We start from the raw sequence: 57671 nt of genomic DNA on the forward strand, positions 1-57671 counted from the left end.
TGCGCAAAATTCAAACACCTAAAATAAAAAACCATTAATATAAAAACCGCCTCATAAACTAGTTATGAGACGGCCTCGTTTTTTTATGATTTACCCTCCAAAATAGTCTTTTAAAGTGCACCATTCTAGGTTCCTATTCGGAGACCTATCAAGGTTTCTTACCTTAGGTCTCTGAAAATGCTTGAAGCTTCTGTTTTTCAGATGGTTACTAGGAAACAACTCATTGAAAGCAGTAGTGTTAAGGACTAATTTTTTCACCTTAAATAACACTAAAAATAACCAAGTCTTTTGCCCTTTCGTTTTTTATGAAACGAACCAAGCGCTACCCAATGGCAGGGCCATTGCTTAAAATTGACATTCATTTCTCCATTAAATCGCCCATCTTCACTGCGAAAGATTTCACTTATAGAAAATTCGTAAATTTGGAGTTGAAGGCATATTTGCAGCGATAATTAAGACAATTTTAAATGAGTGAGCAGCCACAATCAAACGACATTATATTTTACAATACCCCGACTGGTGACGTAAAAATTGAAGTGATTTTTAATGATGAAACTTTTTGGCTAACTCAAAAGCGTTTGGCTGAACTTTTTGGGGTTGAGAGCAACACAATAACTTATCACTTAAAAGAAATTTTCAAAACCGGCGAACTGAATGAAACTGCAACTACTCGAAAAATTCGAGTAGTTCAGAAAGAAGGTAACCGTGATGTAAATCGAGAGTTAGACTTCTATAATCTCGATGCTATTATCGCTGTTGGTTACCGCGTAAACAGTTTACAGGCTACACAATTTCGGATATGGGCAACAAAAACCCTCAGAGAATATATTGTTAAAGGTTTTGTCCTAGATGATGAGCGTTTGAAACAAGGCAAGCGTTTCGGTAAAGATTATTTTGATGAGCTTTTAGAGCGCATTCGAGAGATACGCGCTAGCGAAAGACGTTTCTATCTTAAAATAACCGATATATATGAGCAGTGTAGCATTGATTACAATAAAGATGCTGACATAACGCAAAAGTTTTTTAAGACGGTTCAAAACAAACTACACTTTGCTATTTCAGGTAAAACCGCTGCACAAATAATTGCAGAGCGAGCAAGTGCAGATAAGCCGAATATGGGTCTCCAGACTTTCAAAAATGCACCCAGCGGCAAAGTACTAAAAGGTGATGTAGGGATAGCGAAAAACTACCTAATAGAAAAGGAGATTAAAGAATTAGAAAGAGTGGTTACTATGTATCTTGACTTTGCAGAATTACAAGCATCAAGGCAGATACCTATGAAAATGAGTGATTGGATAAGCCGTTTAGACGCGTTCCTGCAATTCAACGAATATCAGATCCTTAAAGATGCTGGAAAGATAAGCCATGAAGTAGCAATAAAATTAGCTGAAAAAGAGTACGATAAATTTAGGGTGATACAGGATCAAAACTTTGAAAGCGATTTCGATAAAGAGATTAAAAAAATAAAGTCGAATAAGAAAAAAGATAGACAAAGGGGCTCTTAAACCACTTAAGTGAGATAGTCATTATTCTAATCTCAGTTACGTTCTTTAATTTATTGTAACTGTCAGATTAAATCGTGACTATCTCATTAGATGCGTTTGCCCTGCCCTTTTATCTGACTTTTCCATGGTATCAACCACATCAAGCAGTCTGTGAGTAAAGGTTAATAATCTTCGTTTCCAAAAAACTGGCCAGGATTGGTTCTAACTCTACGCCCTTGTCTCCGCTAAGCATTTACCGTAAGTTGAACGTATGGTTGGCTTAAGGTCTTTTTATTAAAGAAATTCAGTCTGCTCCGTCAATGGTGATATTCAAATCTTCACTGCTGATAACTATTCAACAACGAATTAACTTCATCGCATTTGGTGAGCAGCGATGGGTCGGCATTGATGCGATAGGCGGCGATAAGGTTTTTCAGTGCGTTTATCTGCGGAGCGGCAACCAGTTTGCTCTCCATCAGCTTGGCAATGGCGTTGAGCGTTACATAACGGACATGTTTTAATCTTATTTGCACGCCGAAACGCAATAATCGGTCAACATCACCGCTTTCCGGCTTTAAGGTAACCAGCATAGCGAGGGCGATCAGCAGGCCGTCGCTGTGATAGGTTTTGTTGTAGGCAATAATATCGTCCTTGGTTATTTGCTGGTCGGCTGCGTAATTGGCCATGGCAGCTGTAAGTTCCTGCTTTTTCTGCACGCGGGCGCTATAGTCTGCAATCCTGACGCCGGTGTATTCGTCGGCCATTGCTTTCAGCTGTTGCAATGCAGCCTCTTTGTCTACGGCCCCCGGCAGATTGGCCGGTTGCTGCGCAACCTTCTGCCCCAGCACAGATTGGGCGCTCTGCAGGTTTTCCATTTTTGCTTTAATTTCAATTACCTGGTCTTGCAGGCCCGAATAATTTTTCTGGTCGGCTTTGATCATTTCGCCGCTCAGGTACAATCGCATCACCAGGTAGGCGAACAGAAACCCGAGTATAAAATAACCTACAATTAAGGCGTAGGCCCGGGCCATCAGGTCGTCTGTGGCTTTGTTGGGCGGGTCGAAACCCATGGCGAGATTTGTTGCCAGGCTATACATAAAACCCGGTATTTCCCGGAGCTGCACCAAGCCCAGGCCGACAATGATCTTGGTTAGCCAGTCGGAAATTTCGATGAGGTTATTGTTGATCAGCGGCGTATAGGGCATGGCATTACCGGCTGCAGGTTGTTGACCACCAGCGGCAGCAGTGGCGTTCTGCTGGGCAGGTGCACTGTTTTTGGGTATCGCAAATAAGAAACCTGTCATATTGCCGCTGAGGAAACAAGCCAGCATCCACATCACGGCAGTAACCCTGGAAGCCGCAGTATGCCCGCAGAACATCAGCGCAATAAAGCCTGCCATGCCTGTTACGGTGCAAAACACCAGCACAGGCATCACATCGCTTTTTAGCCGGTTAGCCTGCGCGGCGCCCTTTGAAGAACCGGCATCTTTCTTCTTAAGCAGATCGGGTAGCTTCATAAAAATACGTTCCTGGATAACGCCCATGCCTGATCGGCTGGCTTTGTGCAAGGTTTAATTAATAGTTTAAGTATATTAAATGTAGAAAGATAAATTCATTTTTGCAAACAAATATTCAAATAATAACCTGCTTACCAGGTGGTTATCAAATATTAACTAATAGTATAAATATATGGGTCCGCTACTCACAAATCAGTCAAAAAAAACAAAATAATAATTTGCGAAACCAATCAGTTGCGTTAGATTTACGGCGGGCAATTTTCAAATTCTCCAAAATTGGGAGATTCGTTTTGGTCAGCTTAACGACCTATTATCAACTATAAAAGAACAAAAAGATGAATAATGACCTTTTATTTGATTTTTCTGTAGATAAGGAAAATAAAACCGTTTATGTGATACGCGAATTTAATGCCGGTATCGATCTGGTTTGGAGAGCCTGGACTACAGCTGAGTTGCTCGATAAATGGTGGGGGCCAAAACCATGTGTTTCGAAAACAATTGCTATGAATTTTGAAGTTGGCGGCCGGAGGTTCTCTGCCATGATACTGCCCGACGGACAGGAGCGGTGGATGCTGCAAACATTCACTTCAATTACCCCAAAAACTAATTTTAAAACCTATAATACTTTTGCCGACGAAAACGAAAAGCCCGAATTGCCGGGCTCGGACTGGGATTTGAATTTTAATGAACAAAACGGCAGGACGAAGGTTAGTATTACCATCAACAATGCGTCGCGCGAGCGCTTTGACCGGATAGTTGACGGCTTTAAAGGAGGATTTACCGTAGCACTGGAACAACTGGACGAAATGCTGTTAACATGGTCGGCTAGCTAATTAATTTCAACAACCATACACAACCAAAATAGACTATATGAGAAAGATAATTTCATTTATGCACATATCGCTCGACGGTTTTGTTGCAGGCCCGAATGGCGAAATGAACTGGATTAAAGTTGATGAAGAACTGTTTGATCACGTGGGTAAGCGGATCAGTGAAACGGACACAGCATTATACGGGCGGGTAACCTATGACATGATGCAAAGTTACTGGCCCGAAGCGGGCAACAAGCCCGGTGCCAGCAAGCACGATATTGAACATTCACAATGGTATAACCAGGCGAATAAGATAGTTTTATCAAAAACAATGAAAGGGGAGGAACTGCCCAACACAACTATTATCAGCGACAATCTTTCGGACAGATTGAATGAAATAAAACAACAACCGGGCAGTGAGATAGCGCTTTTTGGCAGCCCGACGGCAACGCACGCACTTATGCAGCAAAATTTGATTGATGGCTACTGGCTGTTTGTAAACCCGGTAATCCTTGGCGAAGGCATCCCCCTGTTTGCCAATATAAAAGACAAAACGAAACTGAAACTATTAGCTACCAGGCAATTTACCAATGGCGTAACCGAATTAAGCTACATCATTGACAGACAGTAAAAGCTATCAACTAAAGGCTTCATCGGACGAAAGTTCTAAGGATGAAGCCTTTAGTTTTATTGGGTCATTTAATTATGCTTTTATCTTTAATGTAAAGGCTCCCAGTACACCCCGCTGTCCGTCGCCATAAAAACCATCCCCTTAAATTCCCGAACAACATACCCATGCACATCGGGTAAAAATTCTTCATTGGCCGCCCATGACGAGCCCGGCAACGGCCTGTGTTTCTTTTGCAGCCATGTGCCCTTTCCTTCGGAATAATTAAGTGTATAGTAGGAGTCCGCGCCGGCGTATAAGGCCCGGCGTTCAAATGGGTTTGGCCCTTTTTTCAAACCAACCGTGTCTAACGACCAGGTGCTGCCAGCACCATCGCTGATTAGTACTGCATTATTGTAGGCTGCAAAAAGCAAACCCGAATCATAGATGATGTCGGTCACCCTGAGTCCCGGCTTATAAGTGGAGTTAAAGAAATACTTCTCGGTCCAGTTCCCGGCACTTTTATCGTAAACATAATAATTGCCGTTTACACCTTGTACCGAAAACAAGGTATTGCCTGCCTGGATCAGTTTCTGCACATCAAGGTTATAATTGGTGGGCAGGCCGTTTTTAAAAGGGAGCCATTGATTATGGGCTTCGTCAAGCGCCGCTACGCCGTCGGCTTCTGATGACCCACTGTACAGTGTATCGTTCAATATGGCAAAGGACGATGCACTGCGGAGCGCTGAACTGCTGCTGGACCACGTTTGGCCGCCGTTATCGCTCACAAAAATGCCGTAAAGCTCGGTGCCTGCGTATAGTTTATTATTAAACACTGTCAAAGCTGTAATAGCGCCGGCACGGTCTATGGGAGTGGAGGCGGTCCAATTCAGACCATCGGTAGAGATGTACACAACGCCCTGTTCAGATGCAGCGTATAGCATTCCATTGGCAACCTCGATAACCCGTATTCGCCCCTCGGGCAGTGCCGTAACTCTTTTCCAGTGGCCGGAAGGTGGTGGCGTTCCGCCTATTTCACCGGGGTCTTTTTTTACCGGGGTCTTGCGGCATGCAGAAAAGATAACTGCGATAGTAATTAAAAATAACAGGGGAGCGGCATAATGTCTTAATTTAATCTTCATATTACACTTAGTATTTCAGTTCTTTAACAGCATGACGTCCGTAAACGATATATAGTTGCCAGTGACCGGAAATTTACCAATTTGACCATCGGTATGGATCATAAAACCCGGTTGCCGGCCCACTTGTCCTTCCGCATGATTATCTACCATATTTAAGCCATTATTCATCCTAAAAACTACACTTAGATTACCAAGCCAGCTGACTCAGCCCTTGCCATCCGGCTTATAAAGCGCTAACTTTACATTATATTTATCTATCAAAATAATTTATATGAGTACTGAAAAAGCTATACTGGCCGGTGGTTGTTTTTGGGGTGTTGAAGAATTGATCAGGCAGCAGCCCGGTGTTATTTCGACCGTAGTAGGCTATACCGGCGGCGATGTAAAAAATGCTACTTACCGCCATCACGGCACCCACGCCGAAGGTATCGAAATTGTATTTGACCCATCCGTAATATCTTACCGCAAATTACTTGAATATTTCTTTCAGATACACGATCCTACCACCCGTAACCGGCAGGGCAATGATATCGGCACATCCTACCGTTCGGCTATTTTTTACCTGGACGAATTACAGCGCCAGACAGCCGAAAAATTGATAGGCGAAATGGAGGCTTCCGGTAAATGGCCCGGCAAAATTGTAACAGAAGTTGTGCCCGCCGGTGATTTCTGGAATGCGGAAGAAGAGCACCAGGATTACTTGCAGAAACATCCGTATGGTTACACCTGCCACTACGAAAGACCGGAGTGGACACTGGGGAATTAAGAGGCTAGCGCCAGTTTAACACATTACTATTCGTTCCAAAAACCGTCAAATACGCGTATGGCCGGAAAGTATTTCGAAAGCATCTTGTAGCTGGTATTCAATATCCAGATCAGCAACCCTACAAGTGCGGCAAGAATAATAGCGATGATGAAGCCTGCTTTAAATGCATCCTCCATTAGTCCGCAACCAGACAAAGAAGTAGCAAATAACAGACAAACGAGTGGTAAAAGTAGTTTTTTCATAGCATACAATTATTAAATGTTGTAATGCAATATTGATACCACTTGTTGTTTAATCTTTTGTGTCAGGCGCGAAAATCCAGTCGAGCCGCACCTGTTTTGCTCATGAAGCTACAAGGTGGTCACGATAATTCGGGAATCCCTTAGTTCTTGGAGATCATCGCGGCATTTTTATCGGCCGGATGCACAACCTTTTGCAGCTTTTCCCACAATACAATGTCTTGCCCGTAAACGTCGTTCCTGAACTGGAGTTGACCAGCCTCATCCTGCCAGCAGGTGATGTAGGTGATGTAAACCGGTGTTTTCTTTGGCAGGGTGATGTCTGATGGATCGGGATTATCATCGTCCATATCTTTTGATATTTCGTCAAATTTCTCCCCGGGCCCGAACAATTTGAATGCCAGTCCCTTCGGGTCGCCCAGGCGTACGCAGCCGTGACTTACCGCACGCATTTTCAACGCAAAGGCGGATTTAACCGGTGTGTCGTGCAAATATACGTTGCTGCGGTTTTTAAACAGGAATTTAATCTTGCCCAGCGAATTTGTTTCACCAGGCCGTTGCTTGAACTCGTAGGGCGAATTTTCTTTGGTGATTTTAGTCCAGTCGATATCTTCCGGGTTGCTCACCAGTTTGCCATCTTTGTAAACATTGATACCCTTATTGTCGAGATAGTAAGGGTCATCGGCGGCTTCTTTTAATATTTCTTTGGAAGCAATACTTTCAGGGATATTCCATATTGGGTTTACCTCAACATAATTGATAATACTGTTAAGAAGCGGCGTCTCATGGTCATTCGGTTTGTCAACTTTGCAGGTGTCGTTGTAGGCAGCAAGCGTATTGGCGTTATCCATATTACGGCCCTGGCCAACGCAAACTTTCATTTTTAAAACCGATTTTCCGCTGTCAATTACATTAAGCATAAAATCAGGGATATTGACAATCACATACTTGTCTTCGTAAGGCTTATTGCGCCATCTAAGCCGTTCCAGGTTAACCAGCAGCATCCGCATGGATTCTTCGCCGGAGCGGCCGTTGGCTATATATTTGGCCGCAAGGGCTTTTTGCAGGGCGAGGTATTGCGGATCCTTAGGTTGCACACTATCAAGGTAGGCGCGCATATCCGCAGTCCGGTATATCTGCAGCATCGATGTGCTGTCGGGTTGCTTGGTGGCCAGAAAATAACGCCGGTAAATAGCTTTAGGATTAACAACACCATACTGCAATGCGTTAGAATAAGCTATAAGTGAATTAGCGGCGGTTATTTCAAGCCTGGCTAACTGGCGGTATGCATCATCAATTTTTTTGATCCCGCCCTTTTTGTTAAACTCATCTATAAGCATATGAAGTTTGTCAGCCTGGAACATATTGGCATCAAGGCCATGCTCATCAGCCTTCATGAAATAGTCAGTAGCGGTCAATAAGTCATTATTGAACAAATGCTTCATTACCAGCTCAGGTGTATAACCGTTTTTGCTGTAATAGTCTTTTATAAAGTCCGCGTATTTTAAATCCGGTTTTTGATTGTCAAGCTCTTGTTTAAAAGATACGGCAAAACCTTCCGGCGTAAAGTCTCTGAAAACTTTATTGTGTGTTTTCTTAAAAAAGAATGTGGCGATTTCCGGACGTTTCTTTTTACAACTCTGTAGTGTAAGAAATAAGGAACAAATGATCAGCAAGGGGACGGCAATCTTCTTTGCCGGGGTAGATAAAGTCATAATTATTAATTGCCTCAAATATAGCGCTTTGTTGCCAAACCGCGTTTAATTACTTAGTAACAGATTTTTGTTAGTTTTGAACATCTATTGATAGTTCGCAGTAACTATATAAAAAAGTATGCCAATTAAAAAAATCATCCTGCCTGTTTTATTTCTTTTAACCTGCGGGCTTTTAAATGCCCAGAATTATCAACCGGTGAATGCTGACGCCACCACCGGGACGAAAAAGATACTCAGGTTTTTGTACAGTATTAAGGGCAAATACATTCTTTCGGGTCAACAAAATTATAACAGCGACCGGAATGTGTTTTCAGACAGTGCAAAGAATATTACCGGCAAATATCCGGCAGTTTGGGGTAGCGATTTTATGAACTGGGGCGACAAGGACCTCGGTCCGCAAATAGTAGAAGAATCTATCAAAAAGGCAAAAGATGGTTACCTGGTAACCCTGATGTGGCACGAGGGCAATCCAACGCAGGACCCTCCGTATGATTTTGAGAAAAATGTAAAAGGCAAGCTGACAGATAAGCAGTGGACAGAACTGACTACCCCCGGAACGGCCCTCTATAATAAATGGATTGGGCAAATTGATGTCGTTGCCGGTTATCTGAAACAGCTGCAGGATGCCGGAGTAACGGTATTATGGCGGCCCTATCACGAAATGAACGGTGTTTGGTTTTGGTGGGGCAACCGAAAAGGCGCGAATGGTATTAGTAAACTGTGGAAGATGATGTACGACAGGTATACCAATTACCATCACTTAAACAATCTGCTATGGGTTTGGGGAGCCAATGCGCCGCGCGATATTCCATACGACGAAGCGTATGACTATAAAGATTTTTATCCGGGCCCTAACTACGTGGATATTTTAGGCGCAGACGTGTATCATTTCGATTACGAACAGAAGGATTACAACGACTTGCTGAAACTGGCTAACGGCAAGCCTATAGCACTTACCGAAACCGGCGAGTTGCCCAATTCCAAAATACTGAGCGTACAACCGCAGTGGACCTGGTTTATGGTTTGGACAAGCTGGTTATGGACCGATAACACCCATGACCGCGTTAAGGAAATTTATAACCTGCCGCAAACGTTAAGTCACGATGAGGTTAAGGATAAATTGAAGTAAGATGAGCAATACAGAAAATAAACCCGAAGTCTGGCTTCGCGGTCCTCTGCCGGGCATCCCGGCCTTATTACAGCCGGTTGCTCATGCCTTGTTACAGGCGCAAAAGGAGATTAATGCACTAATGATAGATTTTCCTGAAGCTTTGCTGTGGGAAAAACCTGCGGGACTCGCTTCGCCAGGGTTTCACCTGCAGCACCTGGCCGGTGTTTTAAACAGGTTATTTACTTACGCCTCCGATGGCCAGCTAACGCAGCAGCAATTGGAATACTTAAAATCTGAAGGAAAGCCACCGGCGGGGGAGTACAGCACCGGTACTTTACTCGATATATTTAATAAACAGGTCGACGCTTGTATCAATCAACTAAAAAGCACCGATGAATCAACACTTACGGATTTCAGGGCTGTAGGCCGGGCCAAACTGCCATCTACCGTTAACGGGCTTTATACACATTCAGCAGAGCATACCATGCGGCACGCGGGGCAATTGCTGGTGACAGTGAAGGTGTTGGCGGACAGGTTTGCGAATAACACCGATTCGAGGCTGATCACTTAAAGTGCGCCCGAAGCACAGCTGTGCCGGTTTTAAAAAAAACGTAATCCTTACCGGGAACTCAAGCCTGCCGCCTTTCTTCCCCGCCTTCCGGCCCATAAAATATCACCCAGGCAGCGAAATCTTCGCTGAAATTTTCGAAACGGTGTTCAGCCCCTGCAGGAACAAAAAGTATATCACCCGGGCCAAAAGGGGAGTATTCGCCATTATTCATAAAATAGCCGGTTCCGCTTATAACGACATATAACTCATCCTGCAGGTGCGGTGTTTGCCTGTCTGTTTCTACCGGGCGATAGATCTCTACAGACATGCTGCCATGCTCCATCAGTTTAACAAAAAGGGCGCCGTCGCTTCCATCAAGCTTCTGTAATGCCTCCGCTACCGTTGATTTCATAAACCAAAGATAGCGGAAAAATTATCCCTTATTGCTGGTAAACTATAGCATCGATAAGTTACCGCAGGTTTTGAAAAGTGCCGAAGCAGCTGCGTTAAGCGATAATTTTCATTTATAGCTAGTTGAAAAAAAGTTTCCCAACTCTTCAAACATTCCCATTGCAAGTGCGTTTCTGGTACATGCAAACAAATACCTTGACAAACAGATACCCGGACAGCGACCTGCAAGAATTTAAGGCGATTATCCTTAATAAAATGGCTGTGGCTAAAGAAGAATTTGAAGCGCTTACCGCATCGTTAAGTAATAACAACCCTAACGGCACTGACGATACCGGCGGCGCTTACCATTCTATAGACGATGGCGCTGCTACGCTTGAAAAAGAGACCATCCACCAGATGGCTGCCCGTCAGAAAAAGTTTATTGAGCAGTTGGATGCTGCGCTGGCCCGGATTGGTAATAAAACCTATGGCATTTGCCGGGCAACCGGCAAACTGATAGAAAAGCAACGTCTAATGGCCGTACCACACACTACTTTATGTATGGAAGCAAAATTGAGACAAAATTGATTGATTGAATAGAAAGGATGAAGCCCCGCAAGGGGCTTTGCTATTTTATGGGTTTATTTCTAAATTTATATCTGCATGCCAAAAATTAAACGATGCCTAAAGAAACCGCAGGCGATTTAATGAAGTTCCTGCTGCCTTATCCCGACAGCGTTAAAACTACAACACTTTGGCTGCGTGAGTTTGTATGGGATCTATATCCGCAAACCAACGAACTGATCTATGATAACTACAATGCGGTGGCATTGGGCTGGTCGCCGACTGATAAGGCAGGCGACGTATTTTGCAGTCTCGCTGTAGTTAGCGATCATGTAAATTTCGGTTTTAACAGGGGCGTTGACTTTCCCGACCGGCAAAAGCTACTGATTGGTAATGGATCACAGTACCGCTACTTCCAGGTGCGCACGATACATGATTTTCCGGCCGAATATGTAAAGGAATTATTGGCCATGGCTTATGAAAATTCTGTCGGCAGGCAAAAGACGGTTAAACAAGTTATAAAAGGAGAGACGATTGTAAAATCTGTTTCACCGGTAAAGCGGAGGCCCGTTTAAAAGCGAAAATTTAATTGAAAATTGATTGATCAAAGGCAAGCCATTTATAGCTGCCACGTACCGTAAGCCTACAATATCAATTGTGCTTCACCGATGCTCTGTCCATCGCCGCTTGTTTTTTAGGGTCAACGTATTCTTCATCACGGCTTTCGGGGACATTGCGCATATCAACCTCATCAATATAAACCCAACGCCCGTTTTTAAGCTTGTAACCGCTATAGGTTAAATCCGGCCCGTAGCTTTTTCTATCATTCTTTTGCTTCGGATCGGGAGGGGCCAGGTGGTCGAACACAATAAGGTTTTGTTCCGGAACATATTTAAGCAGCATAGAAACTTCGCGGTTGTACTCAAATATCACGCGGTCGCGGCTTTTGCCATTACCATCAAAAACACGCTTGCCCAGCTGTATTTTATCATCATTGAATGACAGGACATCAATTACCTTCTTCGTGGCCTCAGCGGTATATCCTTTCCATCCAATCAGTACATAATAGGGTTTTGGTGCGTTGTACACGGGAATTATTTTGTAATACTGTGCGCCATACCATCCGCGGTTGTCAGATACGGTATCTTCCGGATTTTTTGTCAAAGGAGAATAATCCTCCAGAGGGTACATTTTAAGTTTGCCGCCGGTATTTAATTGCACGGTACCATAAAAGCGGTAGCTTCCGTCGTTATTTTGGATGTGCCAGCAAAAAATGCGAAACCGGTTGTCCGGCGAGTTGATGACATTGATAGATTTTACTGAATCGAACCCATACAGAAATGAATTAGGCATTTTCAGTGCGCTTACCAGCACCCTGATGAAGGCATAATTGGCATTTTTGCGCTCGAGGTCATTCTCGTCATTAATAAACTTTTTTCCGAGCGAAATAAGCGTATCCTGGTACAGGTTCAGTTGTTTTAAGCGGCCATTTTCATCAGAATGCTGGGCTAAAACAAGCCGTGGCATCAGGGCTACTGCCAGGCAAAAAATCAGGGCATTTTTCATCACCCCTAATTAACGAAAATTTTGCAGAATCATTGCACTGGCGCCGCCGCCGCCGTTGCAAATTCCGGCAGCGCCGTAGTTGCCGTTATTTTGCTTTAATACGTTTAGCAGGGTAACGATTATCCTCGCGCCTGATGCCCCCAGCGGATGGCCCAATGAAACAGCTCCGCCGTTAACATTTACTTTGGCCGGGTCAAGTTTTAAAAGCTGGTTGTTGGCGATAGCTACCACCGAAAAAGCTTCATTTATTTCGTAGAAATCGATTTGATCTGCTGACAGATTCGCGCGATGCAGTGCCAGCGGAACTGCTTTTGATGGAGCCGTGGTAAACCATTCGGGCGCCTGTTGCGCATCAGCAAAAGAAATTATTTTAGCAAGCGGCTTAATGCCTAGTTCATCAGCTTTCTCTTTACTCATTAAAACAACCGCCGCTGCGCCGTCATTCAAGGTTGATGCGTTAGCTGCCGTAACTGTGCCTTCTTTTTTGAATACTGGCTTTAAAGATGGGATTTTATCAAATTTGACAGCCTTAGGTTCCTCATCGTCAGTAAATAACGTTACATCGCCTTTTTTATCTTTTAGCTCAACCGGGGTTATTTCTTCTTTGAACTTGCCGGCCGCCTGTGCTGCCTGCGAGCGTTTATAGGATTCAATTGCGAAGGCATCCTGTTCTTCGCGGCTTACGTTACATTCAACTGCACAAAGTTCTGCCGCCGAACCCATGTGATAATCGTTATAAACATCCCAAAGACCGTCTTTTACCAAGCCGTCGGTAATTTGCCCATGTCCCAGGCGGTAGCCGTTGCGGGCTTTGTCGAGATAGTAAGGTACATTGCTCATGCTTTCCATGCCGCCGGCCACAACAATGTCGTTCCCGCCCGAGGCTATGCTTTGTGCGGCGAGCATAATAGCCTTCATACCCGATGCGCAAACTTTATTAATAGTTGTAGCGGGTAACGACGGCAACCCTGCGTATATGGCAGCCTGAGTGGTGGGCGCCTGGCCCAGGTTAGCCGATAATACATTGCCCATGAATACTTCCTGCAACTGCTCGGGCTTTAAGCCAGCTTTTTCAATAACCGATTTTATAACGATGCTGCCCAGCTGGGTTGCCGAAAGCCCAGCCAGACTGCCGCCAAAACTGCCTATAGGTGTACGGGTTGCCGATACTATTACTACTTCTTTCATGATGAGACGTTTTTGAATTGGTGACGCAAAGGTAATTATTTTTATTATGCATGCATAGTTTTGTTGTCGTGGAGACGCAATATTTACGCCTCGCGGATTCGTTTTCGAATGGTATTATTAAAGATGCTGTATACCACGTCCTTACGATTACCAAGATATTAAATGTTTTTTTTTGGTAACGAAGCTTTTAGTATCGTCGTCTTATAGGCATGAAAATACGATACCTGATTTTTTTAACGCTGTTCGCTCTTCTGTTATTCAACTTTGCCGATGCTCAAACCGGTAAAATTTCCGGATCCGTTCTCGATGAAGCCAAAAAGCCGCTGGACGGCGCCACTGTTGCTTTGATTGTCGCTAAAGATTCTTCTGTAGTTAATGTCCAGCTTGCTGAAAAAGACGGCGGCTTTAACTTCCAGAACTTAAAAAGCGGGACCTACCTTGTAAAAGTGAGCTATATAGGCTACCAGAATTACTTAAGTAACACCATTCAGCTGGCTGACCAAAAGCAGGTTAGCCTTCCCGGATTTATTTTATCGCCGGCAGGCAAAACCCTTAAGGAAGTGGCTGTAACCGGGCAAAAGTCATTTATTCAGCAAAAGATTGACCGCACGGTAGTTAATGTAGGCGCCTTGATATCAAACACCGGCACCAATGCGCTTGAAGTGCTGGAAAAGACACCCGGCGTGCAGGTGGATGCTGACGGCAACATCACCTTTAAAGGAAAAAGCGGCGTGTTGGTAATGATGGACGATAAGCCCACCTATCTTTCCGCGGCCAACCTCGCGACGTACCTGCGCTCGTTACCCTCATCGGCCTTAGACCAAATAGAACTGATGGATAACCCGCCTGCAAAATATGATGCAGCCGGCAATGCAGGCGTTATCAATATAAAAACCAAAAAAAACAAAATTAAAGGGTTTAACGCAGTTATATCTGCCGATTATTCACAGGGGTTTTACGGGCACAGCAGTGAAAACATGAACCTGAATTATCGTGTAAATAAGGTCAACCTGTTCGCCAACCTATCGTACAATGAACAGCGCACACACAGGCGGCTGGAGATTGACAGGTTTTACCTAGACCCTGCCAGCCCGACATCGTCACTGGCAGATATTTCCTATTTCCGCCCGCAAAGCCACAATACCAACCTGAAAGTTGGAATGGATTTTTATGCCACACCTAAAACAACCTGGGGCATAGTTTATACGGGCGATATATCGCGCCAGTTTGATAATAGTCCGGTTTATAGTCTTTTGTATGGACAGAGCGGCGGTCTTGATTCCACCATTTATACGCAAAATACTTCAAAAAATAAGTTTAATAGCAATGGTATAAATGTAAATTATACCCACAAATTTGACAGCGCCGGGCGACAGCTGGCTTTTGATCTTGATTATATACACGATGTTGCCGGCAGCAATCAATTGTTTGTGAATAATACCATTCTACCGGACGGCACCAATACAAGGCAGACTATCCTGAATGATGATCTGCCATCGTTTATTAATATTTATTCAGCAAAAGCAGATTATTCGCATCCGCTGAAGAACAAGGCCAAATTTGAAGCAGGTGTAAAAAGCAGCTATGTAAATACCGATAACGCCGCCAATTATTTCAATGTGGTTAATAGTGTTAGTACCATCGATTACAATAACACCAACCGGTTTTTATATAAGGAGAATATTAATGCGGCTTACGTTAATTTTAATAAGGACTTTGGCCGAATTTCATTACAAACGGGCTTAAGGGTTGAAAATACAAATGGAAACGGGCATCAACTGGGTAATGCGCAAAAGCCGGATTCTTCGTTTGCCAACCATTATACCAACCTGTTCCCAACGGCGTATCTTTCTTATAACCTGGATACCGCAGGGCATAAAGTGTTGATTGCATCGTACGGTCGCCGTGTTGGCCGCCCCAATTATGGAAGCTTAAATCCATTTACCTTTTTTGTAGATCAATATACTTATTTCTCCGGTAACCCTTTTTTGAAACCGGAATTTACCGACAACTATAAATTGGCTTATAGTTACAGAAACTGGCTTACAGTAGCAGTTTCGTACAATTATACTTCCGACATTCAGAACGAAACCATACATAAAAGCGGCGATGTATTTATAAGTACCACCGGCAATATCGGTCAGCGGAAAACACTGGATTTTTCGGTAACTACCAATTTTCATCCTGCTAAATGGTGGACGGTAAATCTATATGCCGAAGTGTTCAGGAATACATACCAGGGTGCGTTTTATACGGGCTACCTCGACCAGTCGAAAGTTACGTTTTCGGGAAATGGGAATAACCAGTTCGCTATATCCTCAACCTGGAGCGCTGAGCTGAGCGGTTTTTATAATGGCCGCGGTACTTACGGCCAGTTTGAGCCATTGCCGATGGGTATGCTGAATGCTGCCGTCCAGAAAAAAATATTAAACAACAAGGGTGCCGTAAAGCTAAGCATGCGCGACATATTTCACACGTTTAGCCCCAGCGGCAATATTACCAATATAGTTGGCGCAAGGGCTACTTACCATAATACCCTGGATACCCAGGTAGCAACCTTGGCGTTTACCTACAGCTTCGGCAAATCAGTTAAAACGCCGCCAAGACGTGATACGGGCGGCGCAGATAGCGAACAGGGCAGGGCGCATTAGGGCTTTATCATGTAGAGACGTATTATATTGCGTCTCTATGTGTCCTTCTTCTTTTTCTTTTTCCGCTCATTCAAAGCCTGTTGCAGCAAGTATTCAACCTGGCCATTGGTGCTGCGGAACTCGTCTGCAGCCCATTGCTCCAGCTCTTTAAGCACTTCGGGGTTAATGCGCAATATGAATGCTTTTTTTTCGGCCATAATTAATGTGCTGCCCGCTTGCGCCGCCTCAATGTTATTAAAAATCTGCCTAAAAATATAAGCGTTGGTATAACCGTTTGTGGCGCCATGCTATTTTGAATGGTTACTGAATCTGTCCAGCTGAAGATAGACGAACTGATCTGCAGCACTTCACCAATACCATCGGCTTCCCAGGTATATTCGCAGGAAAATATATTACGGCGATAGAAAATGGCCTTGAATCCAGTTTGCAGAGTTAAATTAACTTTACGGCTCAGCCATGGCCTGTGCGCGGAGCCGATAACCTGATCGCCTTTATCAAGGATGTTGATAGTGCGCGAAAATAGTCCGGCAGGCGCCAGTGTAAGTTTCGCTTGTGCCGTTTCGAAGAATACAACCCAGGGTGTATGAAAATTCATTTCGCCAAAAACAGCACTGTCATCCTTCAATACATAATGTCTGCTGAATAAGCCATCGCGTACTAATGCAAGCGAGGTGTTGATTTTCGTATTAAGCTTGCTGAACATAAGTATTAATGGTAAAGGGTGCCTGTGTTAACAACCGGGTTCACACTCCTGTCGCCGCATAGTACTACCAGCAGGTTGCTCACCATGGCAGCTTTACGTTCTTCATCCAGGTCTACTATGTTTTGGTCTGATAAGCGCTGCAAAGCCATTTCAACCATACCTACGGCTCCCTCAACAATAAGCCTTCTTGCTGAAATTATAGCCGATGCCTGCTGGCGCTGCAACATGGTATGGGCAATCTCGGGCGCGTAGGCCAGGTGAGAAATGCGGGCTTCCAGCACTTCGATACCGGCCCGGTCAAGGCGCTCATTCAATTCCTTTTCCAGCATGTGGCTCACCTGTTCTGCACCGCCGCGGAGGGTTATCACAGCATTTTCATCCTCTATGTTATCATAGGGGAATGAGTTGGCCAAATGCCTTACGGCCGCTTCGCTTTGGATGTTTACATACTGGATGTAATTTTCTACCGCGAAAACGGCGCTCGCGGTATTTTTTATCTGCCATACTATTACTGCTGCAATTTCGATGGGGTTACCAACACTGTCGTTCACCTTCAATTGCTGGCCGTTTAAATTAAATGCTTTAAGGGACACTTTCTTTTTAACGGTGAAAGGGTTTACCCAAAAGAAACCATCCTTCTTGATAGTCCCCACATATTTGCCAAAAAGCGTCAATACTTTTGATTCATTTGGATTAACAATCACCAGACCCGGCAGCACAAGAATGAAGTTTACCGCCAGGATGACAGCGCCTGTTACCGGCGATTTTATTGCAAATGAATATATGGCGGCGCCAATAAGCGCCAGGAATAAAACAAACACAAGATAACCCGACGGAGGGTTAATGATTTTTTCGGTGTTCATGGTTTAAATTGATTTTAAAATGATATCACAAAGCTATCATGTATTTTTAATAAAAACAAAAAAATACAGCAGGTTTTCAGTCTGTTAGTTTGCTGATGACCTATTGCCTGTTTTTGATGGAGACGGATTGCTGACATGGCCGGCCGCCGGCTTTGAGCTAAGCGGCTCGGCTGTGATATAAAGTTTTGCGGCATACCCTGCGTTTTCTCCGTCGGCCCAGCTGTTAAAAAGCGATAGTTAATTTTAAAAACTTTATTTTTGTGTCAGAAAGATCTACATGGCACAACTATCTGCTTCGCGTCAAAAGGCATTATTCCGCAAATACTCCCGTAATATCAAATTCTTAATGATGCTCGCGAGCGTATGCGTAATAGTTTTTACCTTGCCCAAACAAGCAAAATTTAGCTATGATATTGAGAAAGGCCGCATTTGGAATCAAAAAGACCTGGTGTCGCCTTATAACTTCGCCATATTAAAAACGCAGCAGGAAATTGAGAACGACCAGAAAACAGCACTAGCCAGTATTACGCCTATCTATCAGTCTAATACGGGTCTTGTAACCCACCAACTGGAAGGCTTTAAGAACGACCTGGAAGTGAAATGGCACAATGCAGGCATACCTGATAACAAAAAGCAAAAATATGCAACAACCGGCTACGACCTGCTGAAATCGCTGTACGATAAAGGGGTGTACAACCCTAATCCTAAATACCAGCAAAATTCAGAAAATTACAAGGTAACCATACTGACGTTTAACCTGGCGACCGATAAAAATACCGCGGACCTGTACACCAAGCAGCAGGCAATAGACTACGCTGATCAATTTTTAACTGCACACAAAGACCTGGATAAAGCCTTTCTGCTTGATTTAATTAACAACCGCCTGCAGCCGAACCTGGTATATGATAACCGGCTGACTTCAAGACTTGAAAAAGAGGCGGTGGATAACCTTTCCATTACGCGGGGCATGGTGCAAAAAGGGGAAGTTATTATAGCCAAGGGCTCTGTGGTGAGTGATGAGGCTTACCAGAAACTGCTGTCTTTTAAAAAAGCATTCGAAGATAATGCCCGTGTAAACGGCGACCATTGGCTGGTACTGCTCGGCCAGTTTTTGCTGGTAGCGATAGCCATAACCTTGCTGATTGTCTTTCTTTACCTGTTCCGGAAAGACATTTATGCCGATAACCGCCTGGTGAGCCTGATTTTGCTGGTAATTACTGCTATGGTGTTTACGCTTTCGCTGGCTATTAAACTGCAATTGCCTAACCTTTATTATATCCCGTACTGTATAGTACCTATTATCATCCGCATTTTGTTTGATACCCGTTTGGCGCTTAACATACACCTGCTGGTGGTATTAATCGCTGGCTTTTTTGTGCCTAATAGTTTCGAATTTGCCTATTTTGAAATAACGGCGGGCATGGTATCTATCTACAGCATTAAAAACCTCATCCGGCGCGAACAATTCTTAATGTCGGCCCTGATCATCACGTTTACTTATTTTGTGGCTTTCCTGGGTATCACTTTTATCCGCGAAGGGTCTGTTCGCAATATCGACTGGATGGATTTTGTGCCATTTGTGGTGAGTGTATTGCTTACCTTACTGGCTTATCCGCTGATTTACATTTTTGAAAAAATATTCGCTATTACATCAGATATTACGCTTATCGAGCTTACCAATACCAATGCACCTTTGCTGCGTGAAATGGCTTTTACCGCGCCGGGAACCTTTCAGCATTCGCTGCAGGTAGCCAATCTGGCCGAGAATGCCATATATGCTATCGGCGGCAATTCGTTGCTGGTTAGGGCAGGGGCCCTGTACCACGATATCGGCAAGATGGAGAACCCGCTTTACTTCATCGAAAATCAAACTTCCGGTTTTAACCCGCATGACAAGCTGCCGTATCAGGAAAGCGCCCAGATCATTATCCGTCACGTAAGCCAGGGCATTGAGATGGCAAGAAAGGCGAATTTGCCCGAGATCGTCATCGACTTCATCCGCACCCACCACGGCGACACAAGGGTGGATTATTTTTACCAGTCGTTTCTAAAGAATTTCCCCGAGAAATTTATTGATGAAAATACCTTCCGTTATCCCGGGCCGGTGCCTTTCTCTAAAGAAGGCGGCGTATTGATGCTGGCCGATTCTGTAGAAGCAGCCTCCAGGGCATTAAAAGAACCTGACGAACAGTCTATCAGCAATCTTGTTGACCGTATCGTAAAATACAAGCTCGACCAAAACCAGCTTAAAGACAGCGATATCACCCTAAAGGATATTGAGACCATCAAAACCATATTTAAGCGAATGCTGATGAGCATTTACCACGTAAGAATGGATTATTAAGGTTTTCTACGGTACATAATTGATTTGTTTTTGACAAGTTGCCGTTATATCATTCTAATTTCTGCATGGTGTGTATACTCTTACAATGGACAAACCTATCCTTCGGGACGACCGCGCATGCAAAATGGTAAATCAAAATCTTACTATAATGAAAAGAAAATAATTATTAATAAGACAAAACAATGGTAGGAAGGAATTTAGAAACTATATTTCTATGCTTAATGCAGCTCTCAATTTAAATGTCGAGAAAGAAAGCTTCTTGGATCTGGAGGCAACTGATGAGATTAAAAAGAAGTTTTATGAGGGATTCAATTGTCAAGTAAAGAAATTTAACAAAAGCTATGATAGCCATTCCGAAGAGGAATTACGTGCCGATGTCGAGGCTATAGCTAGATGAAGAAGTATATTTGATAACAAAGCAAAGTGAAATATGCGGCGCCGTTAAAATCCCTGCGATTAAAGCATTGAATAATTATAAGGCAATCATAGAATTAGATGGAGATTCTTTGAATTTAATAACGGTAGATGATTCAAACCATATTCATTTATCCCTACCGTTAAACCAAGCACAAGCCCGGGTTAGCGATGGCGCGGATACCAGCCACCCCCTGCTGGCGGAGCGTTTGCCGGTGACGGAGTCGGCTATGAACAACACGTTGGAACAACAAGGCTCCTTATCCCCGTTTAGTTCAGCCTACTAAAAAAGTGTCCTGGATTGGATTAATTGCCAATTGGTTGACTCATACAATTTCTAGATAATTTATAATAAATTGTATTTACGTTTAGCAGCAATGAATTTCTTTTTCAATAAAATCTACAACAATGAAAGTCAAAATACGGCCCATTATTTTTCTTATAGTCTTTTTTTGTTTATACATTATCTATGTTATCATTACCTCGCAGCAGCAATCCGCTCAACAAGATGAAAGATATCATAAGCAATTAGTGTTGATTGGAAAAATTAGATTCAAAGGGGGAATCATCGGCAGAAAAATCTACAAATATGCCGGGAAAAATTATTATTTGATTTGTATCAAATTAGATTATTCAAATACTGAACAAATCTACATTTACAATAACTTATGTGGATTAAAAATAAAAAATGGCATTGCGACAATCTCAGCCGGCTTTTATGATCCTGCATTAGGGGAACCAAAATTTGTAGAGGTTAATATGAACAGCGATAATAAGCTTAAGACTACATACAAGGATGGAAGTAGTACGGTGAATATTTGTACGCTTGACCCATATGGCGCGCCGGAGAAGGATATGAATATTTGCAATTAGAGCCAGCCGCGTGATGGGTAGGGTAGTGGATCAAAACCGTTGGTGACACTATAAGATCTATAAGCTTCCCTTGCTGTCAGTAGTTTATTCGGATCGCTGTTCGAATGTCTTTCGCCGCAATTAGGTATTTTTACTTTTGAATCGTTTATCCTGCAATCAAAGAGCTCTAGCGGACCTGGAGTGTATTCAAAGGTAAGGGCGAATACGGTCAACCGGGAGGGGGCAGAGAAGCGATAATTTTTCAACCGTTTCCCGTAATTGGAGGATTTAAATTAAATTAAAGTTAAATATGTTATATTATAATGTATATAATAATATCACTGATGAAGAGTTTATCGATATAAGAAATAAGATGACTGCTTTAGAGCAGAAAATGAGCGTTATGCTTAACCCCCTAGGATGGAAACTAACAATGCCCGTCCGTGATAACGAGGGATTAATCGTTGATTTTACGATTGATGAAAAAGAATTTTGGGGAAATATTGGTTTTGAATATGTCGATGAGCCCGGGCAGCCTGTTTTTACTTTCTATGTTACCAAAACATACTATCTCCGAACCGATAGATTTTTTGTTAAAAAACTGCTTTATAAGAACAAAAAGTTAGCTTTTTACGATCAAGATCTTATGAAGATTATTAAAGATGCCTTGAAATTATACCATCTTTGGGACGCGGAATATTTGCGTAAACACAATATGCTATGAAGTCCTGTGCTGTCCGTATTTTATTCTACGCGCTGTTCGAACGTCTGTGACTTCGGATGCTATGCAAGTAGTTTGCCCGTCGACTGATGTGACTACTTCAGTTGCTGAATTATCGTACCATGGTGCCAAGGCTGTTAATACAATTAAATTCACTTCCGAAGGGGCTAATTTCTTTAATGCCACTAGCCCAATCATGAATTTTGGAGTAAAGTATGCTCCTAGATTAATGTCCCGTGGATTTAGGGCGGCAGGCTATGACGGGATAATATATAACTCTTTAAGAGCCTCGGGTACAAATGTCGTACAATTTAGTAATTTTGGTACATTAACAAGGGGCCTTTTATTTCATTGACATGGAGAAGATAAAACTAAGCCTTTTTGTAACCCCATTTATCACACTTAAGGGTAAAATGCATCGTTATTCATTAAGCGATATGGCATACGGAGAGTGGCTGGTCTATAAAGACGGCTGTCCTAAATATTATTTTTCTATTTGGGACGATAAAGACTCGATAACGATACCTAAAGGCTTTTCTAATATGGAAGAATATATAGAATTTAGACTGAAATCAGTCGATAGTAAATTGACTTTAAAACAGAATCTTTGGGGATTACCAACATCTAAGCCCTATACAGAAATGGTTGAATTAGAGAAATTACCTACAAAGCTAGTCATACCAGAAAAATAAGGTTAATATACTAGCTGTCCGTAATTTAGTACTGGGGCTGGCCAAAAAGGTACCAACTCCTCCAGATTGTACGGTAAGAACGTAACTGGCGAGGATTATATTCCTTAAAGACTACCTTGCCTCCCATGTCCTTAAGTCACTAAAATTAGCCTTAAATAACAAGAGGCCGCCTCACTTTTGAGACGGCCTCTTGAACGATTTGATTATCTTTTCAGCGGTGAGGGAGGGATTCGAACCCTCGGTACAGTTTCCCGTACGTCAGTTTAGCAAACTGATCCTTTCGGCCTCTCAGGCACCTCACCGGGCGGGTTCCAATCGAACCTCGTTTCAATATGTTCCCCTTTTTTCGGGATTGCAAATATAGCAATTAGGGTAAGCTGACAAAAAAAATTATTGTATTTGTTGTAAGCGGTTGGGAATGTTGGGGATATATTAAGAACGTTAACTTTTTTTAACAAAAATCCTGATAAAAAAAGTCCTCGAACATATCTTCTTGCGTTGATTTTTGTAGTTTGCCGGTGAGATGCTTCCGGCTTTTGTCAATTTACAACATTTTCGTTGTAGGTCCCGGCAACTTTTAATGATAATAAAATCCATCTTTTTCCAATAAAAGTCCATTTTGATTATTTGTAATACGCTGTAATTTCATCACGCCGATTATTTCTGACCTGCTGAATTTGTCAGTCATACACACAATGCCGAAACCAAATGCTTACAGCCAGCGAATGAGTATCTGCGTCATGAAAACTTATTATTAAACTTGTTATCGTTGCCTTAGTTATGATAAAACGAATAACCGCGATGCTCAGACATCGATTTAACCCGGTCTTGATTTTGAGCCTTTTCATCCTTTTATCGGGGTGTCTTGAATCTGCCGCAGCAACAAGAATAAAAGTGAGCGACACCATTGACCTTAGGGGCAAATGGCGGTTTCAGACAGACCCGGAAGACGCCGGGGTTCGGGAGACCTGGTATAAAAAACGCCTTACAGGTACCATTAGTTTACCGGGTTCGATGGTGAGCAACCATTTAGGCGATGAAATTACGGTCAACACGCCGTGGACGGGTGGTATTGAAGATTCATCATGGTTCCGGAAACCGGAATACGCCAGGTATCGGCAGCCCGGACACATTAAAGTACCTTTTTGGCTGCAACCCGAAAAATACTACAAGGGCGTTGCATGGTACCAGGTTGATGTAAGTATTCCTGCGGCATGGCAGCGCAAAGCTGTTGAGCTTTTTATCGAACGGGCTCATTGGACAACCGCTGTTTATATTGATGATAAGTTAATCGGGACGGAAAATAGCCTGGGCACACCGCATCAATACGTCGTGTTAAAAGGGCTGTCCGCCGGTTGGCACAGGCTTTCAATACGCGTAGATAACAGGATTAATGAAATTAATGTGGGGCAAAACTCGCACAGCATAAGCGATCACACACAGGGTAATTGGAACGGAATGGTTGGCCGGATATATCTGGCAGCGAAACCTGTATGCTTTATTAAAGATGTTCAGTTATACCCGGATATTGACAGGAAACAAGTTTTAGCCCGGGTGGTTCTTGAACATAACCGGCAAAGCGGAAAAAAAGCAAGGCTTACGCTTCAGGCAGTTTCGGCACAAAGTAAAGTTGCTTTACCCGTTGTAACTAAAAATAGCGCGGGGCCCCTGTCAGATACCATCGATGTTATATACCCGATGGGCGCCCATCCGGAGCTATGGAGCGAACATCACCCTAATTTGTATACAATGCGGATCAGCCTGGCTTCCGATGCAGGGAGGGACGTACGGTTAGTTCATTTTGGTATGCGTAAATTCAGTTCCGAAGGCACACAGTTCCGGATTAACGGCCACCCAACTATGTTGCGCGGTACACTTGATTGCGCTGCGTTCCCATTAACCGGATATCCGCCAACGGATCTGTTCTCCTGGCTGCAAATTTTGCGGACTTGTAAAGCATTCGGTTTAAATCATATCCGTTTTCACTCCTGGTGCCCGCCTGAGGCCGCATTTGAAGCCGGCGACAAACTGGGCTTTTATTTCCAGGTAGAATGCTCATCATGGGCCAACCAGGGTGCTGTTATTGGTGATAGCGCACCGCTGGATAAATACATCTGGCGGGAAAGTAAAAAAATCGTCGAAGCATATGGAAATCACCCATCCTTTTGTTTAATGGATTATGGAAATGAGCCCGCAGGCAAAAATATGACCAGGTACCTGACCAGCTTTGTAAAATACTGGCAAGCAAAAGACCCCAGGCATTTATATACAAGCGGTTCGGGGTGGCCTATTATTGCCGAAGCTGATTACAACAGTACGCCCGACCCGCGCATTCAGCATTGGGGAGAAGGGATCAATAGCATCATTAACGCGCAAAAGCCTTCTACAGATTATGATTGGTCGGCAATTATTTCAAAGTGGCAGCATCCTACGGTTAGCCACGAGATTGGCCAATGGTGCGTGTACCCTGATTTTAAAGAAATCAGCAAATACAAAGGCGTTTTTAAAGCCCATAATTTTGAAATATTTCGTGATCAGCTTGCAGCAAACGGGTTAAGTGGTTATGAAGCACAATTCTTGAATTCCTCGGGTAAATTGCAAATACTTTGTTACAAGGCTGATATAGAGGCTGCGCTGCGGACAAAAGGCTTTGGCGGCTTCCAATTATTGGGCCTCGAAGATTTCCCCGGCCAGGGAACGGCATTGGTGGGCGTACTTAATGCCTTTTATCAGCCCAAATCATATATTACAGCCGCAACGTATAGCCGGTTTTGCAATGACGTGGTGCCTTTGGCCCGTTTCCCGAAGATGACATATTTTAACGATGACGTACTGAATGTTCCGGTGGAGGTTTCTCAATTTTCAGAGCATGTGCTAAAAGGAGTTTGTCCAAACTGGGTCATCACAGATGCAACAGGGAAGGCCATCTTTTCAGGCCAATTCGGCAAAAGTAATATTGCTGAAGGGAACGGTATTTCGCTCGGCATAATAAAAGCCGATCTGAAAAGTGTTACCGAACCCTCGGAATTGACGCTTACCGTTAATGTTGGCAGGTATGCCAATAACTGGCAGTTCTTTGTTTATCCCCGGGATGTTAAACAATCTGAATCAGAGATTATTATAACCGACAGGCTGACAGATGATATTGCTGCGCAACTGAACAAGGGAGCAAAAGTGTTGTTGACCCTAAAAAAAGGGAGTTTGAAAGATGAATATGGAGGAAACATAGCTATCGGGTTCTCCAGTATTTTCTGGAATACGGCCTGGACACACGGGCAGGCGCCGGAGACACTCGGTATTTTGTGCGATCCCCGCCATTCTGCATTTAAATACTTCCCGACGAAAGGTTATTCTGATTACCAATGGTGGGACGCAATGACGCATAGCAGCCCAATCATGCTCGACAGCGTAGCGGAGGGGTTAAACCCTATTGTCCGTGTTATTGATGATTGGGTGAAGGCCAGATCGCTTTCGTTATTGTTTGAGTGCAGGGTTGGACAAGGTAAACTGATGGTTACCGGTATTGACCTGCTGACAAATATGGCGGCCAGGCCGGAAGCAAAGCAACTGGCTTACAGTCTTGAAAATTATATGAAAAGCGATGGGTTTAAGCCCAAAACAACCATTGAATTAAGCAGGATCAGAGCTTTGTATAATACAGCCGATTGATATCAATAAATAGTTTGGCCGGCGTAATTGCGATTTACCTAAGAGCACTTGCTTCTTAAATCGCTGTTATCGCATCTTTTAACTCCGCGCCGATAAATGGACTTAACTGCTGGGCAGCGGTGTTGATGCCGTTAGCCGTAAAATCGTAAATTGATTGAGCGGTAAGCTTGCCTGTGCCTGTATCTATCGTCCATTTTTCTTCCAGCAGTTTCCGGCCTGCGCCGCCGCCGCCATTATCGTCGTAATAGCTAAGCGTAAGATTGGCGCCGTTTAATGCCGCTATTACGTAACCGTTGTGGCCGAGCGGTATATTGCCGTTGATTACCTCACGCTGACGCTGGTCGTAAATTACCAGGTTCCGGTTTTCGGGGCTATGCGGCATATTGTTCTTGGGCCGTTTAATCCCTCCCTGTACATATAACTCTACCGGCATGCCACTGTTACCAACACAGCGGGCGAAAACATTGGCCCCGTTATGCATTTTGTTGGCGCCGTAAACCGAAAACCAATGCTCGTGCCCCCAAAGCCAGATCAGGTCTCTGCCGGGGTTCATAAGGGTCGAAATCGAGTTCATCGGTCCGGGAAATTCCGCTTCGAATGCTGAGAAACATTGGTGGTGACTCAGCAGTATAATGCCGCGCTTATCCGCATTCAGTTGTACAACGTCCTGCAGCCAGTGTTTCTGTTCCGGGGTGATGTCCAGCGCCGGGTTAGGGGCAAGGTGCAGGGGCGGCAGCAATGACTCGTAGCCTGTATCCAGGCCAATTATGCGCCAGTAATCGTTCTCAAGGCAGAAGAAACCAGCCTTCTGCGTTTGGCCGGAGGTTCCCATCCTTGGCAAAAGCTCCGTATAAAAACTTTTCCCGCTTGAATACATTTCATGGTTGCCGGCCAATGCAAAGCTGCCCGACTTACCGTAAGGCCAGCTGCCCTGGTTTTCCGGGAAAAAGTTGGCGGCAATTTCATCGTGCTTACCTATAAAGTAGGTGTCTCCCAGGTGTATATTATAATCGTTCTCTGTCCCCACCTGTTGTGCAATAAGCTGCGACTCTTTGGTGTTGCTTGCCCAGTCGGCAAGAATACCAATGGTAGCAGTGTTTTCCGTTTCACTTTGTATCTTAAAAATTCCGTTATTGGCCGGATCATCATAAGTAGGATAAGGCGCGAACGGCGCAGTAAAAGGCGCCCCGATGGTTTTAAGCACCCAGCTCCATACGTTCTCGCTGATTAATTCTCCATCGTGATAGATAGCCGGCACATCTTCGCCAGAGGCTTCTAACGCCTTCCATTGGCTGGTGATCGGGCTGTGGCCCAGGTCCAGCAGTTCGCTTTTGTCTTTCATACAGATCTTATTATGACCAACCGGCCCTTAATACCCTTAATGCGTTATTGAAACATATATCCTCTATTTCTTGCGCCGAAAAATCGTCTGCCATCGCCTGTCTTAACCGGTCGATAAAAGCAATATGCGGAATGTCTGAAGGCACCGTAGTAAAGCCATCCAGATCGGTACCGATAGATATGATTTTTACATCCCCGGTAGCTTCTCTTATCCATTTCATGGTGGCAACCACATTTTTGAGCCCTTTATCGTGTACAAGCAGCGTATCCTGCTGTTCGTCGCCGTTTTGCCAGTAATTCATCAGGATCATGCCAAGCGTACCACCGTATTTGTGTATCCGCAAAACTTCGTCAAGGGAAGGCAGTATCAGGTGATCGCTGTCGCTCAACATGTACGGGTCTACCATTATGCGAACGCCGGTGTGCGAAAAAATAACCGGGCGGGTAACCTGTCCGGCTTCATTCCGTGCATCCAGTATCTCGTAGACGCGGTTGCGTGTCAACTCAGACGAATGAACAAGGTCGATGATCATCCCATTATCCTGGCACCAATTGATCACGGCCTCGCCAACTTCGGGAGTAAGCCCGGGCGGATTGCCGCTTATAAGATTATAGCCAAGAAATTTCGCTTCGCCCGGCGGAATTCCGCCGCCCGAATCAGTAACCTCGTTCGGAAAGAAATGACCGAGCGTTATAACGCATACACCTGCTGCTTTATAGGCAGCCAGGTTGTCAAGATATGCTTGTACACCGCCCAGGTTGCGGCCAATTTGGTGCGCGCCTTCCAGTGCATGCAAAATAATGGTCTTTCCGGCGCTTAGGGCAGTGTCAAAATCTGCGAGGTTTTTAGGTATCACCGCATTAAATTCCGGCGGAGCGTCGGCTACCTTTTTATCCATGGCGCGTATACCGCCCATAGCCTGCTCAAAAACATTGGTTACCTCGTCGTTACGTTCAAATTTTTCGGCATACGACAAGTGTATCCCCTCAAGTAATTTAAAAAGCCATGCTGTTTTTGGCATGTGCTTCAATCCCTGTTCAGGTACGTACTGGTACGAGATGATTACCTTTACATTGCCTTCCCGCATTCCGGGCAGATCATAATGCATAGTACCGGGGACAAAATCGTCTTGAGGTTTATGGGCAGCGGAAAAATCTGCATCGCACAAATAAACTTTCAGCGATGGATGGCAGTGAATATCGAATATCGGGGTCATGTGTAAAAATTTAGGTGTGCTGATGTTTTAATGCCAGTTCCTGCCCAACGATTCTTAAGTGGTTAAGCCTCTGAGGTCAGGCCGCACAAACAAACACATCATAAAACTGATGACACTAAACCTTTATGAAATAAGCTTTAGTGCACTGCTTTGACCTGTAGTATGTGCAATATTATTTATACTGATTTTTTAAACCCCATCTGATTAGGGAGCAGCTGGGTCTTCTACCATAGCTATCGTAATGTATTAATATACAGATGCTATGATAAATTTAAGAAGTGTTTTTTGAAATCGAAAAATATTTTTAAATAATATTTGTCTGCTATGGAAAAATATCTCCGCTGAAGACAGGCCTTTTGAAAGCAGGACCTCAATGCTGTACATGCCTGCGGTAATACCGCTTAACGCGCACGCGCAAAATGTCGTAAACCAGGGCGTAGGCGACTACTGCGGCAGGGATAATAAAAGCCCTGTACCGGAGCAGGCGAAACAGGTAACCACCCAGCAGCGCGCCACCCATAAAACAAAAAATGATAACCAGGCGGAGCCGGATGCGGGGTTTCAGTACCGCACGCTCGGTTTCTTCCCTGCGAAAGAGTTGAGCAATCTCAATACCGAGGTCGGTAAAGGTTCCGGTAAGGTGAGTAGTACGGACGACAGAACCCGACACCAGCGACACCAGCGCATTCTGCATACCCATTCCGAAAAGCAGACTGCCTGCAAAGAAAGCTTTTTGGAGAAGCCCGCCGTGGTATTCATTGCCCCCGGAAGCTAGTATCAGCAATATCATAAGCTCCATGAGCAGCGGGGCCACGTAGGCATAACGGTGATTTCGTCCGATAACGGATACAAGTAAGCTGGAAGTGACGGCGCCTGCGAGGAACAGCAGCATCCATAAGGCCACTATGGCCGCATTGGCCCAGTCCTTAACGGCCAGGCGTTCGGCAAAAAGTGCGGCATGGCCGGTTACATTAGTAGTAAGCACAGCAAAAGCCAGGAACCCGGCTGCATTAACAAAACCGGCTGTAACCCCTAAAAGAGAGGCCAGTTTTACATTGTGCCTGAAAGTACGCTTATTGCCCTGGTGCCTTAACATGATAATATTGCAGTAAAAATAAATAATTCTACAGAAGCTGCGGGCAACACTCGCGGGAGGCGGTCCGACAGAACTGCTGACACCCAATATATCCCCTATCCGGGTGAGGACCTTTGCAGGAATAAATAATAAATTTAAATGTTGCCTGCAATGTTGAAATAAAAAAATAAATTGAGTGCAACGTATTTGCAATTTTAAGAGTCTTGTATCACAAATAAGAAATCCTAATTTTTTCGACAATGCTAAGAAATTACCTTAAGATCACATGGAGAAACCTGCTTAAGCACAAAGCGTTTTCTTTTATCAATATTATCGGCCTGGCTATCGGTATGGCCAGCTCTGCATTGATATTGCTGTGGATTAATAATGAACTGAGTTTTGACCGTTTCCATAAAAATGAAGACAGGTTGTATACCGTTTACAACCGCTCGGTTTTTGATGGCAAGCTTTGGTGCTGGAATACTACCCCAAAAGTAATGGGCAAAACCCTGAAAAAGGAATATTCGCAGTTTGAGCAGGTAGCCAGGGTAACATGGAATAATACCTTTTTATTCACAGTAGGAGAGAAGCGACTGAATATTTCCGGCAATTGTACTGACCCGGATTTCCTGACCATGTTTAGTTTCCCGTTAATTAAGGGGAACCCCAAAACGGCATTGAATGAGGTTCATGACATTGTTATAACCGAAAAGATGTCGAAAAAGCTTTTTGGCGATGCTGACCCGATGGGTAAAACTATAAAGGTAGACAGTAACGCTTATTTTACCGTTACCGGCCTGATGAAAGATTTGCCGCCTAACACCCGCTTTAAATTTGAATACCTAATGCCCTGGGAATACCTGAAAAAGATAAAACAGGACGACGATTACTGGGGCAACAACTCTATCCAGACCTACGTGATGTTGAGAAAGGGCGTGACCGAAGCACAAGCGAATGCCGCAATATTGCATGTTACCAAAGACCACTCGGATACCAAAGACATTGACCAGTTTATACATCCGATTGCAAAATGGCACCTGTATTCGAAGCCGGAAAATGGCAAGTTAGTTGGCGGCGCTATAGAAAAAGTGAAGATATTTTCCATCATAGCAGCATTCATCCTCCTTATAGCCTGTATCAACTTTATGAACCTGAGCACAGCCCGTAGTGAGAAACGTGCGCGCGAAGTGGGTATCCGCAAAGTTGTCGGCGCCCTGCGTAATTCATTGATTTCCCAATTTTTAGGCGAATCGATTTTGATCGCATTGATATCGGGTATCATTGCGCTTGTAATCGTACAGCTTAGCCTGCCGGCTTATGATAAGCTGGTTGATGCGCAATTAACCGTTCCGTACAGCAACCCGGTTTTTTGGGCGTTTTTCCTCGGATTTATAATATTAACCGGGGTAATATCCGGCAGCTATCCCGCATTGTATCTTTCATCATTTAAACCTGTAAGTGTGCTGAAAGGCACCTTTAAAGCAGCCAATGCACTGGTAACCCCACGCAAAGTCCTGGTAGTTGTTCAGTTTTTGTTTGCCACTGTGTTGATAATATGTACCATTATCATCCGCGAACAACTGCAATATGCGCAAGACAGGGATACAGGCTATAAAAAAGATAACCTTGTATATGTATTTATGACAGGCAACGTTGAAAAGAACTACGAAGCTATAAAAAACGACCTGATAAGCGGCGGCGCTGCTGCGGCTGTTACAAAAACCAGCGCGCCTATTACAGAAGGCTGGAGCGATAGCTGGGGATTTATGTGGAAAGGAGCGCCTCCAAAAAATAAAATCGACTTCAATATATTTAATACCGATGGCGACCTGGTGAAAACCATGGGGCTCAAGATTATCCAGGGCCGCGATATCGACCCGAAAATATACCCTACAGACTCCACAGCCATTTTACTGAATGAGGCTTCGGTAAAAATAATGGGCCTCAAAGATCCGGTTGGTGAAATAGTAACCAATGGCGAGGGTAAAGATGCCCGCCAACTGCACGTGGTTGGGGTAGTTAAGGACTTTATCCTTCAGTCGCCTTATGAGCCTGTTAAGCACATGATCATACAAGGGCCTAAATCATGGTTCAATGTGATTCATTTCAGGATGAATAATGCGCATACAACAGCAGATAACCTGAAACGCGCTGAAGCGGTATTTAAAAGATATAATCCTGATTATCCATTCGAATATAATTTTGTTGACCAGGCTTATGCCCAAAAGTTTGGAGCAGAACAACGGATAGGCACCCTCGCCAGCTTATTTGCCGGGCTTACTATTGTTATTTCATGCCTTGGCTTGTTTGGTTTGGCTGCCTACATGGCTCAAAACAGGCTGAGAGAGATTGGCATCCGCAAGGTTTTAGGCGCGTCTGTTATGGGTGTGACCACCATGTTATCGAAGGACTTTTTGATACTGGTAATGATCTCGTTTGCAATAGCTGCACCTATTTCGTGGTACTCAATGCATAAGTGGCTTAGCAATTATTCGTACCGCGTGCCTATCAGTATCTGGGTGTTTGTGATGACGGCGGCCATTACCGTCTTAATAGCAATAGCAACGGTGAGTTTCCAGGCCATAAAGGCTGCGTTAACCAACCCCGTAAAGAGCCTGCGGGGAGAATAAATTGTGATTAGTTACTGGTTGTTAGTCATGGGGTGAAAGTCACCCCTTCTAATGACCGGTGACGAATGACCAACGACAAAATCATGTTAAGAAACTATTTTAAAATCGCCTGGAGAAATCTTAAGAAGAACAGGCTTTACGCTTTTGTAAATATTACCGGATTAACGGTTGGTATTGTAAGCTGCCTGTTGATTGGTATTTATATTAAAAGCGAACTGAGCTACGATCGTTTTAATGAAAATGCCGACAGGATAGTGAGAGTGACGATGGATTATGGCCAGGGTGGAGCGCCGCAGAAAATAGCGGTCACAGGTACGAAGGTCGGGCCGCAGTTTAAACGTACCTTTCCGGCAGTGCAGGATTATGTACGGATTGAAAAACGTGGCGCAGTAGTCAGTTACGATAATCAGAATTTTGAAGAGACCGCCTTGCTGTATGCCGATCCTTCCTTTTTTAACATTTTTTCATATAAGCTGATCAAGGGCGATGGGCAGTCTTTAAATTCAACCGATAAAATTATTTTAACTGAAAGCACCGCCAGGAGATACTTCGGCGATGCGGAAGCGATTGGCAAAACCTTAAAGATATCCGATAAAAATTATACGGTTTCAGCCATCGCTGCTGACGCGCCTACTAATTCGCAGATACAGTTCGACTTTATATTGTCGTTTAAAGGTTTGCCTGCAGCAGCTACTGAAAAGTGGTGGGAGGCCAACTATATCACTTACCTGCTGCTGGAAAATAAGGAGCAAGCCCAGTCTCTGCAAAAACAAATTGCAGGTTATATGAGCACTATAAGCCGCAATGAGCTCAAAATGACCGGCAGCCAGTACCTTACGTATCACCTGGAGCCGCTCACCAGCGTGCACCTGCACTCCAATTTACCCGATGCCTTCGAGCCAAATGGCAGCATGACATATATTTATATATTGATTATTGTAGCGGCGCTCATACTCGTTATTGCCGGGGTCAATTATGTTAATCTTTCTATCGCACAATCTGCCGGGCGCAGCGCCGAAATCGGTATACGGAAGGTAATGGGAGCAGGCAAGGGGCAGCTTTTCAGGCAATTTATCGGTGAATCGGTTTTAGTTACAGGGTTGGGTGTTTTATTAGCCATTGGGTTGGCATTCGCAGTGCTGCCGTATTTCAACAATATCGCAGGCAAGGCGTTTACGTATGCCGCTATTTTAGATCCGGTTATACTTGGCAGCCTGATTATATTGGGTTTGGGTATCGGTTTTGCGGCCGGCGCTTACCCGGCATTGCTGCTGTCTGGTATCAAACTTGTCAAAATATTGAAGTCAGGATTTTCGTTTACATCAGGCCAGGGTGTACGTAAATCGCTGATGGTTTTCCAGTTTGTAATTTCAATTTTCCTGATTATTACGACAGTAGTGATATTGCAGCAGCTATCATACATTCGTAATAAGGATATCGGCTACAACAAAAGCAATGTGGTGGTTTTGCCCATAAATTGGAAGATGCTGCCGAAAGTTGAAGGGTTAAAGAACGAGATTAAAAATATCCCCGGCGTATCTGGCGTTGCAGCTGCAAATAACGAGCCTGTTAACGTTCAATGGGGTGACGGTATAACAAGCGCCGACGGTAAAGCTATATCTGTAAACGCCTTACCGATGGATGAGGATTTTATAAAAACCATGCAGCTGAAAATTGTTGCAGGCAGCGATTTTAGCCAAACCGATGTAGCGCAGATAGACACCACTGATGGCGGTAAAAATTTCCGCTATACGTTTATGCTGAACGAGACCGCCGCCCACGATATGGGTTGGACACCCGAGCAGGCTATTGGTAAGGAAATTTCAAAAGGTGCGCCCGGCAGAATTAAGGCAGTGGTAAAAGACTTCAATTTTAAGTCGTTTCATGAGCCGATCGGCCCGCTGCTGATTTTTCTTGACAAATTCCAGACTCAAAAGTTATTGGTACGGATAAATAGCAATAACACTGCACAGGCAATAGCCGGGATTGAGCAAATATGGAAAAACCGCGTGCCCGAAAGGCCGTTCTCCTACAAATTCCTGGATGATGACTATGACGCGCTTTATCGCAGCGAACAACGTACCGCAGGAGTATTCACCACATTTTCAGGATTAGCCATATTGCTGGCCTGCCTGGGCCTGTTTGCAGTTACCGCTTATGCTGTGTTGCAGCGTACAAAGGAAATTGGCATTCGCAAAGTGCTTGGCGCAACGGTATCAAACATAGTATTGCTGATTTCAAAAGACTTTTTAGCGCTTGTTGTTATCGCTACCATTATAGCATCACCCATAGCATGGTATATGGCTCATTCATGGCTGCAGGATTTTGCGTATCGCGTAAATATTCATTGGTGGATATTTATTGCAGCCGGCGCCGCTTCGTTAATTGTTGCAGGCATAACCGTTAGCATACAGGCTATTAAAGCAGCATTGACCAACCCGGTTAAGAGCCTTAAGTCGGAATAAGAAAAGCAGCGGTAGCAGTGGTGGGTAGCAGTTTTTACTGGTGCTCACCTTTCCTGTTTAACAAATAATCATGTTTTTTAACTGCTGCTCCCCATTGCCACTAAAAACTTTTTTCGTACAGATGCAACGTCCCCGGAAGAAATGTAGTCTATTACGTAAATAAACTTAGAGCGATGAAAACTTACCTTTTAGTATTGGCGCTTGCATGTGCAGGCACAGTAGCTTCGGCCCAAAGCAACTGGGATAAAACTCCTTATCAAACCAAATCGTTATCAGGCGACGCTATAAAAAATGTATTTGTAAAAACCTCCGGCGGAAGTATTACGGTTAGCGGCGGCGGCGAATCGCCACGTGTCGAGATTTACGTTAATGGCAACAACGGCCAGGAATTATCCAAAGAAGAAATTGAAAAACGCCTTGCCGCAGATTACATCCTTGATGTTTCGGTAAGCAACCACGAATTACATGCAACCGCTAAACGCAAGCATGAAGGTTTTAATTTCAACTGGAGAAGGCAGCTGAATATCTCTTTTAAAGTTTACACCGGCAGGGATGTTGATACACACTTAAACACGAGTGGCGGGAGCATCCATCTCAGTAATCTGAATGGTCACGAAGAGTTTGAAACGAGCGGCGGCAGTTTGCATGTTGCAGGTCTTACCGGTGTAATTAAAGGTGGTACATCAGGCGGCAGCATCGAAGTAGCCGACTCTAAAGATAATATCAGCCTTGAAACCAGCGGAGGTTCTGTACGGGCTACAAATTGCCAGGGAAATATTAAGCTCGGTACATCAGGTGGTTCAGTACGCATGGAGGCCCTGAAGGGTACTATTCACGCTGAAACCAGCGGCGGCAGTATTAATGGCCGTGATATTGAAGGCGAGCTGGTTACCGGTACGTCCGGCGGCAGCGTCAATCTTTCAAACATGGCTTGCAGCCTTGATGCCTCTACCAGCGGTGGCAGCATGCATGTTGAAGTGACAAAACTGGGGAAATATGTTAAGCTGGAATCAAGCGGTGGCCATGTTGATTTGAAGCTGCCTGACGGACAGGGCATGAACCTCGACCTGTCAGCGAGCCGGATCAGTAAAGTTACGCTTAATAAGTTTAGCGGTGAATGGGAAAAAGACCGCGTTAAAGGTACCATAAATGGCGGTGGTGTGCCTGTAAAGGTTGATGCCAGCGACAGCCTTAACCTCAGCTTTAATTAATAGGTTAAATAGTTTCATGTAAACGGCCCCGGTGTGCTAAAAGCGTCATCGGGGCCGTTTTTTTGTGACATAGCCGTCATTTTTGCATTTATGTGCCGCACAACCTACGAAACTGTTCGCAGTCGACACACATAGTGTACGGTTCTGATACAGTTCCTGTAGTAAATAATTGTTAATTTATTGATATACAGTATATTGTATAATTGGTACGCCTTTTAAGCCAGATAACAGAGGCTACTCATATCCTGCCAGGTATTTAGCTGCAGGGCTCAATCCAACTAATGTTAACAGTCTATGATTAAGAATTTTATTATAACAGCTTTACGTAACCTGAAAAGAAATAAAATATTCTCGTTTATCAACGTTTTCGGCCTTTCTGTGGGTTTAACCTGCTGCATGTTGATCAGCGCCTATTTATATAAAGAGCTGACTTATGATACTTATCCGGCAAATGCTGATCAAATTTACCGTGTCGAACTGCATTCAAACAGCGGCGATGCGTCTGCAGATTTCCCCAACGTGGATATAGCGGTTGGCCCAGGCATAAAAAACGCGTTTCCGGAAGTTACTGATGTGACGCGAATTGAGAGCCGAGGCCCGGTTTTCGTTAAATACAACAATACCAAATTTAAAGAGGAAAAAATTATTGATGCCGACGCCTCTTTTTTCAATATGTTTTCTATCCCGCTGGCAGATGGTGACAATGGGAATGCATTGACTGAACCCAACGCCATCGTACTAACCCGGGATTTCGAGAAGAAATATTTTGGCGGCGCATCTTCCTTAAATAAAATAATAACCGTAGATGGAAAACCGCTTAAAGTGACCGGTATCATTGAGCGGTTCCCTGAAAACTCCCATTTTCATGCAGATGCTATTATAAGCTCGTCCACCTATATTTCACCAACCAGGAAAATGACCTGGAGCAATATCGGCTATTATACATATATCTCTGTTCGGCCCAATACTGACATTAAAAAACTGGAGGCTGGTTTTAAAGGCCTGGTGGCTGAACACGTGGTGCCGGAAGTTCAAAACGATATGGGCATTAGCCTCGCCGAAGCGCAAAAAACCGTGAATTCTTTTGTTTTCTTCCTGGAACCGTTGAAAGACATTCACTTGCATTCTGCTACCAAATATGAGTTTGAGGCCAACGGCGACATTCATTATATCTACATTTTCGGTGCGCTTGCTTTGTTTATTTTGCTGCTGGCCTGCATTAACTTTACTAATCTTTCTACTGCAAGTTCTACCAAACGGTCAAAAGAAATAGGCATTCGTAAAGTACTTGGCTCAGAAAAGAATGCGCTGGTATCACAATTTTTAACCGAATCGGTAATACTGACAGCCATTGCTATGTTGTTCGCGCTTGGATTTATCTACCTGCTGTTGCCATATTTCAATAACCTCGCCGGCAAAAATATCACCATTGGCTTTTTCTTTAGTTCTGCTACTGTTATAGCAGAGGCTTTATTGATTTTATTTGTTGGGATAGTTGCCGGCATTTATCCTGCATTTTTCCTGTCATCGTTTAAGATATTATCTGTTTTAAAAGGAAACGGAACGGCGCCTTCTGCAGGCAGGGGCAGATTGCGCAGCAGCCTTATTGTATTGCAATTCTCCATATCCACTGCATTGATCATCGCAACGTTTGTTGTTTACCAGCAATTGCATTTTATGCAGGACAAAAAGCTTGGTTACAATAAAGACCAGGTACTGGTTATAAATGATGCCAATACATTAGGCAGTAATATTTCAGCGTTTAAGCAGCAACTGTTAACGGATAGCCGCGTGGTAAATGCCACTATCTCAGACAATATACCGGGCTATAAGCGTATGGGCGGAACTGAAGTTTATGCGTCTGATATCCCCGCAGGGGGTAAACAGCTCCCGATAAATATTTACTGGATTGAAAGTTCGTATATCCCCACCATGGGCATGCAAATTGCCAGGGGCCGTAACTTCTACCCGGAAGGTAACGCCGACTCAGTTTCAATAATCATTAACGAAGCAGCCGTACGTGATCTTGGCTTCCGGAATACAGATCCAATAGGGAAGACCATCATCCGTTCAGGCCAAAGGCATTACACCGTAGTTGGCGTGGTAAAGGATTTTAATTATACCTCTGCCAAGCAAAAAATTGCGCCGCTGATGATGTTGCCGGCGAATAATAGCGCGGGCTCTGTTATCGTGAGGGTCAAAACGGCTGACGTTCACCAATTAGTTGATAATATCAGCAGCAAATGGGCTTCGTTTCATCCGGAAGCCCCTTTCAGCTATTCGTTTTTAGATCAGCAGTTTGCATCGCTTTACAGCACTGAGCAGCGTACCAGCCATATCTTCACATCGTTTGCGGTAATAGCCGTAATTATTGCCAGCCTGGGCTTATTTGGCCTGGCGGCATTTATGATAAGGCAGCGCGTTAAAGAAATCGGCATCCGCAAGGTGCTTGGCGCCAGTCCGGCAGGTATCACGCTAATGATTTCGAAAGAGTTTTTAAGGCTGATTTTGATCGCAGCACTGGTAGCATTCCCGCTGACATGGTTTGCAATGAACAAATGGCTGCAGGATTTTGCTTACCGTATAGAAATACAATGGTGGGTGTTTGTGCTGGCAGGCGGCATAGCCTTGTTGGTTGCCGCTATCACTATCAGTTTTCAATCGGTAAAGGCATCGCTGGCAAACCCGGTTAAGAGCCTGCGGAGTGAGTAGGCAGCAGAGGTTAGAGACCAGAGCTCGGGAAGAAGCATTGAAAAAGTGAACAATTGAATTAATGAACCAATACAATGATTAAAAATTATCTCAGGAGCGCCTTGAGAAATATCAAAAGGCATCCGTTTATCTCTTTCATTAATATATTCGGCCTTACAGTAGGGCTCAGCTGCTGCCTGCTGATCTTGGCCTATATTATCAATGAGCGCAGCTACGATAAGTTCAATAGCAAGGCCAACGACATCTATCGTGTTACGCGCATTTTTTACACGGCGCCTGGTGTGGAAAACCTGCATCTGAGCGCTGTGGCGCCGCCTTTCGGGCCGCTGCTGCAAAATGCATTTCCGGACATACAAAAAATAACCCGCGTACTGCCTAACGGAACCACCGCCTTAAAATATAAAGACAAGCTTTTTAATGAAAAAGGCGCTGCTTTTGCCGATGAGAATTTCTTTACTTTTTTTGACGTGCCGGTTGTTAAAGGCGACAGGAAAAACGGCCTGCTTGATCCTTACAGCATAATGCTGTCAGAGGCGATGGCTAAAAAATATTTTGGCGATGAAGACCCGATTAACAAAGGCATCCGGCTGGATAATATCGGCCATGATTTTAAGGTAACCGGCATTTATAAGTCATTTCCTGCTAACTCGCACATGCATCCGGAAATATTGATGTCCTTCAATACATTAAAAGACACAGCCATTTACGGCGAAAAACAGTTGCAAACCAATTTTGGGAATAACTCATTTTATACATTCCTGCTTTTTCCAAAGGATTATAACGTTGAGCATGTTAAGGCGCAGCTGCCTGATTTTCTGGATAAATATGTTCACCTGAACGGAATGCCGGGCAATTTAAAAACACACCAGGTTACATCGCTTACCTTTCAAAAGTTAACCGACATTCATTTGCGGTCGCACCTGGACGATGAGTACGAAGAAAATGGCGATATCAGCCGTGTTTATATATTCTCGGCAATTGCCCTGTTTATTTTGCTGATAGCCTGCATCAATTACATGAATCTGTCGACCGCCCGTTCTGCATTAAGGGCAAAGGAGATCGGTATACGCAAGGTGATCGGCGCGCAGCGTAAGGAGATCATTTTTCAATTCTTAAGTGAATCAGTGCTGATCACCTATATGGCGCTGGTGCTGGCGGCAGGTATTACCGCAGCGTGCATACCACTGGTTAACAACATGGCATCGCAGCACCTGTCTATCCAAAGCCTGCTGCAGTGGTATGTTTTCGCGCCCATTTTATTGCTGCCATTTATCATTGGCATCATCAGCGGCATATATCCGGCTATATTCATGTCCTCGTTTTTACCGGTGAGGGTACTTAAAGGCATAGTAAAAGCAGGGCAGGGCGGGCTGTCATTCAGAAAAGTTCTGGTTGTGCTGCAGTTTTCTATATCTATCATACTTATAGTAGCTACCACTGTAGTTTTTCAGCAGCTGCAATATATACAAACCAAGGCTCTCGGCTTTAACAAAGACCATATTGTCACCATGGACTATGTAAACAGACTGACGCCGCAATTTGAAGGGTTTAAAGACGACTTAAAGAAGAATGCCTTTATAAAAGACGTAGGCCGGTCATCCCGCATACCATCCGGCCGGTTGCTGGATGATCAGAACGCCCAGTTAATTAACGGTGGCGCATCACAGGCCATAAAAATTGATCTGAAATACATTACCACCGACTATGGCTTCATCCCTACTTATGGTATGCAGCTGGCATCGGGCCGTAATTTTGCTAAAGAGTTTTCTACCGACACCAACAACTTTATCATCAACGAAGAGGCGGTAAGGCAATTTGGCTGGACAAATCAAAATGCACTCGGCCGGGATCTGCAGTACGGGGATGTTAAAGGTAAGATCATTGGTGTGGTAAAAGACTTCCATTTCGAATCATTACATCAAAAGATCATACCGCTTCTGTTCGCATTGCCACCCGCCAAAAGCAGCTATTACGGCAAAATATCTATAAAGATTGACGGCAGGGACCCCAGGGCCGCCATACAGGCCATACAAGATACCTGGCGAAAATATCTGCCGGAGTCGCCTTTTGATTATAGTTTCCTGGACGATAAATTCGGCCAGTTGTATAACAGCGAACAGCAGCAGGGCAGCCTGTTTACCATATTTTCATGCATTGCCATCTTTATAGCTTGCCTGGGCTTATTCGGCCTGTCGGCATTTACAATTACCCAGCGCATTAAAGAAATCGGCGTACGTAAAGTATTGGGCGCCAGCGTTCCGCAGATTGTAAGAGAGCTGTCTAAGGATTTTATGATACTGGTGATTATTTCAGCACTTATTGGTCTCCCGCTTGCGGCCTGGGCGATGAATAAATGGTTCCTGGCAGGTTTTGCCTTCCGGATTAATGTAAGTATTTGGGTGCTGTTAATGGCGGGCGTATCGGCTTTAATAATCGCGTTTATAACCATAAGCTTCCAGTCGATAAAAGCAGCGTTGATGAACCCGGTTAAGAGCCTTAGAAGTGAGTAGCTGTTTGCAGTTCAGAGAAATCAACGGCTATTAGCTATAAACCACGACCAAAAAAAATAATTGACTTAATAAATCACATATGATAAAAAGCTATTTCAAAACAGCGTTGCGGGGTTTTAAAAGGCACAAGTTGTTTACCTTCATCAATGTAATCGGTTTGTCTATAGGGATAAGCGCCTGCCTGGTAATTTACATGATTGTACATTACGACCTCACCTTCGATAAATTCCATAAAGATAGCGACCGGATTTATCGCGTAGTGTCTTACTATACCTTCCAGGGCGAAAAGGGTTATAATTCCGGTGTTTGCGGCCCACTGCCGGGCGCACTTAAAACCCAGGCGACCGGTATAGAAACAGTGGCGCCTTTCTTCACCTTATATCAGCCTAATGTATTTGTTGCCGGTAACGGGAATGTACCGGTAAGGTTTAAAAATCAGGACGATGTGGTATTGGCGGGCCCGGAATATTTCAAAATATTCAATTATACCTGGCTGGCTGGCAACGCTAAAAGTGCGCTTGACGCTCCTAATCAGGTCGTGCTTACTGATGAGCAAGCCGCGAAGTATTTCCCCAAACTGGATTATCACCAGGTGATCGGTAAAATAGTGACATATGATACTGTTAAAACTACAGTTACCGGGATTGTGCAGAAGCTAAAGCAAAACAGCGACTTCACCTTTCACGATTTTATTTCGTATACCACCGGTACGGCAGTTAAAGACCTGAAAGACCAGTTGCAGCTGACAGAGTGGGAAAGCACAACATCGGCATCGCAGCTGTTTATAAAAGTATCGCCAACGACAAATGCAGCAGCGCTTGAAAAGCAGATTAATGTAATACTCAAAAAAGCCAGTCCGCCTAAAAAAGAAGATAAAGGCAACACCCACGGCTTTAAACTGCAGCCATTAAGTGACCTGCATTTTAACGGCGATTACGGTAATTTCGACAATGGCCATATAGCCAGCAAGACGACCCTGTACTCATTAATGCTGATTGGTGTATTTCTGCTGATACTCGGTTGCATCAACTTTATTAATTTAACTACAGCTCAGGCCGCTCAGCGTGCTAAAGAAATAGGTATCCGCAAAACCATGGGCAGCGACCGCAAACAACTGATTTTTCAGTTTTTGAGTGAAACATTCCTGGTTACCACAACAGCGGTAATCATTTCGGCTGTGCTTTCGCCTTTCATTCTTAAGCTCTTTTCCGATTTCGTTTCTCCAAACATAAAAGCCGACTTTATAGGGCAACCTGTCCTGATTGTTTTCCTGGTGGTATTAACCGTTGTAGTAACGCTGTTTGCAGGGTTTTACCCTGCGATCCTGTTATCAAGCTATAAACCGGTACAGGTGCTTAAGGGGCAGTCGGCAACAAACAACAGCAAGACGCGTAAAGCACTGCTCCGCAAATCGTTAACGGTAACCCAGTTTGTAATTGCCCAGTTCTTTATCATAGGGACAATACTGGTGAGCAAGCAGGTTTATTACGCACTGCATAAGGACCTTGGCTTTAAAAAAGATGCCATCATAGTGATGAATACGCCGTGGAAAAACCGGACAGACGCCCGTAACCAGGTTTTGGTGAATGCATTCCGTGCATTACCACAGGTAGAGCGCGTAAGTATCGGCGGCAATCCGCCATCGTCAGGCGGCACCAATTCAACCGAAGTGACTTATATGGATGGTAAAAAGGAGATTAAAACCGATGTGCAGTTAAAGTTTGCTGATGAAAATTACATGGATGTTTACCGGTTAAAAGTTGTGGCAGGCCGAAAACTCCAGGCCAGCGATAGCGGCAAGTATGTTGTCATCAATCAAAATTATGCAACACTGCTTGGTTTTAAGAACCCGCATGATATTATAGGTAAAACCCTGGAGCATTTTAATAGCGAAAAGAAACTGGAAGTTGCAGGGGTAGTTGCAGATTTTCACCAGAAATCGTTGCATGACCCTATAAAGCCAATGGCGATATATATTGGCCGCACCAAATTTATGAAAGGCTACCTGCATATTGGCCTGCGCCCGGAAACACCGGGCGGTAACGAGTGGAAGACAGCCATTGCATCGATGCAAAAAACATGGAAACAGGTTTATCCGGATGACGATTTCGATTATAGCTTCTTTGACCAGAATATTGCTAAGTTTTACGACGCTGAACAGCATACTTCGTCCCTGCTCCGCTGGGCAACGGCGTTGTCGATATTTATCAGCTGCCTTGGTTTGCTGGGTTTGGCCATTTACACCACCAACCAGCGCACCAAGGAGATTGGCGTACGTAAAGTGCTGGGCGCATCGGTAGCGTCTATTGTCAGGCTGTTATCAGCAGAGATGATGTGGCTGATACTGCTTTCGTTTATATTGGTTACGCCGCTGGCCTGGTTAGGGATGAACAAGTGGATGCAAAGCTTTGCCGACCGCACAACAATTAGCTGGTGGATATTTGCCCTTAGCGGGACGGGGATGCTTTTAGCGGCTTTATTTACATCGAGTTTCCAAACTATTAAGGCTGCGATTGCCAATCCTGTAAAAAGTTTGCGATCTGAGTAAAATAGATGACTAATCCTTTATTTTTTCATAACCCGATAGTTAACTTTAGGAGCTAACTATCGGGTTATGCGATTTGTAACCTAACCTGCAACTATTAACCATAAACCACTATATGCTTAAAACTAACCTAAAACTCGCATTACGCAACATTTTTACCAATAAGCTTTACTCTGCCATAAATATTATTGGACTTGGGGTAGCCAGTGCATTTTGCATACTTGTTTACCTGTATGTAAAAAATGAACAATCTTTTGACCGTTTTCATCATGATCAATCGCAGCTATTCCGGTTAGAACAAACCGAAAAGGATGAACCGGCTGCCGATAAAAAAAGCCGCAGCTTGTTTTCTTTTCTGATGAAAGACGAGGAGCAGCAAAATATGATCGTAACGCCTACGGAATTGGCTATCGACATTAAACGCAATTTTGCTGAGGTGGAAAATGCTGTGAGGATAGGGGGCATGGGCAGCGTTAACATCAGGGTTGGCGGTCGCACCTTTAAGGAGAATGACAACGTGGAATACGTGGATGCCGACTTCTTTAAAGTTTTTAACTATCCTTTGGTTAGCGGAGACAAAGCGAATGTGTTGGCTGGCCGTAACACTGCCGCGATAAGCGAACGACTGGCTCAAAAATATTTTGGTAAAAACGATCCTGTTGGTAAGACGGTGATATTTGCTGACGATGAAAAACAGCCGCCCATCACCATAAGCGGTGTTTTTAAGAATTTTCCTGCTAATTCAAGCTTCCAGTATGACCTATTGGTGCCGATGGAATCCGACCCGAATTATGCAGGTAACCTTGCGGATGGTTTAAACTCAGCAAATAAATTACTGATCCTGAAATTGAAGAAAAATGTTGATGTGAACTCGTTTCAGCAAAAATTTAACCGGTATGCTAAAATATTATATAAGCCTTATAATGAACGATTAAAAAGCCAGATACCTGACTACAAGGTATCAGATCCACATTTTATTTTACGCCCTTTTGCCGATGCGCATTACAATGCCAGCCGGGGATGGGGGCATTTTACCGATTTGAAGAATATCTATCAATTGGTTTGCCTGGCGGCTGTTATATTGCTGATAGCTTGTTTAAACTACGTTTTGCTAACGCTCACCAATACGGTATCGCGCTCGCAGGATGTGGGCATTCGCAAAACTATTGGGGCCAGCAAGAAGCAAATTATCTTTAAATACTATTTTGAAACACAATTGCTGGCTTTTATGGCAGTAATAACCGGGTTGTTAATAGCCACAGCATGCATGCCGTTTTTTAGCCGGCTTACCGGTACGGAGTTTGCCATAGCAAACTTTTCCGGCTGGACTGTCGCAGGCTTACTATTGGCGCTTACGATAGCTTTGGGTTTATTGGCCGGTATATATCCAGCATTGGTAATGTCGGGGCTGAAGCCGCTGAATATAATGCGCGGGTTTTCAGCTTATCGTATCAGCCCGTTTTTGTCAAAGAGCCTGGTGATTATTCAATTTACCATTTGTGTTGTGCTTGTGATATCGGCGCTGGCTATAAATAAGCAAATGCATTTTATAAGCTCGGCTGATATGGGTTTTGATAAGGAACTGGTACTTCGTGTTGAAAATCCGTACGGCTGGAATAGCCCGCAAAAAGCGAACGTTTTGAATGAAAGGCTCAGACACTTTGCTGAGATCGACCCCAAGATACAGGATGTAACCAGTTCATCATTTTCGTTTGGCCTGCACAGCATGAACAATTTTTATTTTAACGGTGAAAAAACCATCGTTCAGTTTTTAAATGTGGATTATAATTATTTCGATTTCAATAAGATTCCAATCATTAAGGGGAGAAATTTTTCAAGGGACATAGCCACCGATAGTTTAAAAACTGTTATACCGGATTTAGAAAAATCGCACAAAGGAAGCTTGGCAAGGCATACTATTATTGTCAACCAAACGCTGTATAATTTGCTGGGAAAACCGGAATTAGGGGTTATTAACCGCACTATGGGCGGCATGATAATCGGCGTTTGTAAGGATTACCACACGGCTGACCTCACTAAAAAGATTGAGCCTGCTTATCACACAGTTAACTATGGCGATATTTACAGCTACTACATCAAGATAAAGCCGGGACAAAACATTCCGGAAACAATTACAGACATCAGAAATAATTGGGATAAGCTAACAGGCAACTTGCCCTTTAACTTCACCTTTGTCGATCAGGATATCGCAAAAAGTTACGATGCTTACCTGCGCTGGATGACTACCATAACAACGTCGTGCATACTTGCTATTATTATAGCATGCCTTGGCTTATTCGGATTGTCAGGACTTACTACCATCAACCGTACTAAAGAGATTGGTATACGCAAAGTGTTGGGTGCTTCGGTTAGTAATTTATTTTTATTGCTTAACCGTGGCGTTATCAGGCTGGCGATCGGTTCTTTCGTGATTGCAACACCCGTGGCTTTTTACCTCGTTCATCAATGGCTCGATAATTTTGCCTATCGCATAAAACCCGATTGGACGTTATTTACCGTTGCCGGAATTATCGCGCTAAGTACGGCTGTGCTCGCTGTGAGCTATCATACGGTTAGAGCAGCAATTGCTAATCCTGTAAAAAGTTTGCGGAACGAATAGATTCCAAAAGAAGTCTTAAAAAAGTCAGTAAAACCGGCAGTCCTTCGGTGTTAACTGACTTTTTTATTTTCCACACACGGGTAAACCTGTATCAAAACCGTACACCTACTGTTACACATACGAACATATTCGTATATCTAACTATGGTTCAAATTATTGATAATCAATAATTTGAATATTTGGTATGTCTTTTAAGTATATCATGCCAACAACATCTTTATCATGCTTAAAAATTACTTTAAGATTGCCTGGCGTAATATTGCACGTCACAAGGCCTATGCGGCAATAAACATTTCGGGATTGACGGTTGGTATAGCGGCCTGCCTGCTCATATATGTAGTTATACAATACGAGCTGAGTTTTAACACTTATCAGCCCAACTTTAAAAATATCTATCATGTTGTTTCAGAACAAAGCCGTGAAGGGGATATGGTTTATAACCCCGGCGTGCCTGTTCCGGCAACTGAGGCGCTACGGATTGACTTTCCTCAGATAACTGTAGCATCGCTGTTGTCCAATTATGGCAGCCAGATAACCGTTCCTGACGGTAACGCGCAAAATGGGCAGGGCGATAAAAAGTTTGCTGAAGACATAGGCGTGGTTTTTGCAGAACCGCAATACTTTGACATTTTCAGCGCAGCGTGGCTGGCAGGCAGCAAAGCGGCCCTTAAAGAGCCCAATATGGTAATTATAGATAAAACCCGCGCCGAAAAGTATTTTGGCACCTGGCAAAGTGCGATGGGTAAGATGCTTAAAATGGACAACCTGCTGAACTTAAAGGTTGCCGGTGTTATCACCGATGCTCCCGCGAACTCAGACCTTCCTTTCCGCATCATGGTGTCATTCATTACCTGCAAACAGCATCCTAACGAATATGGTTATGCCGATAGCTGGCATTCGCTAAGCAGCAACCACCAGGTATTTGTAAAGTTGCCTGAAAATGAGTCTGTAGCACGGATTAATGCCCAGCTGAAGACATTTGCCCACCGCCATGCCGGCGAAAAGGGCAAAGTAGGCTTATCGAATTTTTTACAACCACTTGGCGATCTTCACTTCGACAGGCGTGTCGGCAATACGCTGGGCGATCACCTTACCAGCAAATCTACGCTGCGCACGCTGTCATTTATCGCTATTTTGATAATCATAATGGCCTCTATTAATTTTATCAACCTTGCAACTGCGCAATCTGTAGGCAGGTCGAAAGAGGTGGGTATCCGAAAAGTGCTCGGCAGTTCACGCGGACAGCTGATAGGCCAGGTTATGGGCGAGACGACTATAATTGTTGCATTTTCGCTGTTGCTTGGGCTGATCGTAGCCAAAATAGCATTACCCTATTTAAAGAACATAGCCAGCGTTCCCGACGACATTGCACTGCTTAGTACAGGCAGCCTGACTTTTTTAGCATTGGCAACGGTAGTTATTATTCTTTTATCCGGGTTATACCCGGCGTTGGTAGTGTCGGGGTTTAAACCGGTACTGGCACTAAAAAATAAGATTACAGCAGCATCCATTGGGGGTATTTCGCTGCGGCGGGGATTAGTTGTACTGCAATTTGGTATCTCACAACTACTCATTATCGGTACTGTTATAGCGGTTAAACAAATGCGGTACGTTAACGAGGCCGACCTGGGTTTTAACAAAGAGGCGATACTGGTCATTCCCGGCCCAACAGACAGCATTAGTTTAAGTAAGATGGGCCCGTTTAAGGAGCAATTGCTGCAAAATCCGGCGGTGAAATCGTTAACTTTTATTTCAGATGTGCCCTCATCCGATAACAATTGGGGCACCAATTTCTATTTCAACAATGATACAAAGGATAACGGCATTACTACTTTCCTTAAATTCGGCGATGATGACTATTTTAAAACATTCCAGCTTCAATTTATAGCAGGCAAAGGTTACGACCGAAACGACACAGCCCGGCAGGCTGTAGTTAATGAGACATTCCTGAAAAAGCTGGGCATATTTGACGCGCAGAAGGCTATTGGCAAAACCATCCGTCTCGGGGCTGACAACAAGCCGTGGATCCCGATAGTTGGTGTGGTTAAAGATTTTAAAACCAATTCATTAAGAGAGTCAGTTAAACCTATTGTAATAACCCCCAGCAAAAAAGTTGAGGGCGAAGTTGCGGTGAAACTACAGACAAGCGACCTTAGCAAAACAGTAGCAGCCATACAACAACAATGGGAGAAAACTTATCCGGAATATGCCTATACAGGCTACTTCCTTGACGATAATATTGCACGTTTTTATCAGCAGGAAAACCAGCTGGCCCTGGTTTACAAAATATTTGCGGGTATAGCCATATTTATCTCCTGCCTTGGCCTTTACGGCCTGGTATCGTTCATGGTTGTACAGCGCACTAAGGAAGTAGGCGTGCGAAAGGTACTTGGCGCATCGGTTAAAAGCATCGTCTTCTTGTTTTCCAAAGAATTTATCATTCTTATCAGTGTAGCTTTCCTGATTGCCGTGCCTGTTTCATGGTACCTGATGCAAAGCTGGCTGCAAAGTTTTGTGTTCCGTATCAGCATCACCATTGATGTGTTTCTGTTTGCCGTTGTTGTCTCAATTATACTTGCGTGGTTTACAGTTGGATATAAGGCGATAAAAGCAGCTTTGGTTAACCCGGTAAAAAGTATGAGGAATGAGTAAGTGATGAGTAAGCAGCAGCCAGGAAATGCTTATTACTAAGTATGACTGCAACTGCGACTCACTGCCGTCATTGATTCCTTTGGTTATGGATCATGAACTATTAACCATGAATTGATTATGATAAAGAACTATTTAAAAACTACCATCCGCAGCCTGCTGAAAAATAAGGGCTACAGCTTTTTGAACATCAGCGGCCTGGCTATCGGCATTGCGTGCGCATCGCTGATATTTCTCTGGGTACAGGATGAATTGACCTTTAACCACAATTATCAGAAAAGGGATCAATTATACACGATTTACGAAAACCAAACCTATAATGGTAAGGTAAGTACTTTCCATGCTACGCCGGGCCCAATGGCCAGGGTTTTAAAGGCAGAAATACCAGGTATAAAAAATGCGGCAAGAACAAATGGTTTCGATCAGCAGATTTTTGCCCTTGGGGATAAGGTGATTAACGAAAAAGGCAGCTACGCTGATGAAGAACTGTTTTCCATGCTGCAGTTGCCTTTTGTTTATGGCAATGCTGCGAACGCTTTTAAAGAGCTCCGGTCCGTGGTTATCAGTGAAACCATGGCCGGGAAGTTTTTTGGTAATGCAAATCCGGTAGGTAAAACCCTAAAAGTGAATAATGAACAGGCGTATACAGTTAGCGGTGTTTTTAAAGACCTGCCTAAAAACTCCACCTTTCAGTTTCAATGGCTTTCACCTATGGCTAATATCGACCATAAGCAACCATGGATGGACATGTGGGGCGCCAACTGGGCCCGAACTTACGTGGAGTTGGAGCCAAACGCAAACCTAGCAGCCGTAAATCAGAAGTTAAGCCACTATCTCGCGGGTAAGACCGATAACAAGAATACTACAGAATGCTTCCTGTTCGCAATGAACGACTGGAACCTGCATGATAATTTTGTGGATGGCAAAATGAGCGGCGGCCGCATTACTTACGTGCGTATTTTCTCATTTATCGCATGGATCATCCTCATTATAGCCTGCATTAACTTTATGAACCTGGCTACCGCCCGTTCAGAACAACGCGCTAAGGAAGTAGGTGTGCGCAAGGTAATGGGCGCAGGCAAGGGTAAACTGGTTGGCCAGTTTATCGGCGAAGCTTTGATTATGGCTTTTGCGGCCATGCTTGCAGCTATCGGTTTGATTTACATTACACTACCGGTATTTAATCAATTGGTGCAAAAAGAATTATTGATGAATATTTTTGAACCATTACACCTGATCTATATCATTAGTATAAGTATAATAACAGGCTTATTATCAGGGAGTTATCCGGCTTTTTATTTATCGTCTTTTAATCCGATAACTGTTCTGAAAAATATAAAGATAAAATCAAGCGCGGGATCGGGTTTTATAAGGCAAAGTTTAGTAGTTATCCAATTTACTGTGTCTATCGTACTGATAATAGGAACTATTATCATTTATCAGCAGATACAGCATGTAAAAACGCGGGAACTCGGTTTCAATAAGGAAAACCTTCTTTATGTAAATCTGCAAGGCAAACAAGGAGAACAGTTCCAGGCCATTTACAATGATTTGATGAAATCGGGAATTGCAAAAAATGCCGCGCTCAGCAATGATATTGCTACTGAAGTGGGCAGTAATACCGACAATTATACATGGGATGGAAAAGACGCTTCGAAAAATCCGCTGATATCATGGCAAAACGTGAGTTATCAGTTTATCCCGACTATGGGTATTAAGATGGCCGCGGGACGGAATTTTTATCCGCAGTCTGCATTAGATAGCAACTTTGTAATCATCAACGAAGCTTTTGCAAAACAAATGGGTAAGGAAGGCAGGGTTGGTGGTGTCATCCGCGATGGCGGCAAAAGAGTCTTCCAGATTGCAGGTATCATGAAAGATTATCTTTATAACGATATGTACGGCAAGCCCCAGCCGCTGCTGATATACAACAAACCTTCAGAAACGCGCGTGTTAACCATACGCATTAAAAATGGTGTGAATACGCAGGATGCTATAGTAAAGGCCGGTAGCATCATCCGTGCAGACAGCCCGGGTTATCCGTTTGACTACCAGTTTGTGGATAACGATTTTGAACAAATATTTAAGACAGAAACGCTTACCGGAAGCCTTGCCGGAGTATTCGCGGCACTTGCCGTGTTTATTTCCTGCCTAGGTCTGTTCGGTTTAGCGGCATATACTGCAGAAAGACGGATCAAAGAGATCGGCATCAGGAAGGTGCTTGGCGCATCGGTAGCGGGCCTTACCGGCCTATTATCACGCGACTTTTTGAAGCTGGTTTGCATCTCCTGCCTGATTGCTTTTCCGGTAGCCTGGCTGGCAACCAGTAATTGGCTGCGGGAATATCAATACCGTATAAATATAGAGTGGTGGGTATTTGCCCTGGCCGGCGTTATGGCCGTAATAATTGCGCTGGCTACGGTGAGTTTCCAGGCGATAAAGGCGGCCTTGATGAACCCCGTTAAGAGTTTGCGCTCAGAATAGTATACTGCTACTGATTTGTTGACTGATTTGAACTATCAACTATAAACAAAATGATAAAAAGTTATATAAAAACCGCGTGGCGGAGCATGATGAAGAATAAGTTTTTCTCCATCGTAAATATTTTTGGACTGTCAGTAGGCCTTACCTGCTGTATGCTGATTGCATTATACCTGCATTACGAAACAAGTTATGATAGCTATCATAAAAACATCGGTAACCTGTACCAGGTGGGTACGATGACAATACTAAAAGATGTAAAGCCGGATAAATCGCCGTTTACCTCTCCGCCGGTGGCCGCTGCGCTGAAACAGGAATACCCCGAAATTGCAGAATGCACCCGTTTACTTAACTTGTTTACCGACAAGGAAAACTTAGTGCAATACACGCCGCCCACGGGCGATAAAAGATCGTTCCTTGAAGGGCATGGTTTTTTAGCCGATGCGTCGTTCTTTAAAATGTTCGATTATGACTTTATAGAAGGTAATAGTAATGCTTTACACGAACCGAATACAGCCGTCCTTTCTGAAAGCATGGCGAAAAAGATATTTGGGAATGAATCGCCTATCAATAAGGTGTTGCATGTAACCAGCAACATGAACGGGGATAATGATTATAAAGTGACAGGGGTTTTCAGGCCGAAAGCCATGCCGTCGCATATCGATGGTAATTTCTTCCTGTCATTTGCCGGAGGAGGGATGGAGAAATACGTTCAGCGTAACAATGATTTTGCCCGCAATAACATGTTTTTTACCTATGTGCTGCTAAAACCCGGAACGAGCGCAGCCAACCTTGAACGTAAACTGCCTGAATTCGTAAAGAAATATGAATCGGTGGATTTGCAAAAGATGGGCCGCGATAAGAAGCAGTTCCTGCTGCCGGTTCGGGATATCCATTTAAGCCAGGAAGTAACCAATAACGTAACGCCTCCGGCCAGTCACACTTATCTTTTTGTGCTTGCATCCATTGCGGTCTTTACCTTGCTCATCGCCTGCATTAATTTTATGAATTTGTCGACCGCCCGCTCTTCGAAACGTTCGGCGGAGGTGGGGGTAAGGAAAGTACTGGGCGCCGAAAAGAGCACATTGGTACGCCAGTTTTTAGGCGAAGCTATGCTGATGTCCTTTATCGCGTTTTTGATAGCCTTGTTGTTTACCTACCTGCTTTTACCGTTATTTAACCAGCTATCGGCTAAAAATATTATTCTTTCATTCTCAGCAGACAAAAACATCCTGGTCATATTCTTAGGTATGGCGCTGCTTACCGGGGTAATAGCTGGCAGCTACCCTGCATTTTACTTATCGTCGTTTAATCCTGTGAAGGTTCTGAAAGGGAAACTGAGCAATTCGCTGGCAGTTGTGGCCGTTCGTAAGGGGCTCGTTGTATTCCAGTTTATCATATCTGTGGTATTGATCATTGCATCTGTGGTGATTGCCCGGCAAATGAATTATATGCGTACGGCAGATCTCGGCTTCGCCAAAGATCAGCAAATCGTATTACCACTGCGTACTGACGGATCTAAAGCTATGTATACTGCTCTGAAAAATGAGATCAAAACGCTGCCGCAGATCTTATCGGTAGGGGGCTCAGCCTATTACCCGGGTATCACTAACCCAAGCGATGCCATGTTTTATAAAGACGGACAAACAATGGCTGACGCCCGGCATACCCGCATTAACTATATTGATGACAGCTTTTTAAATACACTTCAAATACAGGCTGCCGCAGGAAGGCTTTTCTCGCCGGAATTTAAGTCCGACACCAGTAATAAGGTAATTGTTAACGAAAATGCCGTAAAGGACTATGGTTTTGCCAACCCGCAAAAAGCTATAGGCCAAAACATCCATTACGATTTACAAGGCAAACAATATACCTTCCAGATTATTGGCGTGGTTAAAGACTTTCACTATGAAGATCTGCACCTGCCGGTTACACCCTTCCTTTTTCAGCTTGGCGGCGATAAAACCGGCTTCAATTACTTAATCGTACATGCAAAGGCAGGCAACCTGGCGCCTGTTATAAAAGTGCTGGAAGCTACCTGGCATAAAGTTGACCATAACGACCCCTTTGAATATAATTTTTTGGATGATGAATTTCAGAAAAATTACGAGGCAGATAACCGCCTTGCCGGAATCGTGGGATACTTTACCGTGGTTGCCATCCTGATATCATGCCTTGGCTTATTTGGCCTGGCTGCCTTCAGCGCGGAGCAGCGCACCAAGGAAATTGGCGTGCGCAAGGTTTTGGGGGCAAGCGTAAGCACCATCGTTTCGCTGTTATCTGTTGATTTCCTTAAGCTGATCGTCGCTTCTATTATTGTTGCATCGCCAATAGCATGGTGGGCCATGAATAAATGGCTGCAGGGTTTTGCCTACCGTAAATCAATCGACTGGACAATATTTGCTTACACAACAGTGATCGCTATCGCAATCGGGCTTGTAACCATAGGCTCGCAGGCTATAAAAGCGGCCGTTGCAAACCCGGTAAAGAGCCTTAGGAGTGAATAGCCCGCACAGTTTTGTGATATTAACCAGTGGAATTTATGTAACCTTTTAAATATTCTATCGTCTTTTAGTTAACTGATAAACCAACCAAAATGATAAGGAATTATATCAAAACCGCATGGCGGAGCCTGCTTCGCAATAAGAGCTATGCAATTATAAACGTGGCCGGGTTAGCCGTTGGGATAGCCGCCTGTTTGACGATCTTCCTGATCGTACAGTTTGAAACCAGTTTCGATAATTTTCATGCAAAGAAAGACCGGATATACAGGGTGATAACCGTTTTTCATGGTCCGGATGGCGTACATCCGAGCGGAGGGGTGCCGTTACCGATATCTGAAGGCCTGCGTAATGATTTTCCTTCATTAAAAGGCGTTGCCGAAATATTCCGTAATGACGGGAGCCATTTTAGCATCGGCGATCAGAACAAAGGCGAGGCCGTTAAAAAATTCAAGGAGGATGACAGCTATTGGGCAGAGCCTGAGTTTTTCGCCATGTTTGATTTTCCGTGGCTTGCCGGTGATAAGAAAACGGCTTTGTCTGAACCTTTTACTGTGGTATTGTCGCAAAATGAGGCTGAAAAATTCTTTGGTAACTGGCATGAGGCAATAGGCAAGACCATTAAATATGAAAATAAGACTGACCTGAAGGTTACGGGCATTATTCAAAACACGCCAAGAAACACCGACTTCCCGATGAACATAGTAATGTCGTATGCGACGGCAAGAACCAAGGGAGGTGATCTGAACGGCAATATAAAGGACTGGGTAAGCACCTTTGGAGACAATAACTGTTATGTCGTTCTGCCGCCGAATGTTAGCGAGGCAGAGTTTAATAAAAACATGACCGCCTTTACCAAAAAGCACAAGCCCGCCGAATATGTTAAAGACCTGCTGCAAATACGCCCTTTAACCGAAATGCATTACGACACCGAAGTAGGAGTGTTCAGCGGGAAAGGATTCGGCAAGCCGCTGATAAAAGCTATCAGCCTTATAGGCCTGTTCCTGTTAATAATTGCCTGCGTGAATTTTATTAACCTGGCTACGGCCCAGGCTGTGAATCGCTCTAAAGAAGTTGGCATCCGCAAGGTGATGGGCAGCAACCGCACGCAGCTGGTCTTTCAATTTATCAGCGAAACGCTGATCATTACTCTGTTTGCTGTGGTACTGGCTGCTGGCCTGGCCGAAGTAACGTTACCCTTGTTAAACCAACTGCTGAAGATTCAATTGTCTCCCGCATTTATCGCCGATCCGGCGCTGTTACTGTTTCTCCTGGCGGTTACGTTGGGCGTTACCTTCCTGGCAGGCTTTTATCCGGCGTTGGTATTGTCTGGCTTTAACCCGATTACCGCACTTAAAAATAAAGTTGCAGCCGGACGTAAAACGGGTTTATCCCTGCGGCATGTGTTAGTGGTTTTTCAATTCGGCATTGCGCAGGCACTGGTGATAGGTACGCTGGTGATTATTTACCAGATGAATTTCGTTCGTAACAAATCACTTGGGTTTGACAAAGAGGCGGTGGTAACGGTTCCGTTCCCCGGCGACAGCGTAAGCAAGTCGAAGCTGGAAAGTTTGCGTAATCAATTGCTGCAGCAGCCCGGCATAAAAGATGTTAGTTACAGCTTTTCGAGCCCTTCGGGTACTAATGGCTGGTCTTCAGATTTTAAATACAACAACTCACCTACAAAGACAGCCTTTAATGCCAATCTGAAATGGGCCGATGCCGATTATTTCAAGTTATATAAGCTTCAGTTTTTGGCCGGACAGCCCTACGCGAAATCTGATACCATCCGCGGTTATGTAGTGAACGAAACGCTCTTACATAAACTGGGCATAACGGATCCGAACCAGGCCATTGGAAAATACATAGGTATGTGGGATGACAAGAGCAAATACAAGCAGATAGTAGGCGTGGTTAAGGATTTCAATACGGGTTCGCTGAAAAACCCGATACCGGCCGTACTGATGGCATCATGGAAAAACGTTTATCAGTATATCAATATCAAAATACAACCGGCTGATATTAACCAAACCATGGCATCCATTCAACGCTTATGGAACAATACTTTCCCTGACGGGATGTATGAATACCAGTTCCTGGATGATAAAATTGCTTCCTTTTACGAAAGCGAGAACCAGCTTTCGGCCTTGTATAAAATATTTGCCGGTATTGCCATTTTTATTTCCTGCCTGGGTTTGTATGGCCTGGTATCTTTCATGGCAGTACAGCGTACCAAAGAAGTCGGCATCCGCAAAACGCTTGGCGCATCGGTAAGTCATATTGTCTACCTGTTCTCGAAGGAATTTACCGTCCTTATTTTAATAGCCTTCGCGATATCAGCGCCTGCAGGCTGGTATTTTATAAGCAAATGGCTGCAGGATTACACCTACCGCATACCGCTTGGCCCAGGAATATTTGTATTAGCGATAGCGGTGTCCATAGCAATCGCCTGGACGACGGTAGGGTATAAGGCGGTAAAGGCGGCACTGGTAAACCCGGTGAAGAGTTTGAGAAGCGAGTAGGTAGCAGGCAGTTTCCAGTAGCAGTTGTCAGTATTTTATCTTCATATTGTCTTGCTGGTACTGTTAGTTACCACTGCCATTAATTTTCTTCGGCTATGAACCCTGCACTATAAACTATTAACTACTAACCAATCATGATCAAGAACTACCTCAAAATTGCCTGGCGCAACATCTGGAAAAACAAGGTTTTTTCGGCTATCAATATCGTCGGCCTGTCGATAGGCATGGCAGCATGCATTGTGATCATGCTATTCGTTACTTACGAAAAAAGCTTCGACAATTTTCACACAAAAAATATCTATAAGCTGGATGAGGTTCAAAAATTTCCCGGCATGGTTGCTTCGCAAAAGGTGGGATTGTCGATGTTCCCGATGGGTCCAACCCTCCAGGCTGACTTTCCTGAAGTAAAGGATTTTACCCGCATCCATTGGGAAGACAAGTTTAAGGTTGTTAATGGTGAAAAGAAGGTTTTTTTGCCGGAGGTGTTTTTTGTGGACACAACGTTCCTCAATATTTTCGATTTCAAGCTGTTAAAGGGCGACCGGAATGGTGCCTTGCTAAAACCGCACAGCATAGTGCTGACAGAAGAAACCGCCGCTAAAATTTTCGGCAGCGAAGATGCAATGGGTAAA

The 57671-nt window shown here is 44.1% G+C and carries 40 protein-coding genes and 1 tRNA gene (1 of these 41 running past the window's edge); 27 read left to right on the top strand and 14 right to left on the bottom strand.

The window, feature by feature from the left end; translation table 11 throughout:
- Positions 1–467: 467 nt before the first annotated feature.
- On the top strand, positions 468–1505 hold the full coding sequence (locus Q3W13_RS23135; RefSeq protein WP_302868064.1) for a virulence RhuM family protein: 1038 nt from the start codon (positions 468–470) through the stop codon (positions 1503–1505).
- Between the two features lie 317 nt (positions 1506–1822).
- Here Q3W13_RS23135 and Q3W13_RS23140 read toward each other — a convergent pair whose 3' ends face one another.
- Positions 1823–3052, bottom strand: coding sequence for a hypothetical protein (locus tag Q3W13_RS23140; RefSeq protein ID WP_302868066.1), 1230 nt, complete (start codon positions 3050–3052; stop codon positions 1823–1825).
- A 284-nt stretch (positions 3053–3336) separates the two neighbouring features.
- Here Q3W13_RS23140 and Q3W13_RS23145 point away from each other — a divergent pair, with 284 nt between their 5' ends.
- Positions 3337–3834: an SRPBCC domain-containing protein gene (locus tag Q3W13_RS23145; protein WP_302868068.1), complete on the top strand. Its 498-nt coding sequence runs from the start codon at positions 3337–3339 to the stop codon at positions 3832–3834.
- A gap of 37 nt (positions 3835–3871) precedes the next feature.
- Positions 3872–4444, top strand: coding sequence for a dihydrofolate reductase family protein (locus Q3W13_RS23150; RefSeq protein ID WP_302868069.1), 573 nt, complete (start codon positions 3872–3874; stop codon positions 4442–4444).
- Positions 4445–4530: 86 nt separating this feature from the next.
- Here Q3W13_RS23150 and Q3W13_RS23155 read toward each other — a convergent pair whose 3' ends face one another.
- Positions 4531–5562: a hypothetical protein gene (locus Q3W13_RS23155; RefSeq protein WP_302868071.1), complete on the bottom strand. Its 1032-nt coding sequence runs from the start codon at positions 5560–5562 to the stop codon at positions 4531–4533.
- Positions 5563–5833: 271 nt separating this feature from the next.
- On the opposite strand from Q3W13_RS23155, the gene msrA reads away from it, so the two are divergent.
- On the top strand, positions 5834–6328 hold the full coding sequence (msrA, locus tag Q3W13_RS23160) for a peptide-methionine (S)-S-oxide reductase MsrA (protein WP_302868073.1): 495 nt from the start codon (positions 5834–5836) through the stop codon (positions 6326–6328).
- 26 nt (positions 6329–6354) lie between these two features.
- Here the strand turns inward: msrA and Q3W13_RS23165 are convergent, their stop codons facing one another.
- Both Q3W13_RS23165 and Q3W13_RS23170 read right to left on the bottom strand, forming a co-directional pair.
- The gene (locus Q3W13_RS23165; protein ID WP_302868075.1) at positions 6355–6570 is read right to left on the bottom strand and encodes a hypothetical protein; all 216 of its coding nucleotides are present in this window, start codon (positions 6568–6570) and stop codon (positions 6355–6357) included.
- Between the two features lie 140 nt (positions 6571–6710).
- Entirely contained in the window at positions 6711–8282 is a 1572-nt protein-coding gene (locus tag Q3W13_RS23170) for a L,D-transpeptidase family protein (RefSeq protein ID WP_302868077.1), read from the bottom strand.
- Positions 8283–8400: 118 nt separating this feature from the next.
- Here Q3W13_RS23170 and Q3W13_RS23175 point away from each other — a divergent pair, with 118 nt between their 5' ends.
- Together Q3W13_RS23175 and Q3W13_RS23180 are read left to right on the top strand one after the other, a co-directional pair.
- Positions 8401–9411, top strand: a complete 1011-nt coding sequence (locus Q3W13_RS23175) for a glycosyl hydrolase (RefSeq protein ID WP_302868079.1) — start codon at positions 8401–8403, stop codon at positions 9409–9411.
- A gap of 1 nt (position 9412) precedes the next feature.
- A complete protein-coding gene (locus tag Q3W13_RS23180) occupies positions 9413–9964 on the top strand; it encodes a DinB family protein (protein ID WP_302868081.1) in 552 nt (183 codons plus the stop codon).
- A 58-nt stretch (positions 9965–10022) separates the two neighbouring features.
- Here Q3W13_RS23180 and Q3W13_RS23185 read toward each other — a convergent pair whose 3' ends face one another.
- Positions 10023–10355, bottom strand: coding sequence for a cupin domain-containing protein (locus Q3W13_RS23185; RefSeq protein WP_302868083.1), 333 nt, complete (start codon positions 10353–10355; stop codon positions 10023–10025).
- Positions 10356–10534: 179 nt separating this feature from the next.
- Between Q3W13_RS23185 and Q3W13_RS23190 the strand changes: the two genes are divergently transcribed.
- Together Q3W13_RS23190 and Q3W13_RS23195 are read left to right on the top strand one after the other, a co-directional pair.
- Positions 10535–10921 carry a TraR/DksA C4-type zinc finger protein gene (locus Q3W13_RS23190; RefSeq protein WP_302868087.1) on the top strand — a complete coding sequence of 129 codons (387 nt, stop codon included), beginning with the start codon at positions 10535–10537 and terminating at the stop codon, positions 10919–10921.
- A 92-nt stretch (positions 10922–11013) separates the two neighbouring features.
- Complete coding sequence (locus Q3W13_RS23195; RefSeq protein WP_302868089.1) at positions 11014–11472, top strand: hypothetical protein; 459 nt, start codon at positions 11014–11016, stop codon at positions 11470–11472.
- Between the two features lie 76 nt (positions 11473–11548).
- Here the strand turns inward: Q3W13_RS23195 and Q3W13_RS23200 are convergent, their stop codons facing one another.
- Together Q3W13_RS23200 and Q3W13_RS23205 are read right to left on the bottom strand one after the other, a co-directional pair.
- Positions 11549–12463, bottom strand: coding sequence for a hypothetical protein (locus Q3W13_RS23200; RefSeq protein ID WP_302868091.1), 915 nt, complete (start codon positions 12461–12463; stop codon positions 11549–11551).
- A gap of 9 nt (positions 12464–12472) precedes the next feature.
- The gene (locus Q3W13_RS23205; RefSeq protein ID WP_302868093.1) at positions 12473–13651 is read right to left on the bottom strand and encodes an acetyl-CoA C-acyltransferase; all 1179 of its coding nucleotides are present in this window, start codon (positions 13649–13651) and stop codon (positions 12473–12475) included.
- Positions 13652–13860: 209 nt separating this feature from the next.
- On the opposite strand from Q3W13_RS23205, the gene Q3W13_RS23210 reads away from it, so the two are divergent.
- Positions 13861–16302, top strand: coding sequence for a TonB-dependent receptor (locus Q3W13_RS23210; protein ID WP_302868095.1), 2442 nt, complete (start codon positions 13861–13863; stop codon positions 16300–16302).
- A gap of 35 nt (positions 16303–16337) precedes the next feature.
- Here the strand turns inward: Q3W13_RS23210 and Q3W13_RS23215 are convergent, their stop codons facing one another.
- The 3 genes from Q3W13_RS23215 to Q3W13_RS23225 are packed head-to-tail and all read right to left on the bottom strand — an operon-like array spanning position 16338 to position 17868.
- Positions 16338–16499, bottom strand: a complete 162-nt coding sequence (locus tag Q3W13_RS23215; protein WP_302868097.1) for an Arc family DNA binding domain-containing protein — start codon at positions 16497–16499, stop codon at positions 16338–16340.
- Between the two features lie 2 nt (positions 16500–16501).
- Complete coding sequence (locus tag Q3W13_RS23220; RefSeq protein ID WP_302868099.1) at positions 16502–17005, bottom strand: hypothetical protein; 504 nt, start codon at positions 17003–17005, stop codon at positions 16502–16504.
- Between the two features lie 5 nt (positions 17006–17010).
- Positions 17011–17868, bottom strand: coding sequence for an SPFH domain-containing protein (locus Q3W13_RS23225; RefSeq protein WP_302868100.1), 858 nt, complete (start codon positions 17866–17868; stop codon positions 17011–17013).
- 277 nt (positions 17869–18145) lie between these two features.
- Between Q3W13_RS23225 and Q3W13_RS23230 the strand changes: the two genes are divergently transcribed.
- The 5 genes from Q3W13_RS23230 to Q3W13_RS23250 all read left to right on the top strand — a co-directional run bounded on the left by Q3W13_RS23230 (position 18146) and on the right by Q3W13_RS23250 (position 22891).
- On the top strand, positions 18146–20212 hold the full coding sequence (locus Q3W13_RS23230; protein ID WP_302868102.1) for an HD family phosphohydrolase: 2067 nt from the start codon (positions 18146–18148) through the stop codon (positions 20210–20212).
- A gap of 407 nt (positions 20213–20619) precedes the next feature.
- Complete coding sequence (locus tag Q3W13_RS23235; RefSeq protein WP_302868104.1) at positions 20620–20913, top strand: hypothetical protein; 294 nt, start codon at positions 20620–20622, stop codon at positions 20911–20913.
- A 121-nt stretch (positions 20914–21034) separates the two neighbouring features.
- Positions 21035–21499 carry a hypothetical protein gene (locus Q3W13_RS23240; protein WP_302868105.1) on the top strand — a complete coding sequence of 155 codons (465 nt, stop codon included), beginning with the start codon at positions 21035–21037 and terminating at the stop codon, positions 21497–21499.
- A 352-nt stretch (positions 21500–21851) separates the two neighbouring features.
- Positions 21852–22202: a hypothetical protein gene (locus tag Q3W13_RS23245; RefSeq protein WP_302868106.1), complete on the top strand. Its 351-nt coding sequence runs from the start codon at positions 21852–21854 to the stop codon at positions 22200–22202.
- A 353-nt stretch (positions 22203–22555) separates the two neighbouring features.
- Complete coding sequence (locus Q3W13_RS23250; RefSeq protein WP_302868108.1) at positions 22556–22891, top strand: hypothetical protein; 336 nt, start codon at positions 22556–22558, stop codon at positions 22889–22891.
- A gap of 215 nt (positions 22892–23106) precedes the next feature.
- On the opposite strand, the gene Q3W13_RS23255 is transcribed toward Q3W13_RS23250, so the two are convergent.
- Positions 23107–23193 (bottom strand) — tRNA-Ser (locus Q3W13_RS23255).
- Positions 23194–23785: 592 nt separating this feature from the next.
- On the opposite strand from Q3W13_RS23255, the gene Q3W13_RS23260 reads away from it, so the two are divergent.
- Entirely contained in the window at positions 23786–26560 is a 2775-nt protein-coding gene (locus tag Q3W13_RS23260) for a sugar-binding domain-containing protein (protein WP_302868110.1), read from the top strand.
- Positions 26561–26615: 55 nt separating this feature from the next.
- Here Q3W13_RS23260 and Q3W13_RS23265 read toward each other — a convergent pair whose 3' ends face one another.
- The 3 genes from Q3W13_RS23265 to Q3W13_RS23275 all read right to left on the bottom strand — a co-directional run bounded on the left by Q3W13_RS23265 (position 26616) and on the right by Q3W13_RS23275 (position 30214).
- Positions 26616–27902: a metallophosphoesterase gene (locus tag Q3W13_RS23265; protein WP_302868112.1), complete on the bottom strand. Its 1287-nt coding sequence runs from the start codon at positions 27900–27902 to the stop codon at positions 26616–26618.
- 10 nt (positions 27903–27912) lie between these two features.
- Positions 27913–29118: a dipeptidase gene (locus tag Q3W13_RS23270; RefSeq protein WP_302868114.1), complete on the bottom strand. Its 1206-nt coding sequence runs from the start codon at positions 29116–29118 to the stop codon at positions 27913–27915.
- Positions 29119–29488: 370 nt separating this feature from the next.
- Entirely contained in the window at positions 29489–30214 is a 726-nt protein-coding gene (locus Q3W13_RS23275) for a YoaK family protein (RefSeq protein ID WP_302868115.1), read from the bottom strand.
- Between the two features lie 239 nt (positions 30215–30453).
- On the opposite strand from Q3W13_RS23275, the gene Q3W13_RS23280 reads away from it, so the two are divergent.
- From Q3W13_RS23280 to Q3W13_RS23335, 12 genes are all read left to right on the top strand, one after another.
- Positions 30454–32823 carry an ABC transporter permease gene (locus Q3W13_RS23280; RefSeq protein WP_302868117.1) on the top strand — a complete coding sequence of 790 codons (2370 nt, stop codon included), beginning with the start codon at positions 30454–30456 and terminating at the stop codon, positions 32821–32823.
- Between the two features lie 65 nt (positions 32824–32888).
- Positions 32889–35288 carry an ABC transporter permease gene (locus Q3W13_RS23285; protein WP_302868119.1) on the top strand — a complete coding sequence of 800 codons (2400 nt, stop codon included), beginning with the start codon at positions 32889–32891 and terminating at the stop codon, positions 35286–35288.
- Between the two features lie 173 nt (positions 35289–35461).
- Complete coding sequence (locus tag Q3W13_RS23290; protein ID WP_302868120.1) at positions 35462–36499, top strand: DUF4097 family beta strand repeat-containing protein; 1038 nt, start codon at positions 35462–35464, stop codon at positions 36497–36499.
- A 294-nt stretch (positions 36500–36793) separates the two neighbouring features.
- Entirely contained in the window at positions 36794–39211 is a 2418-nt protein-coding gene (locus Q3W13_RS23295) for an ABC transporter permease (protein ID WP_302868122.1), read from the top strand.
- Between the two features lie 74 nt (positions 39212–39285).
- Positions 39286–41721 carry an ABC transporter permease gene (locus Q3W13_RS23300; protein WP_302868123.1) on the top strand — a complete coding sequence of 812 codons (2436 nt, stop codon included), beginning with the start codon at positions 39286–39288 and terminating at the stop codon, positions 41719–41721.
- 79 nt (positions 41722–41800) lie between these two features.
- Positions 41801–44269, top strand: a complete 2469-nt coding sequence (locus tag Q3W13_RS23305; RefSeq protein WP_302868126.1) for an ABC transporter permease — start codon at positions 41801–41803, stop codon at positions 44267–44269.
- 112 nt (positions 44270–44381) lie between these two features.
- Positions 44382–46886: an ABC transporter permease gene (locus Q3W13_RS23310; RefSeq protein WP_302868127.1), complete on the top strand. Its 2505-nt coding sequence runs from the start codon at positions 44382–44384 to the stop codon at positions 46884–46886.
- A 222-nt stretch (positions 46887–47108) separates the two neighbouring features.
- A complete protein-coding gene (locus tag Q3W13_RS23315) occupies positions 47109–49538 on the top strand; it encodes an ABC transporter permease (protein WP_302868129.1) in 2430 nt (809 codons plus the stop codon).
- Positions 49539–49655: 117 nt separating this feature from the next.
- A complete protein-coding gene (locus tag Q3W13_RS23320) occupies positions 49656–52019 on the top strand; it encodes an ABC transporter permease (RefSeq protein ID WP_302868131.1) in 2364 nt (787 codons plus the stop codon).
- A gap of 50 nt (positions 52020–52069) precedes the next feature.
- The gene (locus tag Q3W13_RS23325; protein WP_302868133.1) at positions 52070–54523 is read left to right on the top strand and encodes an ABC transporter permease; all 2454 of its coding nucleotides are present in this window, start codon (positions 52070–52072) and stop codon (positions 54521–54523) included.
- 89 nt (positions 54524–54612) lie between these two features.
- Positions 54613–57039 (top strand): ABC transporter permease, encoded by a 2427-nt coding sequence (locus Q3W13_RS23330; protein WP_302868135.1) that lies wholly within the window; start codon positions 54613–54615, stop codon positions 57037–57039.
- A 134-nt stretch (positions 57040–57173) separates the two neighbouring features.
- A protein-coding gene (locus Q3W13_RS23335; protein ID WP_302868137.1) for an ABC transporter permease crosses the window boundary here: on the top strand, positions 57174–57671 show its 5' portion. The gene runs 1902 nt beyond the window's last position; only the first 498 of its 2400 coding nucleotides appear in the window; its start codon is at positions 57174–57176; the stop codon falls past the right edge of the window.

Source organism: Mucilaginibacter sp. L3T2-6, assembly GCF_030519355.1.
In the GTDB taxonomy this organism is placed as follows: domain Bacteria; phylum Bacteroidota; class Bacteroidia; order Sphingobacteriales; family Sphingobacteriaceae; genus Mucilaginibacter.

What these genes read in the sequence shown, in the direction of transcription:
- Q3W13_RS23210 (WP_302868095.1), top strand. Translation starts at nt 13,861, where the DNA reads ATGAAAATACGATACCTGATTTTTTTAACGCTGTTCGCTCTTCTGTTA.
- Q3W13_RS23180 (WP_302868081.1), top strand. Translation starts at nt 9,413, where the DNA reads ATGAGCAATACAGAAAATAAACCCGAAGTCTGGCTTCGCGGTCCTCTG.
- Q3W13_RS23200 (WP_302868091.1), bottom strand. Translation starts at nt 12,463, where the DNA reads ATGAAAAATGCCCTGATTTTTTGCCTGGCAGTAGCCCTGATGCCACGG.
- Q3W13_RS23305 (WP_302868126.1), top strand. Translation starts at nt 41,801, where the DNA reads ATGATAAAAAGCTATTTCAAAACAGCGTTGCGGGGTTTTAAAAGGCAC.
- Q3W13_RS23170 (WP_302868077.1), bottom strand. Translation starts at nt 8,282, where the DNA reads ATGACTTTATCTACCCCGGCAAAGAAGATTGCCGTCCCCTTGCTGATC.
- Q3W13_RS23250 (WP_302868108.1), top strand. Translation starts at nt 22,556, where the DNA reads ATGGAGAAGATAAAACTAAGCCTTTTTGTAACCCCATTTATCACACTT.
- Q3W13_RS23165 (WP_302868075.1), bottom strand. Translation starts at nt 6,570, where the DNA reads ATGAAAAAACTACTTTTACCACTCGTTTGTCTGTTATTTGCTACTTCT.
- Q3W13_RS23145 (WP_302868068.1), top strand. Translation starts at nt 3,337, where the DNA reads ATGAATAATGACCTTTTATTTGATTTTTCTGTAGATAAGGAAAATAAA.
- Q3W13_RS23280 (WP_302868117.1), top strand. Translation starts at nt 30,454, where the DNA reads ATGCTAAGAAATTACCTTAAGATCACATGGAGAAACCTGCTTAAGCAC.
- Q3W13_RS23325 (WP_302868133.1), top strand. Translation starts at nt 52,070, where the DNA reads ATGATAAAAAGTTATATAAAAACCGCGTGGCGGAGCATGATGAAGAAT.
- Q3W13_RS23230 (WP_302868102.1), top strand. Translation starts at nt 18,146, where the DNA reads ATGGCACAACTATCTGCTTCGCGTCAAAAGGCATTATTCCGCAAATAC.
- Q3W13_RS23240 (WP_302868105.1), top strand. Translation starts at nt 21,035, where the DNA reads ATGAAAGTCAAAATACGGCCCATTATTTTTCTTATAGTCTTTTTTTGT.
- Q3W13_RS23155 (WP_302868071.1), bottom strand. Translation starts at nt 5,562, where the DNA reads ATGAAGATTAAATTAAGACATTATGCCGCTCCCCTGTTATTTTTAATT.
- Q3W13_RS23330 (WP_302868135.1), top strand. Translation starts at nt 54,613, where the DNA reads ATGATAAGGAATTATATCAAAACCGCATGGCGGAGCCTGCTTCGCAAT.
- Q3W13_RS23195 (WP_302868089.1), top strand. Translation starts at nt 11,014, where the DNA reads ATGCCTAAAGAAACCGCAGGCGATTTAATGAAGTTCCTGCTGCCTTAT.
- Q3W13_RS23185 (WP_302868083.1), bottom strand. Translation starts at nt 10,355, where the DNA reads ATGAAATCAACGGTAGCGGAGGCATTACAGAAGCTTGATGGAAGCGAC.
- Q3W13_RS23300 (WP_302868123.1), top strand. Translation starts at nt 39,286, where the DNA reads ATGATTAAAAATTATCTCAGGAGCGCCTTGAGAAATATCAAAAGGCAT.
- Q3W13_RS23265 (WP_302868112.1), bottom strand. Translation starts at nt 27,902, where the DNA reads ATGAAAGACAAAAGCGAACTGCTGGACCTGGGCCACAGCCCGATCACC.
- Q3W13_RS23220 (WP_302868099.1), bottom strand. Translation starts at nt 17,005, where the DNA reads ATGTTCAGCAAGCTTAATACGAAAATCAACACCTCGCTTGCATTAGTA.
- Q3W13_RS23175 (WP_302868079.1), top strand. Translation starts at nt 8,401, where the DNA reads ATGCCAATTAAAAAAATCATCCTGCCTGTTTTATTTCTTTTAACCTGC.
- Q3W13_RS23310 (WP_302868127.1), top strand. Translation starts at nt 44,382, where the DNA reads ATGCTTAAAACTAACCTAAAACTCGCATTACGCAACATTTTTACCAAT.
- Q3W13_RS23245 (WP_302868106.1), top strand. Translation starts at nt 21,852, where the DNA reads ATGACTGCTTTAGAGCAGAAAATGAGCGTTATGCTTAACCCCCTAGGA.
- Q3W13_RS23190 (WP_302868087.1), top strand. Translation starts at nt 10,535, where the DNA reads ATGCAAACAAATACCTTGACAAACAGATACCCGGACAGCGACCTGCAA.
- Q3W13_RS23150 (WP_302868069.1), top strand. Translation starts at nt 3,872, where the DNA reads ATGAGAAAGATAATTTCATTTATGCACATATCGCTCGACGGTTTTGTT.
- msrA (WP_302868073.1), top strand. Translation starts at nt 5,834, where the DNA reads ATGAGTACTGAAAAAGCTATACTGGCCGGTGGTTGTTTTTGGGGTGTT.
- Q3W13_RS23295 (WP_302868122.1), top strand. Translation starts at nt 36,794, where the DNA reads ATGATTAAGAATTTTATTATAACAGCTTTACGTAACCTGAAAAGAAAT.
- Q3W13_RS23135 (WP_302868064.1), top strand. Translation starts at nt 468, where the DNA reads ATGAGTGAGCAGCCACAATCAAACGACATTATATTTTACAATACCCCG.
- Q3W13_RS23205 (WP_302868093.1), bottom strand. Translation starts at nt 13,651, where the DNA reads ATGAAAGAAGTAGTAATAGTATCGGCAACCCGTACACCTATAGGCAGT.
- Q3W13_RS23320 (WP_302868131.1), top strand. Translation starts at nt 49,656, where the DNA reads ATGATAAAGAACTATTTAAAAACTACCATCCGCAGCCTGCTGAAAAAT.
- Q3W13_RS23285 (WP_302868119.1), top strand. Translation starts at nt 32,889, where the DNA reads ATGACCAACGACAAAATCATGTTAAGAAACTATTTTAAAATCGCCTGG.
- Q3W13_RS23270 (WP_302868114.1), bottom strand. Translation starts at nt 29,118, where the DNA reads ATGACCCCGATATTCGATATTCACTGCCATCCATCGCTGAAAGTTTAT.
- Q3W13_RS23315 (WP_302868129.1), top strand. Translation starts at nt 47,109, where the DNA reads ATGCTTAAAAATTACTTTAAGATTGCCTGGCGTAATATTGCACGTCAC.
- Q3W13_RS23290 (WP_302868120.1), top strand. Translation starts at nt 35,462, where the DNA reads ATGAAAACTTACCTTTTAGTATTGGCGCTTGCATGTGCAGGCACAGTA.
- Q3W13_RS23225 (WP_302868100.1), bottom strand. Translation starts at nt 17,868, where the DNA reads ATGAACACCGAAAAAATCATTAACCCTCCGTCGGGTTATCTTGTGTTT.
- Q3W13_RS23275 (WP_302868115.1), bottom strand. Translation starts at nt 30,214, where the DNA reads ATGTTAAGGCACCAGGGCAATAAGCGTACTTTCAGGCACAATGTAAAA.
- Q3W13_RS23215 (WP_302868097.1), bottom strand. Translation starts at nt 16,499, where the DNA reads ATGGCCGAAAAAAAAGCATTCATATTGCGCATTAACCCCGAAGTGCTT.